The sequence below is a fragment of the Rhodococcus sp. IEGM 1341 genome, from assembly GCF_030056895.1.
Classification (GTDB): domain Bacteria; phylum Actinomycetota; class Actinomycetes; order Mycobacteriales; family Mycobacteriaceae; genus Rhodococcoides.
Genome location: NZ_JASHKV010000005.1, coordinates 1 through 56,675, shown reverse-complemented (window position 1 = coordinate 56,675; position 56,675 = coordinate 1). Strand labels below are relative to the sequence as shown.

Annotated in this window: 56 protein-coding genes (1 of these 56 running past the window's edge); 32 read left to right on the top strand and 24 right to left on the bottom strand. The window is 64.8% G+C overall.

The features are described from left to right. From QM615_RS13285 to QM615_RS13230, 12 genes are all read left to right on the top strand, one after another. Positions 1-276 carry the 3' end of a YihY/virulence factor BrkB family protein gene (locus QM615_RS13285; RefSeq protein WP_410482219.1) on the top strand. The gene continues 714 nt to the left of window position 1, outside the view, so only the last 276 of its 990 coding nucleotides appear in the window; its start codon lies beyond the left edge, outside the window; the stop codon is at positions 274-276. A 725-nt stretch (positions 277-1,001) separates the two neighbouring features. Further along, entirely contained in the window at positions 1,002-2,000 is a 999-nt protein-coding gene (locus tag QM615_RS13280; protein WP_094639232.1) for a substrate-binding domain-containing protein, read from the top strand. Between the two features lie 42 nt (positions 2,001-2,042). After that, on the top strand, positions 2,043-3,032 hold the full coding sequence (locus tag QM615_RS13275; protein WP_094670362.1) for an ABC transporter permease: 990 nt from the start codon (positions 2,043-2,045) through the stop codon (positions 3,030-3,032). After that, entirely contained in the window at positions 3,029-3,811 is a 783-nt protein-coding gene (locus QM615_RS13270) for an ATP-binding cassette domain-containing protein (protein WP_149404928.1), read from the top strand. Before QM615_RS13275 ends, QM615_RS13270 begins: the two co-directional genes overlap by 4 nt. Next, the gene (locus QM615_RS13265; protein ID WP_149404929.1) at positions 3,792-4,724 is read left to right on the top strand and encodes a PfkB family carbohydrate kinase; all 933 of its coding nucleotides are present in this window, start codon (positions 3,792-3,794) and stop codon (positions 4,722-4,724) included. The genes QM615_RS13270 and QM615_RS13265 overlap by 20 nt, the downstream gene beginning before the upstream one ends. Further along, positions 4,721-5,371, top strand: coding sequence for a nucleoside/nucleotide kinase family protein (locus QM615_RS13260; RefSeq protein ID WP_149404930.1), 651 nt, complete (start codon positions 4,721-4,723; stop codon positions 5,369-5,371). Before QM615_RS13265 ends, QM615_RS13260 begins: the two co-directional genes overlap by 4 nt. Positions 5,372-5,425: 54 nt before the next feature. Then, positions 5,426-6,415, top strand: coding sequence for a LacI family DNA-binding transcriptional regulator (locus QM615_RS13255; RefSeq protein WP_269595711.1), 990 nt, complete (start codon positions 5,426-5,428; stop codon positions 6,413-6,415). Between the two features lie 32 nt (positions 6,416-6,447). Beyond that, positions 6,448-7,470, top strand: coding sequence for a class II fructose-bisphosphate aldolase (gene fbaA / locus QM615_RS13250; RefSeq protein ID WP_149404932.1), 1,023 nt, complete (start codon positions 6,448-6,450; stop codon positions 7,468-7,470). A 95-nt stretch (positions 7,471-7,565) separates the two neighbouring features. Next, positions 7,566-7,973 (top strand): YciI family protein, encoded by a 408-nt coding sequence (locus tag QM615_RS13245; RefSeq protein ID WP_149404933.1) that lies wholly within the window; start codon positions 7,566-7,568, stop codon positions 7,971-7,973. Between the two features lie 8 nt (positions 7,974-7,981). After that, positions 7,982-9,118: an RNA polymerase sigma factor gene (locus QM615_RS13240; RefSeq protein WP_149404934.1), complete on the top strand. Its 1,137-nt coding sequence runs from the start codon at positions 7,982-7,984 to the stop codon at positions 9,116-9,118. A gap of 144 nt (positions 9,119-9,262) precedes the next feature. After that, positions 9,263-10,225 carry an alpha/beta hydrolase gene (locus QM615_RS13235; protein ID WP_262498234.1) on the top strand — a complete coding sequence of 321 codons (963 nt, stop codon included), beginning with the start codon at positions 9,263-9,265 and terminating at the stop codon, positions 10,223-10,225. 58 nt (positions 10,226-10,283) lie between these two features. Further along, positions 10,284-10,499 carry a hypervirulence associated TUDOR domain-containing protein gene (locus tag QM615_RS13230; RefSeq protein WP_068055681.1) on the top strand — a complete coding sequence of 72 codons (216 nt, stop codon included), beginning with the start codon at positions 10,284-10,286 and terminating at the stop codon, positions 10,497-10,499. A 56-nt stretch (positions 10,500-10,555) separates the two neighbouring features. Here the strand turns inward: QM615_RS13230 and QM615_RS13225 are convergent, their stop codons facing one another. Together QM615_RS13225 and QM615_RS13220 are read right to left on the bottom strand one after the other, a co-directional pair. Then, positions 10,556-12,562 carry a hypothetical protein gene (locus QM615_RS13225; RefSeq protein ID WP_149405573.1) on the bottom strand — a complete coding sequence of 669 codons (2,007 nt, stop codon included), beginning with the start codon at positions 12,560-12,562 and terminating at the stop codon, positions 10,556-10,558. A 41-nt stretch (positions 12,563-12,603) separates the two neighbouring features. Further along, entirely contained in the window at positions 12,604-13,845 is a 1,242-nt protein-coding gene (locus tag QM615_RS13220; protein ID WP_149404935.1) for an ATP-grasp domain-containing protein, read from the bottom strand. Between the two features lie 182 nt (positions 13,846-14,027). Here QM615_RS13220 and QM615_RS13215 point away from each other — a divergent pair, with 182 nt between their 5' ends. The 3 genes from QM615_RS13215 (at position 14,028) to QM615_RS13205 (ending at position 15,990) form a co-directional block, all read left to right on the top strand. Further along, complete coding sequence (locus QM615_RS13215) at positions 14,028-14,369, top strand: GNAT family N-acetyltransferase (protein ID WP_149404936.1); 342 nt, start codon at positions 14,028-14,030, stop codon at positions 14,367-14,369. A gap of 81 nt (positions 14,370-14,450) precedes the next feature. Next, positions 14,451-15,386: a pirin family protein gene (locus QM615_RS13210; protein WP_149404937.1), complete on the top strand. Its 936-nt coding sequence runs from the start codon at positions 14,451-14,453 to the stop codon at positions 15,384-15,386. A 28-nt stretch (positions 15,387-15,414) separates the two neighbouring features. After that, positions 15,415-15,990 carry a hypothetical protein gene (locus QM615_RS13205; RefSeq protein WP_068055691.1) on the top strand — a complete coding sequence of 192 codons (576 nt, stop codon included), beginning with the start codon at positions 15,415-15,417 and terminating at the stop codon, positions 15,988-15,990. Here QM615_RS13205 and QM615_RS13200 read toward each other — a convergent pair. Next, complete coding sequence (locus QM615_RS13200; protein WP_231893844.1) at positions 15,987-16,919, bottom strand: DAPG hydrolase family protein; 933 nt, start codon at positions 16,917-16,919, stop codon at positions 15,987-15,989. The genes QM615_RS13205 and QM615_RS13200 overlap by 4 nt on opposite strands. Positions 16,920-16,999: 80 nt before the next feature. On the opposite strand from QM615_RS13200, the gene QM615_RS13195 reads away from it, so the two are divergent. Next, positions 17,000-17,614: a TetR/AcrR family transcriptional regulator gene (locus QM615_RS13195; protein WP_068055695.1), complete on the top strand. Its 615-nt coding sequence runs from the start codon at positions 17,000-17,002 to the stop codon at positions 17,612-17,614. A gap of 15 nt (positions 17,615-17,629) precedes the next feature. On the opposite strand, the gene QM615_RS13190 is transcribed toward QM615_RS13195, so the two are convergent. The 8 genes from QM615_RS13190 to QM615_RS13155 form a co-directional block, all read right to left on the bottom strand. Next, positions 17,630-18,355, bottom strand: a complete 726-nt coding sequence (locus QM615_RS13190; protein WP_068055698.1) for a YoaK family protein — start codon at positions 18,353-18,355, stop codon at positions 17,630-17,632. Between the two features lie 50 nt (positions 18,356-18,405). Further along, a complete protein-coding gene (locus QM615_RS13185) occupies positions 18,406-19,158 on the bottom strand; it encodes a TauD/TfdA dioxygenase family protein (RefSeq protein WP_094670369.1) in 753 nt (250 codons plus the stop codon). Continuing rightward, complete coding sequence (locus tag QM615_RS13180; protein ID WP_094670370.1) at positions 19,155-20,177, bottom strand: D-alanine--D-alanine ligase family protein; 1,023 nt, start codon at positions 20,175-20,177, stop codon at positions 19,155-19,157. The genes QM615_RS13185 and QM615_RS13180 overlap by 4 nt, the downstream gene beginning before the upstream one ends. Then, positions 20,177-21,463 carry an ATP-grasp domain-containing protein gene (locus tag QM615_RS13175; protein WP_149404938.1) on the bottom strand — a complete coding sequence of 429 codons (1,287 nt, stop codon included), beginning with the start codon at positions 21,461-21,463 and terminating at the stop codon, positions 20,177-20,179. The genes QM615_RS13180 and QM615_RS13175 overlap by 1 nt, the downstream gene beginning before the upstream one ends. Further along, positions 21,460-22,260, bottom strand: coding sequence for an O-methyltransferase (locus tag QM615_RS13170; RefSeq protein ID WP_094670372.1), 801 nt, complete (start codon positions 22,258-22,260; stop codon positions 21,460-21,462). The genes QM615_RS13175 and QM615_RS13170 overlap by 4 nt, the downstream gene beginning before the upstream one ends. Then, the gene (locus QM615_RS13165) at positions 22,257-23,468 is read right to left on the bottom strand and encodes a sedoheptulose 7-phosphate cyclase (RefSeq protein ID WP_149404939.1); all 1,212 of its coding nucleotides are present in this window, start codon (positions 23,466-23,468) and stop codon (positions 22,257-22,259) included. Before QM615_RS13165 ends, QM615_RS13170 begins: the two co-directional genes overlap by 4 nt. A 60-nt stretch (positions 23,469-23,528) precedes the next feature. After that, a complete protein-coding gene (locus tag QM615_RS13160; RefSeq protein WP_149404940.1) occupies positions 23,529-24,194 on the bottom strand; it encodes an HAD-IA family hydrolase in 666 nt (221 codons plus the stop codon). 134 nt (positions 24,195-24,328) lie between these two features. Beyond that, entirely contained in the window at positions 24,329-25,834 is a 1,506-nt protein-coding gene (locus QM615_RS13155; RefSeq protein ID WP_149404941.1) for an adenylate/guanylate cyclase domain-containing protein, read from the bottom strand. Positions 25,835-25,987: 153 nt separating this feature from the next. On the opposite strand from QM615_RS13155, the gene QM615_RS13150 reads away from it, so the two are divergent. The 4 genes from QM615_RS13150 to QM615_RS13135 all read left to right on the top strand — a co-directional run bounded on the left by QM615_RS13150 (position 25,988) and on the right by QM615_RS13135 (position 31,092). Further along, entirely contained in the window at positions 25,988-26,893 is a 906-nt protein-coding gene (locus QM615_RS13150; RefSeq protein ID WP_082898813.1) for an AurF N-oxygenase family protein, read from the top strand. A 38-nt stretch (positions 26,894-26,931) separates the two neighbouring features. After that, complete coding sequence (locus QM615_RS13145; RefSeq protein WP_149404942.1) at positions 26,932-28,428, top strand: FAD-dependent oxidoreductase; 1,497 nt, start codon at positions 26,932-26,934, stop codon at positions 28,426-28,428. A 99-nt stretch (positions 28,429-28,527) separates the two neighbouring features. Beyond that, a complete protein-coding gene (locus QM615_RS13140; RefSeq protein WP_176460324.1) occupies positions 28,528-29,625 on the top strand; it encodes a ferredoxin reductase in 1,098 nt (365 codons plus the stop codon). 24 nt (positions 29,626-29,649) lie between these two features. Continuing rightward, on the top strand, positions 29,650-31,092 hold the full coding sequence (locus QM615_RS13135) for a fatty acid desaturase family protein (RefSeq protein WP_068055731.1): 1,443 nt from the start codon (positions 29,650-29,652) through the stop codon (positions 31,090-31,092). Between the two features lie 73 nt (positions 31,093-31,165). Here QM615_RS13135 and QM615_RS13130 read toward each other — a convergent pair whose 3' ends face one another. Next, on the bottom strand, positions 31,166-32,518 hold the full coding sequence (locus QM615_RS13130; RefSeq protein WP_149404943.1) for an MFS transporter: 1,353 nt from the start codon (positions 32,516-32,518) through the stop codon (positions 31,166-31,168). Between the two features lie 203 nt (positions 32,519-32,721). Here QM615_RS13130 and QM615_RS13125 point away from each other — a divergent pair, with 203 nt between their 5' ends. Then, complete coding sequence (locus QM615_RS13125; protein WP_149404944.1) at positions 32,722-33,543, top strand: class I SAM-dependent methyltransferase; 822 nt, start codon at positions 32,722-32,724, stop codon at positions 33,541-33,543. Positions 33,544-33,547: 4 nt separating this feature from the next. Here the strand turns inward: QM615_RS13125 and QM615_RS13120 are convergent, their stop codons facing one another. Continuing rightward, a complete protein-coding gene (locus QM615_RS13120; RefSeq protein ID WP_149404945.1) occupies positions 33,548-33,988 on the bottom strand; it encodes an SRPBCC family protein in 441 nt (146 codons plus the stop codon). Positions 33,989-34,010: 22 nt separating this feature from the next. Next, a complete protein-coding gene (locus QM615_RS13115) occupies positions 34,011-34,478 on the bottom strand; it encodes an SRPBCC family protein (protein ID WP_149404946.1) in 468 nt (155 codons plus the stop codon). A 190-nt stretch (positions 34,479-34,668) separates the two neighbouring features. Here QM615_RS13115 and QM615_RS13110 point away from each other — a divergent pair, with 190 nt between their 5' ends. Both QM615_RS13110 and QM615_RS13105 read left to right on the top strand, forming a co-directional pair. Beyond that, complete coding sequence (locus tag QM615_RS13110; protein WP_149404947.1) at positions 34,669-36,849, top strand: glutamine synthetase III family protein; 2,181 nt, start codon at positions 34,669-34,671, stop codon at positions 36,847-36,849. Positions 36,850-37,047: 198 nt separating this feature from the next. Then, on the top strand, positions 37,048-38,121 hold the full coding sequence (locus tag QM615_RS13105; RefSeq protein ID WP_149404948.1) for an alkene reductase: 1,074 nt from the start codon (positions 37,048-37,050) through the stop codon (positions 38,119-38,121). A 104-nt stretch (positions 38,122-38,225) separates the two neighbouring features. On the opposite strand, the gene QM615_RS13100 is transcribed toward QM615_RS13105, so the two are convergent. From QM615_RS13100 to QM615_RS13090, 3 genes are read right to left on the bottom strand one after another with little or no spacing between them, the layout of a single operon-like run. Then, positions 38,226-39,731: a tripartite tricarboxylate transporter permease gene (locus tag QM615_RS13100; protein WP_149404949.1), complete on the bottom strand. Its 1,506-nt coding sequence runs from the start codon at positions 39,729-39,731 to the stop codon at positions 38,226-38,228. A gap of 16 nt (positions 39,732-39,747) precedes the next feature. Then, positions 39,748-40,284, bottom strand: a complete 537-nt coding sequence (locus QM615_RS13095) for a tripartite tricarboxylate transporter TctB family protein (RefSeq protein WP_094639255.1) — start codon at positions 40,282-40,284, stop codon at positions 39,748-39,750. Further along, positions 40,281-41,270, bottom strand: a complete 990-nt coding sequence (locus QM615_RS13090; RefSeq protein ID WP_149404950.1) for a Bug family tripartite tricarboxylate transporter substrate binding protein — start codon at positions 41,268-41,270, stop codon at positions 40,281-40,283. Before QM615_RS13090 ends, QM615_RS13095 begins: the two co-directional genes overlap by 4 nt. 122 nt (positions 41,271-41,392) lie before the next feature. Between QM615_RS13090 and QM615_RS13085 the strand changes: the two genes are divergently transcribed. From QM615_RS13085 to QM615_RS13075, 3 genes are all read left to right on the top strand, one after another. Continuing rightward, complete coding sequence (locus QM615_RS13085; protein ID WP_262498235.1) at positions 41,393-41,785, top strand: universal stress protein; 393 nt, start codon at positions 41,393-41,395, stop codon at positions 41,783-41,785. Positions 41,786-41,921: 136 nt separating this feature from the next. Then, on the top strand, positions 41,922-43,325 hold the full coding sequence (locus QM615_RS13080; RefSeq protein ID WP_149404951.1) for a hemolysin family protein: 1,404 nt from the start codon (positions 41,922-41,924) through the stop codon (positions 43,323-43,325). After that, the gene (locus QM615_RS13075; RefSeq protein WP_068055764.1) at positions 43,322-44,341 is read left to right on the top strand and encodes a hemolysin family protein; all 1,020 of its coding nucleotides are present in this window, start codon (positions 43,322-43,324) and stop codon (positions 44,339-44,341) included. The genes QM615_RS13080 and QM615_RS13075 overlap by 4 nt, the downstream gene beginning before the upstream one ends. A 323-nt stretch (positions 44,342-44,664) precedes the next feature. On the opposite strand, the gene QM615_RS13070 is transcribed toward QM615_RS13075, so the two are convergent. After that, entirely contained in the window at positions 44,665-45,144 is a 480-nt protein-coding gene (locus tag QM615_RS13070; protein WP_068055767.1) for a DUF6764 family protein, read from the bottom strand. 208 nt (positions 45,145-45,352) lie between these two features. Between QM615_RS13070 and QM615_RS13065 the strand changes: the two genes are divergently transcribed. Beyond that, positions 45,353-45,703: a VOC family protein gene (locus tag QM615_RS13065; protein ID WP_149404952.1), complete on the top strand. Its 351-nt coding sequence runs from the start codon at positions 45,353-45,355 to the stop codon at positions 45,701-45,703. Between the two features lie 10 nt (positions 45,704-45,713). Here QM615_RS13065 and QM615_RS13060 read toward each other — a convergent pair whose 3' ends face one another. Continuing rightward, entirely contained in the window at positions 45,714-46,088 is a 375-nt protein-coding gene (locus QM615_RS13060; RefSeq protein WP_149404953.1) for a winged helix-turn-helix transcriptional regulator, read from the bottom strand. 113 nt (positions 46,089-46,201) lie between these two features. Here QM615_RS13060 and QM615_RS13055 point away from each other — a divergent pair, with 113 nt between their 5' ends. Both QM615_RS13055 and QM615_RS13050 read left to right on the top strand, forming a co-directional pair. Continuing rightward, positions 46,202-47,056 (top strand): SDR family oxidoreductase, encoded by an 855-nt coding sequence (locus QM615_RS13055; RefSeq protein WP_149404954.1) that lies wholly within the window; start codon positions 46,202-46,204, stop codon positions 47,054-47,056. A 59-nt stretch (positions 47,057-47,115) separates the two neighbouring features. After that, entirely contained in the window at positions 47,116-47,700 is a 585-nt protein-coding gene (locus tag QM615_RS13050) for an FKBP-type peptidyl-prolyl cis-trans isomerase (RefSeq protein ID WP_149405575.1), read from the top strand. 67 nt (positions 47,701-47,767) lie between these two features. On the opposite strand, the gene QM615_RS13045 is transcribed toward QM615_RS13050, so the two are convergent. Both QM615_RS13045 and QM615_RS13040 read right to left on the bottom strand, forming a co-directional pair. Beyond that, positions 47,768-48,397 carry a lipocalin family protein gene (locus tag QM615_RS13045; RefSeq protein WP_149404955.1) on the bottom strand — a complete coding sequence of 210 codons (630 nt, stop codon included), beginning with the start codon at positions 48,395-48,397 and terminating at the stop codon, positions 47,768-47,770. Further along, on the bottom strand, positions 48,394-50,427 hold the full coding sequence (locus QM615_RS13040; protein WP_188078586.1) for an MMPL family transporter: 2,034 nt from the start codon (positions 50,425-50,427) through the stop codon (positions 48,394-48,396). Before QM615_RS13040 ends, QM615_RS13045 begins: the two co-directional genes overlap by 4 nt. Positions 50,428-50,634: 207 nt before the next feature. Between QM615_RS13040 and QM615_RS13035 the strand changes: the two genes are divergently transcribed. Together QM615_RS13035 and QM615_RS13030 are read left to right on the top strand one after the other, a co-directional pair. Further along, entirely contained in the window at positions 50,635-51,114 is a 480-nt protein-coding gene (locus QM615_RS13035) for a MarR family winged helix-turn-helix transcriptional regulator (protein ID WP_149404956.1), read from the top strand. A gap of 280 nt (positions 51,115-51,394) precedes the next feature. Further along, positions 51,395-51,733, top strand: coding sequence for an STAS domain-containing protein (locus QM615_RS13030; RefSeq protein WP_231893846.1), 339 nt, complete (start codon positions 51,395-51,397; stop codon positions 51,731-51,733). 172 nt (positions 51,734-51,905) lie between these two features. Here QM615_RS13030 and QM615_RS13025 read toward each other — a convergent pair whose 3' ends face one another. From QM615_RS13025 to pruA, 3 genes are all read right to left on the bottom strand, one after another. Further along, entirely contained in the window at positions 51,906-52,094 is a 189-nt protein-coding gene (locus QM615_RS13025; RefSeq protein WP_094639319.1) for a hypothetical protein, read from the bottom strand. Positions 52,095-52,294: 200 nt separating this feature from the next. Then, positions 52,295-53,239, bottom strand: a complete 945-nt coding sequence (locus QM615_RS13020) for a proline dehydrogenase family protein (RefSeq protein WP_149404957.1) — start codon at positions 53,237-53,239, stop codon at positions 52,295-52,297. Next, on the bottom strand, positions 53,236-54,885 hold the full coding sequence (pruA, locus tag QM615_RS13015; protein ID WP_149404958.1) for an L-glutamate gamma-semialdehyde dehydrogenase: 1,650 nt from the start codon (positions 54,883-54,885) through the stop codon (positions 53,236-53,238). Before pruA ends, QM615_RS13020 begins: the two co-directional genes overlap by 4 nt. A gap of 99 nt (positions 54,886-54,984) precedes the next feature. Between pruA and QM615_RS13010 the strand changes: the two genes are divergently transcribed. Beyond that, complete coding sequence (locus QM615_RS13010; protein WP_149404959.1) at positions 54,985-56,556, top strand: PucR family transcriptional regulator; 1,572 nt, start codon at positions 54,985-54,987, stop codon at positions 56,554-56,556. Positions 56,557-56,675: the final 119 nt, after the last annotated feature.

The following is a 56,675-nucleotide window of genomic DNA, read 5'->3' as shown; positions in this document are numbered from 1 at the left end:
GGGATCTTCGCGATCGTCCTCGGCCTGCTCGGCTTTCTCTACGTCTCGTCGGTGCTGATCGTGCTGTGCATCGAAATCAACGCCGTACGCGTCGACCACCTGCATCCCCGAGCGTTGTTGACGCCGTTCACCGACAACGTCGAGCTCACCGAGGGGGACAAGAACTCCTACACCGGACAGGCAGAAGCGCAGCGCAACAAGGGATTTCAGGACATCACGGTCACCTACGACGAGCCGGAGTCGGTGACGGAGAAGGACTCGCCGCCGAGCAAGTAATGGGTGGTGGTGCGTGGCATCGGCGATCGCAAATGCGCGTGGCTGATCGGCGGCGATCGCAAATGCGCGCGCATTCGCCAGGTGCTCACGGAATAGCGAGGTGATCGGGCGCGAAATCGCGCGCGGATGGCAAACGCGCGCGCATTTGCGGGGACTGGGGCGGCGGGGAGGCGGCTGGGGACTCGGTTTCGGCGGACGGGGGAGGGTTCGCCGCCGGACAAGTGATGGGTGGTGGTGCGTGGCATCGACGATCGCAAATGCGCGCGCATTCGCCAGGTGCTTGCGGAATAGCGAGGTGATCGGGCGCGAAATCGCGCGCGGATGGCAAACGCGCGCGCATTTGCGGGGACCGGGGCGGCGGGGAGGCGGCTGGGGACTCGGTTTCGGCGGACGGGGGAGGGTTCGCCGCCGGACAAGTGATGGGTGGTGGTGCGTGGCATCGGCGATCGCAAATGCGCTCGCATTCGCCAGGTGCTTGCGGAATAGCGAGGTGATCGGGCACGAGTTCGCGCGCGGATGGCAAACGCGCGCGCATTTGCGGGAACGGGGGCGACGCGAACCGGGCCGACGCAAACTGCGTGACCCCCGTCACGAACCGTCTGCCCGGTCGGTGAAAAAGAATCCAAGTTTGTTTCGGCGAAAGCGCATGCGCAAGCGCTTGTATGCGTTCTAGGCTCCTGCAATCGAGCGACGCGACCGCGTGGTTAGGGGACAAGGGAGTCCACATGTTCAATCACCGTCGGAAGTCCGCGCTGACGATCGGCACCGCGCTCATGGCCGGTTCGCTCGTGTTCGGTCTGACCGCCTGCAGCAGTTCGGATTCGGACAGCGTCAAGGTGGGGCTCATCACCAAGACGGACTCCAATCCGTACTTCGTGAAGCTGCGCGAGGCAGCGCAGGCGCAGGCGGATTCCAGCGGAGCCGAGCTGGTGGCTCTGGCCGGCGCTTTCGACGGTGACAACGAGGGACAGGTCGCGGCCATCGAGAACCTGGTCGGGCAGGGTGTGAAGGGGATTCTGATCACCCCGAACTCGTCCACCGGAGTCCTGGACGCGATCAAGAAGGCACGTGACGCCGGCGTCGTCGTCATCGCCCTCGACACCGCAACCGACCCCGAGGATGCGGTCGACGCCACGTTCGCCACCGACAACAAGGCCGCAGGCGTCAGCCAGGGCGAATGGGTCAAGGGCACTCTCGGAACCACTGCGCCCCAGGTCATCATGCTCGACGGCACCGCGGGCGGCACGGTCGACACGTTCCGTCACGACGGCTTCCTCGAGGGCATGGGCCTGACCGACAGCTCGCCGGAGATCGTCGGACAGGAGAACACCAACGGCGATCAGACCAAGGCGCAGACCGCCATGGAGAACCTGCTGCAGCGCGCACCGGGCGTCAATGCGCTGTACACGATCAACGAGCCCGCAGCAGCGGGTGCGTACCAGGCGATTCAGTCTGCCGGCCGCGCCGATCAGATCACCATCGGCTCGATCGACGGCAGCTGCACCGGCATCGAGAACGTCAAGGCCGGCATCATCGGCGCGACGGTGTTGCAGTTCCCGGCGAAGATGGCCGAGCAGGGCGTCGACGCTGTGGTGAAGTTCGCCGAGGACGGCACCAAGCCCAGCGGCTTCAACGACACCGGCTCGCAGTTGGTCACCGATCAGCCCGTCGACGGAATCGAGTCGCAGGACACCGCGTGGGGCGAAGAGAATTGCTGGGGCTGATCGCGGATTCCCGGACCACCGCTCCCACACGAGGACTGATCCGTGAGTACTGACACCGCCGCCGAGCCCAAGGCTCCGAGCCGGTTCAACGTAGGGACCATCCTGCGTGAACCGCTGCTCGGGCCGATGGCCGCACTCCTCATCGCCGTCATCGTCTTCAGCTCGATCTCGAGCTCGTTTCTCAACCCGCAGAACGTTTCTCTGATCCTGCAGCAGTCGGTGGTCGTCGGCATTCTCGCTGTCGGCCAGACGCTGATCATCCTCACCTCCGGTATCGATCTGTCGATCGGTGCGGTGGCGGTGATGGGCACCATCGTGATGGCGCAGTCGGCAGGCGCGAACGGTCCGGTGGTCGCACTGGGTTCCACGCTTGCCGTCTGCCTGGCGTTCGGTGCGATCAACGGCGGATTGGTGACGATGCTGCGACTGCCACCGTTCATCGTCACGCTCGGCACGTTCACTGCGATTCAGGCAGCCACCAGGTTGCTGGCCGGCTCCGAGACCTACCAGGTGCCGAGCGGACCGCTGACGCTGCTGGGTACCTCGTTCAAGATCGGGAGTTTCTCCACGACGTACGGCGTGGTGGTGATGCTGCTGGTCTACGCCGTGATGTGGTATGCGTTGTCCCAAACATCCTGGGGCAGGCACATTTACGCGGTCGGTGGTAGCCCGCAGGCCTCGGATCGCTCGGGCATCAAGTCCGGTCGCGTGCTGTTCTCGGTGTACATCGTCACGGGAGTCATCGCGGCGATCGCGGCGTGGGCAGCGCTCGGACGGATCCCCAACGCCGACCCGAACGCCTATCAGAACGCCAACCTGGAAACGATCACCGCGGTCGTCATCGGTGGAACCAGCCTGTTCGGTGGCCGCGGCACCGTCATCGGGACTCTCATCGGAACCCTGATCGTCGGTGTGCTGCGCAACGGTCTCACCCAGGCCGGCGTCGACAGCCTGTACCAGAACGTCGCGACCGGCATTCTCGTCATCGTCGCGGTGGCCGTCGATCAATTCGCACGTAGGAGGTCACAGTGAATGCCCCCCTCGCTCTGGAAGCGCGCGGCCTGGTCAAGACCTACGGCAGTGTGACGGCCATCAGCGGTGCCGACTTCGAGTTGCGGCCCGGTGAGGTGCTGGCGGTGATCGGCGACAACGGTGCCGGAAAGTCCAGTCTCATCAAGGCTTTGGCGGGCGCTGTCATTCCCGACTCGGGCGAGATTCTGATGAACGGCTCTCCGGTGTCGTTCAAGAACACGCGCGACGCACGAGCAGCGGGCATCGAAACGGTCTATCAGGACCTGGCTGTCATTCCGGCGCTCGACATCGCGTCGAACGTCTATCTGGGACGCGAGATCAAGCGGAAAGGCATCAGCGGAAGTCTGTTTCGTCGCCTCGACATGCCGCGGATGCGCGAGGAATCGTCGAAGCACCTGCAGGACCTGAAGATCGGCATCAAGTCGGTCAATCAGGCGGTCGAGACGCTCTCCGGCGGTCAGCGTCAGGGCGTGGCAGTGGCGCGGGCGGCAGCGTTCGGACGCGGAGTGATCATCATGGACGAGCCGACGGCCGCACTCGGCGTGCGGGAGTCGGGCATGGTGATCGATCTGATTCGCACTATTCGCGACCGAGGCATACCGGTGGTGCTCATCAGCCACGACATGCCGCACGTGTTCGAGGTCGCCGATCGCATTCACATCCACCGCCTCGGCAAGCGTGCAGGCGTCGTGAATCCGAAGAACCGCACCATGTCCGAGGTCGTCGCGCTCATGACCGGCGCGGAGGAGCCGACCGACGATGAACGCGCAGGCCGCTGAATCTACCGGTCCGATCGGTGTTTTCGTCGGGCTGGCGACACTCGACGTCGTTCATCGAGTGTCGGCAGCGCCGGCACCCAACCAGAAGATCACCTCGAGCGCACAGTTCGTCGCGGCGGGAGGACCTGCTGCCAACGCGGCGGTGACCTTCGCCGCGCTGGGCGGGACGGCGGTGCTCGTCACCGCGCTCGGAGACGACCCGGTGGCAGCCCTCATCAAGGCCGACCTGGCGGCATTCGGAGTGCGGGTGATCGACGCCGCCGAGGGCTCCACCAGGGCTGTGCCCGTCTCTGCTGTGACGGTGATCGAATCGACCGGTGATCGGTCGGTCGTCTCGGCCGACGCCGTGAACTCCGACGCCTCGCCGCCGGAGGATCTCGAAGCCGTCGTGGCCGGTGCCGACGTCGTACTCGTCGACGGGCACCACCCCCTGATCGCCTGCGCCGCCGCGGAACATGCGGCGGCGCGGGTTACCACGTTGGTCGTGGACGCCGGTCGCTGGAAACCGGTGATGAGCGAGCTGATTCCGCACGCCACGGACATGGTGTGCTCGGCGGACTTTCGCGCCCCCGGCACCTCGGACACCGCTTCCACCGCCGCGGCGCTCGTCGGATCCGGCGTGCACACCGTCGTCACGACCCACGGCGAAGATCCCGTCGAATGGTGGTCCGAGGGATCGTCGGGATCGGTCGATGTGGAGCCGGTCGCAGTGGTCGATACTCTGGGTGCCGGGGATGCGTTCCACGGAGCGTATGCCTACTACTCCACGCAGCCAGGCTCTCTTTCCGAGCGCATCGACAGGTCGGCTCACGTTGCCGCATTGCGCTGCTCGGTGATCGGCCCCAGAGCGTGGTTACACGAACTCTCCGCCGACACACTTCACTACCCACGGACTCGAAAGCGACAACGGTGAGCACTGACCAGGACGTACAGGAAGCCACCCTCGAACAACTCGTGGAGCTGGCGCGAAAGTCGGCTGTGTCCGGTCAGCGACGCATACTCGGCCTGACCGGTGCGCCGGGTGCCGGAAAGTCCACTGTGGCTCAGCAACTCGTCGATGCGCTCGGGCCGGAACTCGCGGTACTGGTTCCGATGGACGGATTCCACCTCGCCAACGAGGTGTTGATCGAGCTGGGCCGGCTCGATCGCAAGGGTGCCCACGACACGTTCGACGACGGCGGCTATGCGCGGCTGATCGCGGCGATTCACGACCAACAGCCCGGTGACCCCATCGTGTACGCGCCGAGATTTCGGCGCGAGATCGAGGAGTCGATCGGGTCCTCGATTCCGGTCCCGTCGACTGTCCCGCTCGTCGTCACCGAGGGCAACTACCTGCTGATGGAGTCCGACGCGTGGCCTGCGGCGCGTGCGATGATCGACGAAGTCTGGTTTCTGGCCCCGCATACGACGGTTCGGCACCAGCGGCTGGTGGCCAGGCACGAGGCCTACGGAAAGTCGCACGAGGACGCGAAGTTCTGGGCACTGGGCTCGGACGAGCGCAACGCGGAATTGATCGGGTCGACCGCACTCCGCGCCGATCGAATCCTGCGACTGACATGACTGTTCCACCGAGCCACGAGACCCGACAGAGTCAGGCCGACTGACATGCCCACGATGGACGACGTTGCTCGCCTTGCCGGGGTATCGGTATCGACTGTCTCCCATGTGCTCAACGGAACCCGCAACGTCAATCCCGCTACCCGGGAGCGCGTCGACGCAGCGATCGTCGAGATCGGCTATCGGCGCAACGTCGTCGCTCGATCGCTCGCGGCGGGTCGGACGCACACCGTGGGACTGTCCATCGCCGCATTGACCAACCCGTACTTCGGCAGCCTGGTCCATGCCGTCGAGGAGCGGTTGTCCGAGGCCGGTTACGTGTTGATCCTCGGTGACTCGCACGACGAGCCACGCTCCGAGCGCAGGGTGACGGACTCGTTGCTCGACCGTCAGGTCGACGGCATGATTCTCGCGCCCGCAGCCGGCTCGGAGTTCTCCACGATTCCCGAGATCGTCCGTAGCGGAACCCCTCTGGTGTTGATCGACCGGATGCTCGATGTCTCCTGTGACCAGGTGGGCCCGGAGAACGACGCGTCGGCGTACGAGCTCACGACCCACCTCCTCGACGCCGGACATCGACGCATCGCGATCGTCCGCGGCATCGAAGGGATCTCCTCCACGACAGAGCGATTCGACGGCTACTCTCGCGCACTTGCGGATCGAGGAATCGAACTCGATCCTCGACTCGTTCTCGACGGCCGGTCCAGTGTGGAGGTGGCCGAGTCCCGAGTGCGTGAGCTGATGTCGGGTCCGGATCGGCCGACTGCTCTGGTGTCGATGAACAACTCGATGACCATCGGATCGCTGAAAGCGGTTCGCGGCCTGGGCTTGTCGATCCCCGCCGACCTCGCCTTCGTGTGCTACGACGACTTCGAGTGGTCGGATCTGTTCGAGCCCCGGCTCACCGCGGCGGCTCAGGACGTGCAGACGATCGGCCGAACCGCAGCCGACCTGTTGCTGAATCGAATCGAGGGCAGCGAAGAGACACCTCGGTCCATTCGAGTGCCCACCACCTTCACCCATCGCAATTCCTGCGGCTGCACGTAGACCGCAGCCACACCCGAAAGATAGGACCCACCATGCCGATTGCCAGTCCGGAGCAGTATGCCGCCATGCTGGATCGCGCCAAGGAGGGTGGGTTCGCCTACCCGTCGATCAACGTCACCGGTTCGCAGACTCTCAACGCAGCTCTGCAGGGATTTGCCGAAGCCGAGAGTGACGGCATCATTCAGGTATCGGTCGGCACCGCGCTCTATCTGTCCGGCAACGCCGTGCAGAACCGCTTCGCCGGGTCCAAGGCGCTCGCGCAGTACGCCCACGAAGTGGCGCAGCACTATTCGATCTCGGTGGCGCTGCACACCGATCACTGCCCCGCCGAGAATCTGGACGACTGGGTCCGCCCCCTGCTGGCCGACGCGATCGAACGACGCGGCCGCGGACTATCGCCGCTGTACCAATCGCACATGTGGGACGGATCGGCCGTGCCGTTGGACGAGAATTTGCGGATCGCGCGCGAGTTGCTCGACCTGTCGGTGGAGGCCGACACCATTCTGGAGATCGAAGTGGGAGTGATCGGCGGGGAGGAGGACGGGGTGTCACACGAGATCAACGAACAGCTGTATTCGACGGTCGACGATGCGCGCGCCACGATCGCTGCGCTCGGTGCGGGGGAGCGCGGTCGTTATATGACGGCTCTGACCTTCGGCAACGTCCACGGCGTCTACAACCCCGACTCGGTACATCTGCGACCCGAGATCCTCGACGAGATCCAGTCCGTCGTCGGAGCCGAGACGGGCAAGGACAAGCCCTTCGATCTGGTGTTCCACGGCGGATCGGGTTCCAGCGCAGAGGACATCGCCTCCGCCGTCGCCAGCGGGGTGATCAAGATGAACATCGACACCGATACCCAGTACGCGTTCACCAGATCCATCGCCGGTCACATGATGAGCAAGTACGACCAGGTTCTCAAGGTCGACGGCGAGTACGGAAACAAGAAGGCCTACGACCCCCGATCCTGGGGCAAGCCGGCCGAGACGGCGATGGCGGCTCGCGTGGTCGAGGCGACACAGATGCTGGGCTCGGCAGGGCGCACGATGCGCTGAGAATCTTTTTCGTCGAGTGTGTCGAAATCTGCGGACCGGTTCCGTCCCAGGGTCGAATGCGGCAAGAATGGCCGCATCGAACGTCAGGAGACACCATGGCCAAGTACCTCATGCTCAAGCACTACCGCGGCGCGCCGGAGCCGATCAACAGCGTCCCGATGGACCGGTGGACGCCTGCGGAGGTGCACGCCCACATCCAGTTCATGCAGGATTTCGCCGCCGAACTCGAAGCCACCGGCGAGTTCGTCGACGCCCAGGCCCTGGCTCCCGAGGGGACCTGGGTCAGCTCCGGCGGTGAGGGCAAGCCGCCGGTCACCGACGGTCCGTTCGTCGAGACCAAGGATCTCATCGCAGGCTGGATGATCATCGACGTGGAGAGCTACGAGCGAGCGCTCGAACTCGCCGGGCAGTTGTCGGCCGCGCCGGGAGCAGGCGGCGAACCGATTCACGAATGGCTCGAACTGCGTCCGTTCATGGAGGCTCCCCCCACCATCGCCGACTGACGATCGCCATGGACCCCCAGGTGCTGCGGGCACTGACACCCGCGGTGATCGGTGTCCTCGTCCACCGCGGAGCCGACTTCGCGTCGGCCGAGGACGCCGCGGCGGAGGCGATGCTCGAGGCGACCTCCACGTGTGTCGCCGACGCGCCTGCCGATCCGAAGGGTTGGCTGGTGACCGTCGCGTGGCGCAAGTTTCTCGACGCAGAACGATCCGAGAAGGCGCGACGAGCACGAGAGGATCGAGTCGCGGCACAACCGGATCCTGGCACCGTGAGCGGCGTCGACGACACGCTGCAGTTGTTCTTTCTGTGCGCGCATCCCTCGCTTGGTCCGGCGGCAGCGGTGGCACTGACGCTGCGTGCCGTCGGGGGATTGACGACGCGGCAGATCGCGCAGGCGTACCTGGTGCCGGAGAAGACCATGGCGCAACGCATCAGCCGCGCCAAACGCACGGTGCGCGACGTGCGTTTCGACGCGCCCGGTGATGTGGGGACGGTGCGACGAGTGCTGTACCTCGTCTTCAACGAGGGGTACACCGGGGACGTCGATCTGGCGGCCGAGGCGATTCGGTTGACCCGGCAGTTGGCCGGGTTGTCCGAAGACGAGGAAACGGCCGGGCTGTTGGCGCTGATGCTGTTGCACCACGCCCGGCGTTCGGCCAGAACCGGGCCCGACGGTCACGTCATCGATCTCGCTGAACAGGATCGATCTCGTTGGGACACAACGCTGATCGCGGAGGGAGTGCACATCCTGCAGGCGGCGCTCGCCCGCGATCGGTTGGGTGAGTTCCAGGCGCAGGCGGCCATCGCCGCCCTGCACGCCGACGCCCGGTGTGTGGAGGAGACCGATTGGCCGCAGATCGTCGAGTGGTACGGCGAGTTGCTCGCTCTCACGGACAGTTCCGTCGTACGACTCAATCGAGCGGTTGCGATCGGGGAGGCCGACGGTCCGGCGGCGGGGCTCGAGGCGTTGGGCGAGGTCGATCCGGCCGTTCCGCGGCACACAGCGGCGGCCGCGTACCTGTGCGAGAAGGCCGGTGATCTGTTGCGTGCTGCCGAGTTGTACGTGGAGGCGGCGGAGAAGGCGTCGTCGATTCCCGAGCGGCACCATCTGACTCTGCAGGCCGCGCGGATCAGAGCCGGTTGAGCCCCGCAGGCGGCAAGCGAACGGACCGATCGGTTTCGTAATCCGATCGTTAGCGGTAGAAAGCGGAATCCGTGCGACCCTCGTATGGTGCTGAAGTTGCCAATGGGACAGAAGAGAAGGAAACGAACTCGATCCGCTGCGTTCGTGACGGCCGCGGCTGCAGCGTCGATGCTGATGATCGGAACACCGGCGCAGGCGCTGCCGGGCAACTCCGGATCGGCCGACGCGGCTGCGGGAGCCGTCGGCATCCATCAGGTGTCGGCGACCCGAGCGGTGCTGAACGTCTTCTCCCCGTCCATGAATCGGGTCATTTCCAACGAGGTGTTGCATTCGCCGGAAGGTGGCCCTGCGCCCACTCTCGTGCTGCTCAACGGCGCACTCGGCAACGAGGACGGAGTCGGGTGGCTCAACAACTCGGGCGTCGAGCAGTTCTTTCTCGACAAGAACGTCACGGTCGTCGCACCGATCGGCGGTCGCTTCAGTTTCTACACCGATTGGCAAACAACCGATCCCGTGCTCGGCAGCAACAAATGGCAGACCTACCTGAGCCGCGAATTGCCTGCCGCCGTCGACGCGGCCTACGGCTCGACCGGCAGACGCGGCGTGGCAGGGCTGTCGATGAGTGGTGGTCCCGCACTGGATCTGGCGATCCAGGCCCCGGATGTGTTCGACGCGGCCGCGTCGTTCAGTGGATGCCCGGCACCCTCCAACCCGCTTGCCACTGCCGGTATTTCGGCGATGATCGCCGGCGGACTCAACAACCCCTTCAACATGTGGGGGCTGCCGGGAGGTCAGGGATGGCGCGACCACGACCCGTCACTCAATGTCGAGCGGCTGCGCGGAACCGCGGTCTACGTCAGCTCCTCCCGCGGACTGCCCGGACCGGTGGATCGCATTCCCGAGGGCGCGATCCCGCCGTTCGGCGGAATGGCGGTGGAGGCCATGGTCAACCACTGCACGTCGATCTTCGTCGACGCCCTGCGCCGAGCAGACGTGCCGGCAACGGTGTCCATGCGCGAGGAGGGCGCGCACACCTGGCCGCTGTTCGAGGATCAGCTGCGTGAGGCCTGGTTCACCACGCTGGCACCGGCTCTGGGAACCAGCTGATTGCATCGAGAGTCCGGCGGGTAAGCGTGGTTCACACCGGCGAAAGGACAACGCGAACATGTCGAAGGACGAACTGCACAAGGGCGACAAGGTCGAATGGCAGACCCACGGAAACACGACCGAGGGAACGGTGGTGGAGAAGATCACCTCCGAGACCGAAGCCGCAGGCCGCACCGTGAAGGCATCGAAAGACGAGCCGCAGTACCGGGTCGAGAGCGACAAATCCGGTAAGGACGCGGTGCACAAGCCGGAAGCGCTGGACAAGAAGGACTGACGCCACAAGATCACCTGTGCGCCCCGAGTTGTCGACTCGGGGCGCACAAGTGGATCTCAGGCCTCGGGCACCGATCGTTCTGCGCCCCAACTCCGTTCGATGTAGCCGCGGATGCGCTCGATGTCCTCGGCGGGGATTCTCTCCGGCTCGCCGTGCTCGAGGGGATCGGTGTGGAAGATGTAGAGCCGTGAGGCGAACTGGTCGAACGGCAGCGAACCCTCGCCTGCGCGTTCGCCGTTGCCCGCCGTGCCCACCACGACGCCGTCGCCCCAGTCCTGACCGCTGTCGTTGTTCGGGTTGAAGAAGTACACCCGCATGACGCCGTCGGGATCGGTGTTCACGCGCAGGATCGTGATGGCGTGCCACCCCACATACCTTGCGGCGCTGTCGGTTACGGCCACACCTGCCGGCTGCGGATGGATCAAGGGTTGGTGCCCGTTGTACTCCGGGTGGTACGCGGCGTAGAACTGCCGCAGAAAGGCGTCCAGGCCGACGAGATTGCCGGTCGCAACGTCGACGTCGATGTGGAATTCGCGTGCCGACCACCACCCGTGGAACTCGGGATTGACCCAGCGGTGCGGATCGCCTGGACGATCGGCGCAACGCCGGACCATCTCGGCATAGATGCGATCGAGGTGCGGAACCAGCAACAGCGACGCGGGATCGAGGTCCACCGGATCGGTCGTGGCGACGCCGCTGACACTCTCGGTCGACGAGATCGACTGCCCCTCGAAGTGCATGACGATCTCCTCGTCACGCGCCGCCCACACCACCATCTGCAGCAGGTAGTCGGGATCGTTGTAGGCCCACATCGACAAGGCCCGCGCCGACTGACACGTCGGGTTGTCGCCCTGGCCCACACCGAGGGGCTGCCCGAGCATCGAGAGCAAGCCCCCGAGCAAGCGTGACTCCGGCGCGGGGACCGGCCCGAACGTGGTGATCAGTCGTTCCCGCACCGCGGGAGCAAGTTTCAGCGAGATCTGCCGCCACAGGGACGGCACGATCGGCGGCTGATGCAGAATCCCGCGATCGAGAAGCAGTGCCAATCCGTAGAGGCACTGCGCGGTCTCGGGATACACCGTCTCCTCGATGAGGCGATGCACCAGTTCCGGATACCGCGTCAGGCAGGTCCGGCCGGTATCGGACAGACCGAGGGCCTCGGGCAGCACGTACGAGTAGTGGTCGACGAGATACTGCGTCAGCGTCGCGTGATACGGGGAGACGAGCCCGGTGTCGTGCATGGCTCGCGCGAATCCGCGGGCCTCGAACTGCAACGCCTCGACGTCCATCGCCTCGAGTCGCGACCGGTACACCTCGACGCCCGGATCCTCGCGGCAGGCATCGGTTGTGCCGAACAGTGCCGTGATCAACCGATCCAGGCCTTGACCTGATGTGCCGAGATCGACGGTGGGATCGTCACGATAGATCGCGATGCGGGTGACCATGTCCTTGATGGTGTCCACCTGAATCGGACGCTGCCGCAGAATCCGCCAGATTTCCTCGACCAACTCGTCGAGCACACTGTCGTAGCCGATCTGCCCGGCCACGTACCCGAACAGATCACGGATCAGATGAGCGGTGCGGCCCAGGCGAACTCGCTCCGACTCGGACGGTGGTGTGAACAGGACGTCGAGATTCACCGCGAGAACCTGAGAAAGGAACCGGCGGGCATCCTCGGCGGTCACCGCAGCATGCTCGTACTCTCCCGCAACGATCGCGACCATCCGCAGTTCGCTGGTCGCCTCGAGTACGAAGGTGTCGTCGTTGCCGCTGCGCAAGCTGGGCCCTACGAACCCTGGAACGAGAATGTCCGGCTGTGCCCAATCGGTGCCCGCGAACAGCCCCGCATTCTCGAGCACCTCGGCGCGTTCGCGAATTGCACCGCAACCGCCGGGCTGCAACAGGACTCGATGCACACCATCCAGAACTCGTCGCACCTTGGTGTTCTTGCTGAACTCAGGTGCATCGGCCAAGGCATGCACGGCATGGTCCAGTTGCGCCAACCGTGATGCCAATGCTTTGTCCACGGTGGTGGTCGCGTCCGTCGGTGCCGGCTCGTCCATGGTCTGTGACGATGGGTTGCGGTCGTCTCCGAGTTGCTGCTTCACACGTAGAAGTCCAGTTCTTCCTGATGCTTCAACAAGTCACGCATGACGTAGGTGTCATCACCGAAGAAGTACAGCAGGCCCCAGTGGGTGCCGAATGCCGTTCTCTTGGTGACGGTTTCCTCCACCGGTGCCGACAGATCGTTGGTCTCGTAGTAGTCGTGCCCGGAGGTCTCCTCGGGAATCTGCAGTTGGCTGACGACGCGGCGTCGCGGGTACACCCCGAAACATCCGGCGACACCGGTGGCGTCGACGACCTCCTTCGGGAAGAAGGCGTCGATCTCCTCCTCGGTGGTTTTCGGATCGAACGCCAACGCCAGGCCCTGGTAGGCGTTGAAGCCGTAGGCCCGCTCGAGCAGCTCGAACACCTTGAAACCCGGTGGGCGGTAAGCAACTTCGCCGAAGTACATCTCGCCGTCACTGGTGACGAAGTACTCGGGATGAATGAAGCCGAACTCGATATCGAAGGTCTTGATCAACTTCTCGATCTGCACCGTGATCTGCTCGCGATACTTCTCCAGTTCCGGTGTGGCCGGAACGAACACCGAATAGCCGAGCGTGACGTATTCGGAGATGTTGAGGAACTTGATCTTGCCGTTGTGGATCCATGCTTCGACGGCGAACTCCCAACCGTCGAGATGTGATTCCATCAGTGCCGGAAATTCCTCGTCGGGAATGGAGTCGACCTCGTCGGGGGTGCGAATGACGCGGTGTCCCAGGCAGCCTGCCTTGTCGAATGCTTTGACATGGATGGGATCGTTCGGATCGCCGTCGAGCTTGAGCAAGGTCTGGTTGACGCGCTTGAGGAATCGGATGACGTCCTCGCGGTCGTGGGCCTCTTCGAAGATGCCGACGCGGATTCCACCGAGTTGGGCGCGACGCTTCATCAAGGACTTGTCGCGCAGCAGCATCGCCTGACCGAACAGTCGCGGGTTGCCCAGCAGTACCGAGTTGATGGCACCGGCCCACTCGACCGTCTCCTCGTAGAGCGGGATCGCGACGTCGACGCCCTTGTCCTGCAGGGTCTCGGCGATTTCCAGTGAGCGATCGTTGAGTCGCTCGAAGTTCCACGGGAGGTACGGAATGTCGTGCTCGGTGCAGTACGCCTCGGCCCACTCGGGGGCGACGACGACGTAGCGCCGATCGAACTTGTCCAGTGCTTCCACCGCGGCCAAACTCCACCCCAGCAGGGCCACGAAACCCTTGTTCGGGTCTTTCTCCAGCCTGTCTGGCTGAGCCATGAAGTTCCTTCCCCTAGATGATTCATCGGTCGAGGTCCTTCGCTCCACCGTACAGAGGCAGTATCGGTCACCGGGCACCCCTGTATGCGACTGTGGATCGGAAACGCGCCGGATCCAGGTGTTCGGTAGCGTTCACGATCGACGAGGTGCGGTGCGCGCCTTCCTGGAACGAGGAGTGCGACATGACGGTCGACAAAACGGGTGCGCAGGTCGAAATCACCCAGCAAGCAGATCGTTTCACGGTTTCGGCCGACGGCTCGCAGGTCGGGTTCACCGAGTTCGCCGACGACGAACACGGCAGACGTATCTTCTTCCACACCGAGGTCGACGCAGCGTACGGCGGACGTGGTCTGGCGACGATTCTCGTGCAGCAGGCGCTCGACGCCACGCGCAACGATGCCAAGCGGATCGTGCCGATCTGCGAGTTGGTAGCGGCCTTCGTCGGCAAGCACTCGGAATTCGACGACATCGTGGAGCAGCCGACCGACGAGATCCGGCAATGGCTGGCCGACCGGCAGGCCTGACCGCGGGAATACCGTCGGGCTTCGGCGGGTTGAGGCGATCAGAGTAGTTGCAGAGTCAACTACATTGCCGAAAGGGACGCCATGCCTGCAGTGACGGTCGACAACATCCTCGCGTTGCCCCGCATCCCCATGCCCGACGCCACCGCCGTCCCCCGGCCGGTCCGGTCCGTCACGACGGCACCGACGGGTTACGAGGGCGAGGGCTTTCCGGTCCGTCGCGCATTCGCGGGACTGGACATGGCGTCACTAGACCCGTTCATCCACATGGATCAGATGGGCGAGGTCAACTACGCGCCCGGCGAGCCGAAGGGGACGCCGTGGCATCCGCATCGCGGGTTCGAGACGGTCACCTACATGATCGACGGCATCATGGAGCACAAGGACTCTCACGGCGGCGGCGGAGTCATCGGCGGTGGCGACACGCAATGGATGACGGCGGGCGGGGGCATCCTGCACATCGAGGCTCCGCCGGAGCATCTGGTGCTCTCGGGTGGGCTGTTCCACGGTGTTCAGCTGTGGGTCAATCTGCCGCGCGAGAACAAGATCCCGCACCCGCGCTACCAGGACATCACCGGCAGCAGAGTCGCACTGGCGTCGAGTCCCGACGGTGGTGCGTTGGTCCGAGTGATTGCCGGCGAGATCGCAGGCATGCAGGGCCCGGGGTCGACGTACACTCCGATTGCGCTCTCGCACAGCACCATCGCACCGGGTGCGGCGCTGACGCTGCCGTGGAACAGGGAGTTCAACGCACTGATCTACGTTCTCGCGGGCGAGGGCACCGTGGGCGCGGAGAAGCGTCCGATCAGGATGGGGCAGACGGCGCTGTTCGGCCGCGGCGACACCATCGAGATGTCCGCGTCTACGGCGGGGGAGTCGCTGGAGGTGTTCGTTCTCGGCGGCAAGCCGATCAGGGAACCCGTCGCGATGGCAGGCCCGTTCGTCATGAACACCAAGTCCGAAGTGCTGCAGGCGTTCGAGGACTACCAGGCCGGTCGGCTCGGCGTTCCCGTCGAATGATCGTCTCGGCCGTGCAACGATCTCCTGCATGAGCGACGCCGAGCCCCGTATTCGCAGAACACGGCTGTATCGCCGTCTGGTCACCCGCGCGGACGGCCCGCTCGAGCCCGCGCGGGCGGCCAAGAGACTGTCGGCCTACGTCTACGGAAACATCCTGGTTCTGGCGGCGGTCGCAGCATCGACGCCGAGCTCGATCGAGAACGGAACTGCTGCTGTTCTGGTTCTGGCCACGGCGGTGACGACGTTTCTGGCGCATGTGTTCGCCGATTTCGTCGCCAGCAGTCAGATTCCCGAAGCGCACGGCGATGCAACCGACGAGCAACGCACGTTCGAGGCCGTCGAGGAATTCCGTGACGCCGTGCCGATCCTGAGCTCCGGCACGGTCCCTGCGGTGATGCTGGCCCTCGGCTGGTTGTCGGTGCTCCCGGGGCAGTGGTCGGAACTGCTGGCCGGCGGAGTCATCGTGATACGCATCGCGACGATTCAGATGGTCACGGAACGAATTCGCGGCAACCCGTTGACCTTCCGCGCAATTCTGGGTGGTCTGGCCACCGCTGCGGTCGCAGCACTCATCGTCTTGGCCAAAGTGTTTCTGGGGCACTAGCTCCCGAACTCGGCGTACAACTCCGGCAGGAAGCCGGCCAGGTGATTCATCTCCTGTCCGCAGTGCAACAACAGATCTCGGGCGAGATCGACCCCGAGATCGAGGTCCGTCGGATCGACCGACGCCCCGCGGCGGACGGCGCACACGGCCTGCTCGATGTCCGGTACGTGCAGCCCGCGCAGGTTCAGGAAGAAACGGCTACGCATCTCGGCACCGCCCTCGACGGGACGCACCTGGTGGGCCAGCCAGCCCAGGTCCACCGGCGCGATGGAGCTGCCCACTCGGCCGAAGACGATCGTCTGATCCGCGGGAACGTCGAAGCCGTGCGCAATCGGATCGCGAAAGGCAATGCCCAGCTGTTGCAGCTTCGGCCCGACGTACTCGTCCACGAAAGTCGTGTTGCCGACGTACTTGGCCTTGTCGGGAATGTCGAGTGCCGTTCGATCCTCGGCGAGGGCTGCGTAGAGGTGGGCGTCGGGATGCCACAGCTTGTAGCGTGCGGCCTCGGTGGAATGCCAGCCGAACCACCAGTCCCACATCGCTGCCGTCACGCGCGGCATCACCGTGCGGACCGCCACGAACGTCACTCCATCGGCGCGTCGACCGTATCCGGTCTCGATCGTGGAGTAGCCGGTGGGCGCGAGATCGGTTGTGATGGAATCGAATCCAGGAATCGAATCCGGCGCGAGGGCCGGGCCCGCACAGGCGTCCGCGACGGCGGTCGGTGCGGGCGTCGTTCGCTGTGCCATGTATCGGGCGTACGGCAGATCTCGATCGGCGTCGCGGTAGCCCTGGTAGCGCTCACCGCACTCGTCCGCCGAACCGGTTGCCGGGGCCGCCACCGCCTTGGCTACCGGGCCGACGACGGCGACGGTGGCCGCAGCGGCCGCTCCGATCATGATCTGGCGTCGTGTCGGCCCCCGGGTCATGCGACCACCCCTCTCAACATTCGTTGAGGCTAGGTCGTGGAATCGATGTATGTCAACAGCCGGGCACTACACTGCGCGGTATGAGTCCGGCACACCCCAGGGACGACGAGTCGAGAGTGCGTCGGCGCGACGAGATCGCCACGGCCGCGATCGAGGTGCTCGCCACCCGAGGTCTTCGCGGCTTGACGCACCGGGCGGTGGACGCCGCAGCGGGACTGGGACCCGGGTCGGTGAACTACCACGCGCCCACCCGGAGTCGGCTGCTTCACCTGGCTCTCGGTCAGCTGTTCGTCCGCGACTTCGAGGTGGCCGGAGCGACCTTCGGCAGTCTCGTCGACGTCAAGCCGCTCACCGCCGATATCGTGGTGTCGCGCATCATCGATTTCATCGACGCCATGACGACCGGGGATGCCGTCCAACGGGTCATCGCTCGCCACATCATGCTCGGCGAGGCGCAGCACGACGACGAAATTCGCGAGTTGTTCGACAGTCAACGAGCAGCATTCGTCACCTACACCCAGTGGATCGTCGCCTCGTTGGACTCCGAGGATCCGCCGTCCGACGCCGAGACCCTCGTGGTGATGATCGAGGGGCTGGTGCAGCGGCAAGTGCTGATCGGGTCACGCCTGTCCCCGGGTTTCATCGAGCAGATGTTGCGCAAGATCGTGGTGGCCTCGCCGCTGGTCGAGAACTGACCCGGGCCGGCGGCCTCACCCCAGCAGCGAACGACGCTCGGTGTGGGTGAACGTGAAGATCGTCGCGCCGAAGCTGATCAGTGCGGTCAGAAGCAGTACCTGCGGGCCGGTGATGACGACGCCGATGAAGGCTCCGATCGCGCCTCCCAAGGCGAACGATCCGAGAAGGGCTGTGTAGCAGAGCCAGTCGTAGCGCGTCCCGCCGCCGAACATGTGCCGCTCGATTCCCTGGCCGAGTTTGACCATGGTCCCGGTGACGTAGCTCAGGGGAATGTAGGTCTCTTCCTTCTTCGTGAACGCGGTGTTGAGAGCACCGAGTGCGAAGGCCACCAACAGAATCGGGTAGAAGTTCACGTTGGCCGACGACCATCCGGAGATGGCGATGTCGATCGCGCCTGCTCCTGCGAGTGCGATCGTGGTGAGCACCGTTGCTCCGTGCGGGTGATTCGACCAGTAGCGACGACGGCAGATCGACGAGATCACGACGCCTGCCAGGAAAGAGCCCATGAGCGCCAGTGCCGCGATCGGTGAGGCCCCCGGGGTGACCTCCTTGCCCTCGGGATGCCCGAAGTGTCCGACGACTGCTCGCTCGGTGTTGCCGGTCATGAAGGTCACGAAGTAGCCGGCGGAATGGAGGAAGGCAACTGCACCCACCATCCCTGCCAGTCCCGACAATATCCAGGACAGACGAGCTTCGGCACCGACGGCTGTTTCGCGGCTGATCGTCAATGGGGAAGTCATGACTCGATTGTCCGGACTACGGGCGAACCGGCAAATCTTTGAGTTGTCGGTCACATAACCGACGGCGATTCACCATTGGCAATCATTCCCCGGTGCATGACCCTGTTTCCCACGACCCCGCTGTGATCGGCTTTGTGCATCACACATCGGTTGTCCCACATGACGACGTCCTCCGGTGCCCACGCGTGTCGCAGCACATTGGTCTCGCGAGTCGAATGTTCGAACAGATATCGCACGGTCTCCTGTGCCTCCTCGGTGGACATGCCGCTGATCGCGACGCACCGTGCGGGTGCCGACAATGCCAGAGCGGTACGCCCGGTCACGGGATGCACTGCGAACAAAGGATGTTCGGCACAGGAATCGGTGTCCGACGCCACCCCGGTCACTCGGTGCGTCACCGTTCTTCCGGCGAGGTCCGCTTTGCGGTCGGCCGGCAAGGTGTCGTAGGCCGCGTACTGGTCGCTGAACAGCGTGCTGCCCCCGGACTCCGGTACCTCGACCGCACGTAGTGCGGTGTAGGCAGGCGGATTCGGTACATACGTGGTGTCCACGTGGAATGTCGATTTCGGCGGTGTGGTGCGGCCGACGTTGCTGATGACGTTCAGGTCGGGAAAGCCCGGCACTGGCGTCTCGCCCTCGGTGAACATCATCTCGCCGAACCGCCGGAGAAATGCCAGGAAGCCTGCGTCGTCCAAGGGTTGTCTGCGTAGAATCAGCACGCCGTGTTCGGCCAACAGCGTTCGCAGTTCTTCGGTCTCGGTGGAGCTCAGGTCCAGCTCGTCGATCTCGATTCCCAACGTCACGAGGACAACTCCTTCACCGACAGTTCGTCGAGCGTTCGTGCGAACAGTTCGTCGACGGCGATACCTGCCGCCGAGGCCATCACGGCGAGCACGCTCGACGGCGAGTACGAGCAGTACAGACCGGCTTCGAGGAACCACGGTTGTCCGTCGGGGTCGATCCGGAAGTCGAACAGACCGTAGTGCCGGCAGCCGAGAGATCGATAGCACGATCGTGCTGCCGCCCAGACCTTCTCGGTGATCGGATCGGAGACGTCCACCATCCAGGCCCTGGTCTGCTCCTTCGCGACCAGGTATAGATCCCCGTCCGAGGTGCGATTCAACTTGTCGGCGCTGGTACGAATCGACTCGACGGCATACTCCTCGAGTGGAAGGCAGATCAGCTCGTCGCCCCGTGCGATGATGCCGCAACGGACCTCGCGGCCGAGGGGGATGTACGACTCCACCAGTGCCGCAGACGAATACGTCAGAGCCTCGCTCACAGCGGTTGCCAACCGGTCGGATTGGCGAACCAGTGTGACGCCCATCGAATTGTCCGAGTCGACGGGCTTGACGACCACCGGCAGTTCGACGTCGATGTTGTCACCGCACCGCACCACGACACCGGTCGGGACGGCGACCCCGGCCGCCGCGACCACGGCTCGGGCGCGAGCCTTGTCGGCCGTCATCGCCATCACGTCCGGACCGTTGCCCACGTACGGCACGCCCAACAGATCGAACAGGCTGCGGTATGTCGTCATTCCGGGCAGGCAGAACATCTGTGGAACCATCACGTCGAAGTGCCACGACGAGATGACGTCCACTGCCTGCGCCAACGACATCTGGTGTGCCGACGCCACACTGGCGGCGTCGATGCCGCCGGGAAAGCTCCAGAGCCCGCCGGGGGAGACGAACGCCACCTCGAACCGATAGTCGGGATTTCCACCGAGTGCGTCGAGAAATCCGCCCGCGTACACCCGAGACAGATCGCAGTGGAACTCGTCCACCGACGATCCGACCAGTACCAGGACCGACAGGGTCATCAGTCGCCTCCGTTCTCCACGAGCTTGCCGATGTTGAAGTCGATGCGTGACCATCCGCGCCGGGCCAGCAGATTTCGCACCAGCAGGGACGGAATCTGGAGGTGGTGCACCAGCAGATAGGGGAGTGGATCCCAGCCGGTGAGGATGGCGTCCTTTCCCTCGAAGATGCTGCGCAAGCGGGCCTTTCGGTTGCCCTCGGTGAGCAGACGCCACACCTCGTGGTAGATCCAGTAGGTCGGGCGAGCCGTCGTACGCGGCACGATCACCGGATGGCCGTCGTCGAGGTACGCGGCAGCCAGGTCGGGATGGTCGTAGAACATCGTGATGGCCGAATGGGTGCGGGGGTTGCACTCGATGGCGTAGATGTGGCCGTCGGCGGCGGACTCGATGAAGTCGAACGACAGCTGGCCGGTGACGTCCAGCGAAGAGACGAACGTTTCCACCCAGCGCAGGATGTCGGGCTTGTCGACCATCTCGTAGTTGACCTGGAACGCCGATGATTCACAGCAGCCGTACACCTGCAACCGGCCGCCGCGGACGGTGCCGTGGGTGCAGTACTCCTGCCCGGCGACGAATTGCTGCAGGATCCACGGATCGTCCTCGGAGATCCCGAGACTGCGTGCGAATCGCAGGTTCTCGGCAGGCGTGTCGCGGGTCAATCGCGTCAGATCCATGCGGCCGACCGGGTTGTACGAGATGCGTTTGAGGATGTACTCACGGCCCGGTGGGAAGTCGAACTGCGCGATCTGCTCGACGTCGGTGATGCGTCGCCAATCGGGAACGCGCAAGCCGAGCGCCGCAGCGTGTTCGGAGAACCTGGACTTGTCGTCGAGCATGCGCGCCGTCGCGCCGTCGCCGTGCAGGACCTCGCAGTGCGAATCGAGCAGTGCCCGTGCGTCGGCATCGTGGATGCTCGCAGCCGGACTCGCGACGGGGACGAAGACGTCGACGCCTTCGCGGAGCACCACATCCAGAAGTGCTCGGGCGTACCCGGATTCGGTCGGGTCGGGTACACAGTGAAATCGGTCGACCGCACGTGAGAACCGATGGCCGGTGAAACGGTACTTGGCCGATTCCACCAGGACGACTCGGTGCCCGGCGAGATGGAAGGACCGCGCGAGCTGCAGGGCCTTGGTCATCTTCCCGCCGCTGATCATGACCGTCTTGGGGGAGTCGGTTCGGCGCGTGGCGGGCCGGCCGCCTCGGACGGCAGCCACCCCCGCCGCCACGAGGTCGGCGGGGAGGGTGGCAGTGAGTCCGACAAGTGCTGCGACAGTGCGGATCATGTGCGCCGGATCAAGGTGACGCCGTCGCGCAACGGCACCAGCACCTGCTCCACGCGGGGGTCGTTCGCCACGTACTCGTTGAATTCTGCGACGGCCCGGCCGTTCTCGGTGGGGCGTTCGCTGTACGGCTGCCCCTGCAGGAGGGTGTTGTCGACGGCGATCACGGCGTTGTCGGCCAGCAGCTCGCTACCGAGCAGGTGCTCCACGTACGCGCGGTATCCGGTCTTGTCGGCGTCGACGAAGACCAGATCGAACGTGCCCTCCAACCGGCGGAGGGTGTCCAGTGCAGGCCCCACTTCCACCGTGATGGACGAGCCCGCAGGCGAATCCGCAAAACAGGACCGCGCGAACTCGGCCACGTACGGATCCACCTCGCAGGCGACCACCTCGCCGCCCGCGGGCAGAGCCTCGGCCATCGCCAGTGCCGAGTAGCCGGTGAACATACCGATCTCGAGCACCCGCTTCGCCCCGGTCATGTGCACGAGAAACGCAAGAAAGCGTCCCTCCACGTGGCCGGAGAGCATTTCCATCTCCAGGGGCCCCGAGCCGGAGACGACGTCACGTGATCTCCAGTCCTCGGTGCGGGTCCGCGATGCCAGTGTCGCCAGCGCTGCGGATTGGGAGGTGGTGCAGGTGTCGAGATACGGGTCGAGTCCCGCCGCGAGATCGCGGGCTCGATGAACACGGGTGATCAGCTCGTCGGTCGCCCCGGCACCGGCGTCGAGCAGATCGGCTATCTCGCTGAGCTCGCGCGCCAGAATGGTGGTCGGGGTGACCGGTCGCGGGGTCTGGGTCACGGCGTCGGTGCAGTGAACATGTCGAGACCCTCGCCTGCGCGCGGGAAGTCGAGGCAGATCTTCTTGTGCAGAGTCAGCACATCGGCCAACTCGGCTGCGTCGAGATCGTTGAGGAAGCGGCACGTGCCGATCGGGTCCGGCACCGCTGCGCGCAGTATGCCGTCGCGAGTCTTGAGGATCGACGCCGTTGCCTCCGAGAGCAACTCGGGGGTCAGGTACGGGCTGTCCAATGCCAGCCCGATGCTGGACATGACACCGAGCACTCGATCGCGGTCTGCCGTCGACAGGTGTCCGCGCTGTTCGGCGACGGTCGTCGACAGCGCCATGTCGATGTTGATGGCGTGGCCGTGGAAGAACGGGGCAGGCGGGGTCAGCTCGAGCGTCGGGCTCCAGGTGTGACCGAAGGCGATGACGCGATCGAGATCGATCTCGTGCAGATTCGGTGCCTCGAGTTCGAGCATCGTCGCGATCGCCGAGTAGGTCAGTCGGTCTGCGACCGAACGCAATTCCGCCGTTCCGTCGAGATGGCCGAACCGCGTTCGCAGCAGTTCCGGACCGTACTGTTCGAGCATCTCGAAGATCTCCAGATTGCCGACGACGGAGATCTTGATCAGCTCGGCCATGCCGTTGCGCACCTGATCCTCGGGCAACGTGCCGAGGAACGAGAAGTCCAGCAGCACCTTCTGCGACGCGTGGTACGCACCGAGGCGGTTCTTGTGCTTTCCGTAGTTGACGGCCACCTTGATGGATACGCTCGCGTCGATCAGGCCGATCAATGTGGTGGGAATGCGAATGTACGGGGTGTTCCGTCGGTAGCTGGCGCACGCGAAACCTGCTACGTCCGTGGTCAATCCGCCGCCGACCACCAGCACCGGCTCGGTGCGGACCAGACCGAACGCATCGAACTCGCCCACGATGCGCTCGAACGTCTCCAGCGACTTCGCAGTCTCGGCGATGTGCACCGGAACCACCGCGAGGGCGATGCCGTAGTGATCGAAGTACGCGCTGATCCGGTCGCCGTAGATCTCGTGCACCGATTCGTCGACGACCATCAGCGCGCGACCGTACGGCCGGTAACTATCGGCCAATTCGGTGTTCTCGATTGCGAACACACCGTCGACGTAGATCAGGTCGTACTCGATGCGTTCGTAGCCTTCGACGCGAAACGACCTGTCCCCGGCGACGACCTGGGCCTGAAGATTGCTCACTGGTTACTCCTGGAGGATTGGATGAATGGTCTGATTGCACGCTCGCTGCGCAGGCTCCGCTCAGGCAGAGACAAGAGCGCGGACACGCTCGGGATCGAGTGCATCGACGGTGTCGGTGGCCGAGCCGAACTCGGTGCCCGCAGTGTTCTCGTTCGGGAATGCGACGCAGCTGATGCCCGCGGCGACCGCCGCCTGGACACCGCCGGCATTGTCCTCGATGGCGACGCTGTCCGATGCGTTCTCGCCCAACGACTTCAACGCGAATTCGTACGACGCGGGGTCGGGCTTGCCGGCATCGACCGAGGACGCGTCGACGATGACGTCGAACGAGTCGGCTGTCAGCTCGGGGCTCAGGGCCGCCAACAATGCGTCGATGTTCTCTCGCGACGTCGTGGTCACGAAGCCCACCTTCATGCCGTTCGCCTTGGCCGAGTCGATCGTGTCGGCCACACCCGGTCGTGTCTTCACGTCGGATTCGCCGATCAGACGCTGGAAGATCTCGGACTTCGTCGCGTGCACGGCAGCGGCGTCCACCTCGGTATCCGTGTCGGACGCGTATTCGCTGATTCGGTCGGCACCACCGTTGGATCCGAGCATGGCCCGGTAATCCTCGCGAGACCAGTTCCAGTTCAGATCGTGTGCTGCGAACGCCTCGTTGAACGAGCGACGTTGCAGTTCGGACGTGTCGACGAGAGTGCTGATCGAGCCGAACAGAATTGCGGACATGGATGCCTTTCGGAGCGAGAGACGTTGTACTGGTCAATGTCTCGCGCATGCGCGATGGGTGAGTTGGTTCGGGGGGTATGCCCCATCGGCACCGAACGGGAAACCTTCGAATTTTTCGGCAGAACGGTCGGACGTCAGCGGTGCCGGACGGGCGCGGCCAGAGTCGTCGGTGTCGACCGGCCGCGCAGGGTGACCGCCTCGCCCGTCGTCCACTGCGCGCGTTCGTCGACGGAGGCGTGATCGAGCACGATCGACGACGTGAGCACGTCGGTGTTCGGGTCATCCTTCGCGAGATCGGTGAGCCGAGCCGCCTGATTGACGGTGTCGCCGATGACGGTGTACTCGAATCGGGATTCGGCTCCGATGTTTCCGGCGATGACCGGGCCGTACGTGACGCCGATGCCGATCTCGAAGCCGCCGTCGGAGGCGAGGGCGACGGCCAGGGTGCGTGCGGTGCGCAGTGCCGCCGTCACGGGATCTGGGTGGTCGACCGGAGCGCCGAAGATCAGCAGTGCGGCATCACCCTCGAACTTGTTGACGAAGCCGCCGTGTCGTTCGCCGTGCTCGACCACCACTGCGAAGAAGCGGTTGAGCAGATCGACCACCGCTTCCGCGGATTCTCGCTCGGCCATCGCCGTCGAACCGACGAGGTCGATGAACAGCACGGCGACCGTTCGGTTCTCGCCGCCCAGACGAGGCGCGCTTGCCAGCGCGCGCTGCGCCACGTCGTGGCCCACGTGGCGGCCGAAGAGCGACCGCAGTCGTTCGCGCTCGTCGAGACCGACGACCATCTTGTTGAACCCGTTCTGCAACCGGCCGATCTCGGAGGCGTCGTAGACGTCGACGCGGGTGTCGGTCGCTCCGGCTTCGACGCGTTGCATGGCCGTGCTGACCTGCTGCAGCGGATCCGATACGGACCGTCCGACCAGGAACATGCCGCCGAATCCGACGACCAGGGCGATCGCGGACAGCGACACCATCGCGGGGGACAGGTCGACGTCGGGTGGGATGACGGTGTCGATCAGTCTACCGAGTCCGATGAGGCCGAGCCCCAGGATGGGAATGGCCGTGCTCAGGACCCAGATGAGAACGACGCGCAGCTTCACGCCGAGTGCGGCGGAATCGGTGACCGCACTGACTTCCATCACCGCTGCGGTGATCGGCCGAAGCGTTCTCTCGGCAACCAGATAGCCCAGCGAGCAGGTCGCCAGGCCGCCGAAGCTGACGGCAATCGCGACGATGATCGACAGCGCCGCGCCTGCCGACGCATTGACCCCGACGAACACCGCGACGCCGAGTGCCCACAGCAGCACGTGGACGCCGAGCTGACGAAGGGGCAGCCGCACGATGGCGATCGCGGTGGCGTCCGAAGGCGTGCCGCCGGTGTGCAGCCACAGCACGAGGGGCTTCGCAACGCGGAGGCCGAGCGCGATCCCGATGGCGATCGCGACCGGTAGATACACGAAGAAGGCGACGTAATTTCGGTCCGACAGGATCTCCTCCGAGCCGACCGGCAACGGCAGGATGAAGCGGGCCAACACGAAGACGATGACTGCTCCGATGGCGTTGGCCGAGACCATGCCCGCCGCGTAGAGGCGCATCGGGGTGCGGGTGAGGGCGGACCGTAGAGCTGCGATCACCGATGAATCTCCGTTCTCTGTTCGCTCGAACTGTAGGGGTCCGGAAAAAGATTCGACGAGATTTCTTCTCGAGTGACTACCTGTGTCCCCGAGTACCTGGTAATCTCCGTAACAGTTACATACAGCGTTTCGACGATGGAAGGAACCACGGCGATGACCAGCACACTCTCCAGGAACGACGTTCTCGAGCCCGAGGATGTCTCCGCTCGTTTGCTCGATTCCGCCGCCCAGCTGTCGTACGACCCCTCCGAGGAGGTCGACTGGGAAGCCGATCTCGATCCCTCCCTCTACGGACTCAACCCGGAGTGGAGCACCCTCTACGGCACGAAGCTGTGGGACGAGATGAGCGAAGAGCAGCGCATCACGCTCACCCGCCACGAGGTCTGCTCGATCATGAGCACCGGCATCTGGTTCGAGATGATCCTGCAGCAGATGGTCCTGCGCGATCAGTACTGCAAGGACTCGTCGAACTCGGACTTCCAGTTCGCTCTCACCGAGATCGCCGACGAGTGCCGTCACTCGATCATGTTCGCCCGCGCCTGCCAGAAGATGGGCATCAAGGCCTACCTGCCGCGTCGATCGAGCATCGAACTCGGCCGTGGCTTCAAGGCTCTCGCGTCCGCCGAGGTCGCCTACGGTGGCATCCTCGTCGCCGAAGAGGTACTCGACGTCATGCAGCGCGACTGGATGCGCGGCGAGAACGTGCTGCCACTCGTGCGCACCACCAGCAAGATCCACGTCGTGGAAGAGTCGCGGCACATGACCTTCGCGCGTGCACAGATGCGTGAAGACATTGCAGGCAAGAGCCCGGCTCGCCGCAAGGCCAGCGCGCTCGTCGTCGCGATCGCCGCCCGCCTGATCGTGTCCAACATGGTCAACAAGGAGGTCTACGCAGCAGCTGGCCTCGACGTCGACCGCGCGGTGAAGGAAGCGAAGAACAACGCCCATCACCACACGATGATGCGCACCTCGAGCGAGCACCTGATGGCATTTCTTCTCGATTGCGGTTTGATCACCAAGCCGGCCGAGATGATCTACCGTCGTTTGCACATGCTCTGACCACTCTTTTCGAGGCCGTGAAGGACATCAGATAAACCATGCCGTTCGCGATCACGCAGAACTGTTGCAACGACGCATCCTGCCTGTCGGTGTGCCCGGTCAACTGCATTCATCCGACGCCCGACGAGCCGGATTTCGGTAAGACCGAGCTGCTCTACATCGATCCGCGCTCGTGCATCGACTGCGGTGCCTGCGCGGACGCGTGCCCGGTGGACGCGATCACGCGCGTCTCGCGTCTGACACCGGACCAGCAGATCTACGCCGACATCAACGCCGACTACTACAAGGACAAGCCCGCCGTGGCGGAGTGGGGCGCGCCTCGATTCCCGGTGGCGACGGTCAACGAACTGCCGCCGATCGACATCGCCATCGTCGGGACCGGACCGGCAGCCTGCTACACCGCCCAGGCGCTGTTGCGCGTGCCCGGCACCAACGTCACCTTCTACGACCGGCTGCCCACCGCGGGCGGTCTCGCCCGCTACGGCGTCGCTCCCGATCACCTCGGTACCCGACGCATCCGTGAGCACTTCCGTGGGATCTTCGTCCATCCACGGGTGACGATGAAGCTCGGTGTCGAGGTCGGCAAGGATGTCGACCACGTCGAACTGGCTCGGAAGTTCGACTCGGTGGTCTATGCCGTCGGTGCCGACAAGGACCGAGCCCTCGAGATTCCCGGTATCGACCTCGACGGATCGGTCAGCGCACGCACCCTGGTCGGCTGGTACACCGGCCACCCCGACGTTGCTGCCGACGCGATCGATCTCACCGGCGTCGATCGCGTCACCATCATCGGAAACGGCAACGTCGCACTCGACGCTGCTCGTATCCTCACGGCCGATCCGGACCGGCTCGACGGAACCGAGATCGCTCCTCATGCTCTGGCCGAGCTGCGTCGCCATCGCGTCCGCGAGGTCGTCGTCCTCGCCCGTCGTGGTCCTGAATTCGCGGCGTTCACCCGGTCCGAATGCAAGGCGCTCGTCGATCGCGCCGGCGTCGACGTCGTCGTGGCAGGACCGGACGGAATCGTCGACGCCATCGATCGCCTGCCGTTGTCCGCTCCTGCGTCGGCTCTGGCTGGGGCGACGCAAGTCGAACTGGGCTCGCAGGCACACGCCCGCCGCATCGTCTTCGCGTTCGGCCGAGCTCCGGCTGCTCTCCACGGCAGCGACTCGGTGCAGTCCATCGAAGTCGGCGTCGGTGAGCACGCCGTCGAGCTGCCGACCGAGTTGGTTCTGCTCGCGATCGGCTATCGCGGAACCCCGTCACCGGGAATCCCGTTCGACGACATCAGCGGCACCATCCGTAATGTCGGCGGTCGCATCACCGCTGCCGACGGCACTCCGGTTCCGGGGTGCTACGTCGTCGGGTGGGCCAAGCGAGGTGCCACGGGTGGCATCGGCGACAACAAGATCGATGCGGAGGAAACGGCCGAGGCGTTGCTGGCCGATGTGCCCACGCGTGGGCTTGCCCGTCCGGTCGGTTGGTACGGAAAAGTGAGTGCCGCCCTGGGCGACCGCGTTTCCAGAGCGCGCTGACCGGTCGGAACAGCCCGGTTCTGTTCACCTTGTGTAGCAGTCTCATTCGAGTCTGAGCGATTCGGATGTGTAGCACGGCGCACAGGGTTACCGTTGAGTATGGCTGAACGGGGGGCCAAGCCCCAGGTTTCTTTTGTAAGACGGACGATGCTGCGCGCAGTCCGATCGTTGTTCAATCCGCTCCGGCCCGACGACTACCTGTCGATGATCAATCCGCTGTGGACCACCCGCGAGCTTCGGGGGAAGGTCGAGCGGGTGACACCGGAGGGATCGGAGGCCGTCTCGGTGTACATCCGGCCGGGTTTCGAGTGGCAGGGCCACACACCCGGGCAGTACGTCCGACTCGGAGTACTGATCGACGGTCGGTACCACTGGCGGGCGTATTCGCTCACCTCCGATCCGGACCCGGTGGACGGATTGGTCAGCGTCAGTCCCAAGCTGGTGCCGTCGGGGACGGTCTCGCCGTACTTGGTGGGAACCATCAGGACCGGCGACATCGTCCGGCTCAGTGAGGTCGAGGGCGAGTTCACTCTGCCGAATCCGATTCCGGACAAGATGGTGTTCATCAGTGCAGGCAGTGGCATCACGCCGATCATCAGCATGTTGCGCGCCCTCGATCACCACGATCAGGTACGCGACGTCGTGGTGGTGCATTCGGTGCACAATCGCGACCAGTTGATGTTCGCCGATACCCTCGACGAACTCGAAGCCAAGCACGACGGGCTGACGGTGAAGCTGCGGATCACCAGCGACGAGGGTCGGATGAAGGCGTCCGAATTGGACGAGCTGGTCCCGGATTGGCGTGAGCGCGAAGCATTCTGCTCCGGTCCGGGTGAACATCTGGACGATCTGCGCTCGTACTGGAAAGACCAGGGTGACTACGACCGGTTCCATCACGAGAGTTTTCAGCCGGTCATCGGTGGTGGCGACGATGTAGGCGAGGGCGGCACCGTCAAGTTTCTCAACAGCAAGAAGGACGTCGAATGCGACGGCGGCACAACGATTCTCGCCGCCGGTGAGGAAGCCGGCCTGGATTTGACGTACGGCTGCCGGATCGGCATCTGCCACACCTGCGTAGGTACCCTGAAGAAGGGGCGTTTACGTGATCTACGTAACGGGGATATCTCCGAACCTACGGGGCAAGCGGTTCGGATCTGTGTCAACACTGCTGAGGGCGACATCGAAATCGAACTCTGATCTTCAAATCGAACAGGGGAATGAATGTCTATCGACGAAACCACCAGGCGTGTCACGGGCTCCGACGAGCCGGTGAACCCGCTGGCGCATCTGAGTGACGACACGATCGCCGAACTCGCCAAGGAGTTCGACGCCATCCACGACGAGGTGTACGCCAGCCTCGGTGACAAGGACCGGAAGTACATCACCTCGGTGATCGCAGCCCAGCGACAGCTGCTGGTCGCGGGTCGAGTGTTGCTGCTCGGATCGACCAGCAAGCCGGCATGGCTGGCAGGTACAGCGTGCCTCGGAATCGCAAAGATTCTCGAGAACATGGAGATCGGCCACAACGTCATGCACGGCCAGTGGGACTGGATGAACGACCCGGAAATCCATTCCTCCGTGTGGGATTGGGACACCGCGTCGACCGCGAGCTCGTGGAAGCACTCGCACAACTACGTGCACCACACGTACACCAACATCCGCGGCAAGGACAAGGATCTCGGCTACGAGATCATGCGTATCGACCCGCGGCAGAAGTGGCACCCGGCCTACCTGGCGCAGCCGTTCTACAACGTGCTGCTGATGGCGTTCTTCGAGTGGGGTGTCGCGCTGCACGATCTCGACATCGAGGCCATTCGTCGCGGTGAGAAGCCGGTCAAGGATCTCGTCGAGGATCTCAAGGGCATCGGCGTCAAGGCACGCAAGCAGTTCGTCAAGGACTACGTGGGTTGGCCGCTGATCTCCGCCGGTGCGTTCGCGCTGGCGCAGGTCGCATCGGGTGGACGTCTGCCCGAGAGCAAGCGCTCCAGGCTCGCGTCCAAGCTGCGTGGGTCTGCCCGATTCGGTAAGAACCGTCGGACCGCGGCTCTGCTGGACAGCCGGTTCAGTGGCATCGAGAGCACGTTCCTGTCGACGGTGGCCGCGAACTTCACCGCGAACATCATTCGAAACGTCTGGTCGAACGCGATCATCTTCTGCGGACACTTCCCGGACCAGGCCTACACCTTCAGCCAGGAAGAGGTGGAGAACGAGACCCGCGGTGGGTGGTACGTCCGTCAGCTCGTCGGAGCCGCCAACATCGACGGTGGCCCGTTGTTCCACTTGATGAGCGGCAACCTGAGCTACCAGGTGGAGCACCACCTGTACCCGGACATGCCCAGCACCCGGTACGCGGACGTTGCGCCGAAGATCAAGGACATCTGCGAGCGCTACGAACTGCCCTACAACACCGGACCGTTCTTTCAGCAGTGGGGCATGGTCCAGCGCACCATCGCACGGCTGGCGTTCCCGGGCGGCAAGACTCGGCCGAAGCCGGGCCCCTACCGTCCCGAGGAGAGCTGGCGTCGTAAGTTCGCCGAAGGTGCCACCAAGGACAGCGAGGCCGCGAAGACGCGCGGCCGCGTGCCGGCAGGGCATCCGGCGGCCGGACCGGAGCACAACTCCGGCGGCGTCGATGTTCAGCCGCCGCCCCGTGGCGACGACTGAGTTCGTCCCGTGAAGAGCTGACGAAACCGCGGCCACCCGATTGCCGGGTGGCCGCGGTTCTGCGTTGCGGGTGTCAGGTCATGTCGACATCCTTGGTCTCGATCAACCGCTTGGTGCACACCAGACTGAGTACCGACAGCAGGGCCAGCATGACTCCGATCGAGATGCTGCCGAACGCGGCGGTGAGCGGTGCGGCCAGCATCGGCGGAATCGCGCCACCGAGAACTCCGGCGAGGTTGTAGCCCAAACCTGCTCCGGTGTAACGGAAACGGGTCTGGAACAGCTCGGGGAGCAGGGCTCCGGTCGGTCCGTAGGCAACTCCGAAGATGGCGAGCGTGACGCACATGCCGATCACGAATGCTGCGGGTGACCCGGTGTCGAGAACGGGGAACAGTGCGATCGACCAGGGAATCGCAATGATGCACGCTCCCATGATCACTCGCCGTCGGCCGACGCGATCGGAGTAGGTCGCCGAGACCGCGATGGCAACTCCGAAGATCACCGCGGCACCGATTCCGGTGATCAACACGAACGGCCGGTCGAACCCGAGTGTCTTGGTGCCGTAGCTGGTCAGGTACGCGGTACCCATGTAGAAGAAGGCGAACAGAGATGCCAATGCGCCTGCAGCGGTGAGGATTTCCCGCTTCTGGATGCGCCAGGCGTCGAAGATCGGCAGTTTCGTCGGTGCTGCGTTCGCCGGTGCCTGCTCCTCGGCGAGCTTGTTGGCACGAAAGACCGGGGTCTCCTCGATGGCCAACCGCATGTACAGGCCGATGAGTACCAGAACGGCGCTGAGCAGGAACGGGATTCGCCAACCGTAGTTGAGGAACGTCTCGTTGGTGTCGCCGAGCAGCAGTCCGGTCGCGAGGAATGTCGCGCTGGAGAAGATGAACGCGGCCGACGGTCCCAGCTGAGGGAACATCGCGTAGAAGCCGCGTTTGCCAGGAGGCGCGTACTCGGCCGTCAGCAGTGTCGCGCCTGCCCATTCACCACCGACTGCGAACCCCTGGCCGAACCTGAGCAGCACCAGGATGATCGGAGCAGCCACGCCGATCGTCTCCGCACCGGGCAGCAGACCGATGGCGAACGTGGACACCCCCATCAGCAGCAGCGTCGAGATCAGGGTCTTCTTGCGGCCGATGCGGTCACCGAAGTGCCCGAACAGCACTGCGCCGACGGGCCTGGCGATGAACGCGACCGCGAACGTCGCGAACGAGGCCACGGTGCCTGCGGTGGAGCCGAGGGCCGGGAAGAAGATCGTCGGAAAGACCAGGGCGGCCGCGGTGCCGTAGATGAAGAAGTCGTAGAACTCGATCGTCGTGCCGATGCCACTGGCGACAGCGACCCGGCGGACACTGGTCTTGGTCTGCACCGTAGGTGGCGTCGATGCGGACACACCCGGGTCGTCGGGTGAGACAGTGGTCATGGTTCCTCCGTTTTGTCGGGTATCGGGTGAATGCGCGATACCGAGTGCGACGAACGGTAGTGATCCGAGTCACGCGATGAATACCCCCGGATGGGGGTGTGGTGAACGCACGAGACCTCAGGCGCACCTCAGGGTTCGCCGGTACCGTCTGACACCAAGGGAGCGACGCTTGTGTCCGCAGGGTAGGAAGCAAAGGTGATCTGGTGTCCACAGACCACAATCGGGATGTGTTCGACAGTGAGCGGGTGGCTGCGGCGTACGTGGAGTATGCGGGTCCGACCGACGGCTTTCTCGACTGCGGGGAGGCGGCGGCGCTGGTCGCTGCGGCCTCGGTTGCGCGCGGAACGCCGATACTGGACGTGGGAGTCGGCAGCGGACGAACCACGGCGCTGCTTCGGCTGATCAGCGACCGCTACGTTGCGATCGACTACGCACCCACCATGGTCGACGCCTTTCGGCGGAATTTCCCCGACCTGCAGGCGCATGTGGCCGACGCGCGTGATCTGGCGGACTTCTCCGACGGCGAATTCGGTCTGATCGTGTTCAGCAACAACGGAATCGACACCGTGACCCACGACGAACGAGTTCGAGTACTCGCAGAATTTCACCGAGTTCTCGGCGAGTCCGGAATTCTGGTGTTCTCCACTCTCAACCGCAACGGACCGTCGTTCGGGGAGAAGCCGTTTCAGTTGAGCAGACCGACTCAGCGGTTCACGTTCTCACTCGCGCGCATCGTGACGGCTGTCGGACGACGACTGCTCGATCCCGCCGGAGTCGTTCGTAGCGTTGCCAATTGGTGGTCTGCGCGCTCTCGGGTCGTCGATCGCGGAACGTGGGCCGTAGCGCCGCTCGCTGCGCACGATTTCGCTCCGTTCATGCACTTCACCACCGTGGCAGACGTGCGACGACTGGTGACCGACGCCGGGCTCACCATCTCCGAGATCTTCGCCGACGACGGTTCGATCGTGGCACCCGACGTTCTGGCGAGCTCAGCGGACAACTTCACCGTTTTCGCACGCAAGTAGGGCCTCAGCCCAGTCGCTCGAGCGCCTCGGTCATCTTCTCCACGGTGTCCGGCGCGACTTTCGCCTCGAACCCCGCCTTCAGGAACGGGCCGGCTATCTTGGCGGCACCGTTGAATTCGACCTTCGCGTGGTAGTCGATTCGGGTGGCGTGCGGTCCTTCGGCGGTCAACGTGATGTCGTCGACGCTGGTGGCCGTCTTGTTCTCGCCCTCGAGCACGATGTGATCAGGCTCGTCGGTGACCAAGGTGTAGGTCAACTCCGTGGTGATACCGAACAGCTTGGACACGTTGTGCCACTGCGTTCCGACGGCGACCGGACCGTCGGAAATCTGTGTGCAGCTCTGGGTTCCGGGATCCCACGACGGCGCATGGGAAAAGTCGCGTAGAAAGGCGGCCGCCTTCTCGATCGGAACAGCGGCGGTGAAGGTGCGGGTGACGTCGACCATGAGAATTTCCTGTCGTCGGGGATCAGTCTTCGAGCGGGACGCCGAGGTGCTCGGCGAGCCGGCGCATGGTGCCGACTATCTGCTCCTCGGTCACCCGGGGAAAGCCGGCCATCTTGCGGAACTCCGGGTCGGTGACGCGGGACCAGTCGTAGACCTGTGTGAGAGCTGTCCGATTCTCGGCAACTTCTTCGAGTTCCCAGGACCACCGCGTGCCACGCGGTCCCATCCCCTGGCGGTTGGGAATCCAGCCGACGCGACGATCCTGCTCGAACACGAACACGGTGTTCTCCATGACGTACTCGCCCAGCTCCGGCTGATACATGTCCATCGCAAAGGTGTCGCCCACCGCGCGCAGCGGTGTCGGTTCGATCGCACCACGCAACATCTCCGAGCCGTCGACCGCGGCCTGAACCTCGGGGTTGGCCAGTGCGGTGAACACCGAGGCCGGGGGAGCGTCGATCACGCGTCGGACGGTCAGCTGGTCGCTCATGGGGCTCGCTTTCGGTTGTTTACGCTGGCTACGGAGTTACCCCCGTCTGCGTGGAAGGAAACTCCGGTCGCCGTTTTTGCCTCGCAGTGGACACAGCGACGAAACACGACCGCCACGTCGCATTCGTACAGTCGCCGGGTCGGACTCCACAAAATCCAGCTGTGGAGCAGCACCTTGTCAAGGGGTAGCCATGAGTGGAAATACCGTACGCCTGCAGGCGATCAAAGACGTCGAGGCGTATGTGCCGCCTGCGGTCAGCTTCGTCGGAGACGAGAAGCCGGGCGAGATCTTCGGAGAGAACGTCTTCAGCAAGGTCGTCATGCAGAAGCGACTGCCCAAATCCGTGTTCAAGTCGGTGATGGCGACCATCGACAAAGGCAAGAAGCTCGACCCCCTGGTCGCCGACGCGGTGGCGTCGGCGATGAAGGACTGGGCACTGGAGAAGGGCGCGACGCATTATGCGCACGTCTTCTATCCCCTCACCGGCTTGACGGCCGAGAAGCACGACAGCTTCTTCGACCCGGTCGGAGACGGCAGCGCGCTCGCGGAATTCGCGGGCAAGACGCTGATCCAGGGCGAGCCCGACGCGTCGAGCTTCCCCAACGGCGGCCTGCGCAATACGTTCGAGGCTCGTGGGTACACCGGTTGGGACGTCACCAGCCCGGCGTACGTACTGGAGAATCCGAACGGCAACACCCTGTGCATCCCGACGGTGTTCGTCTCGATGACCGGTGAGGCCCTCGACCACAAGACGCCGTTGCTGCGTTCGCAGCAGGCCATGGGTGGGCACGCCGAGCGGATCCTGAAGCTGTTCGGGCACGAGAACATCGAGAACATCGTCTCGTTCTGTGGTCCGGAGCAGGAGTACTTCCTGGTCGACCGACACTTCTTCCTCGCCCGGCCCGACCTGCTCAATGCCGGCCGCACCCTGTTCGGCTCGAAGCCGCCGAAGGGCCAGGAGTTCGACGATCACTACTTCGGAGCCATTCCCGAGCGTGTGCTCGGCTTCATGATGGACACCGAGCGCGAGCTGTTCAAGCTCGGCATCCCGGCCAAGACCCGGCACAACGAGGTCGCACCAGGGCAGTTCGAGATCGCGCCGATGTTCGAGCGCGGCAACATCGCAGCCGACCACCAGCAACTGCTGATGACGACGTTCAAGACCATCGCCAAGAAGCACGGCATGGAGTGCCTGTTCCACGAGAAGCCCTTCGAGGGCGTCAACGGCTCCGGCAAGCACGTCAACTTCTCGCTCGGTAACTCCGATCTGGGATCGCTGCTGGTGCCCGGGGACAACCCCCACGACAACGCGCAGTTCCTCGTCTTCTGTGCTGCCGTCATCCGCGCGGTGCACAAGTACGGCGGTCTGCTGCGCGCCTCGGTGGCGTCGGCGACCAACGATCATCGCCTCGGCGCGAACGAGGCTCCGCCCGCGATCATCTCGATCTTCCTCGGCGATCAGCTCGCCGACGTGTTCGACCAGATCGCCAAGGGCGCGGCCACGTCGTCGAAGGGCAAGGGCACCATGATGATCGGTGCCGACACCCTGCCCGTATTGCCGACCGACCCCGGCGACCGCAACCGAACCAGTCCGTTCGCGTTCACCGGCAACAGGTTCGAGTTCCGTGCACCCGGTTCGATGCAGACCGTCAACGGCCCGATGGTCACGATCAACACGATCATGGCCGAGGCTCTCGACTACATGGCGACCAACCTCGAGCTGGCCGTCGCCGAGGGAACCGATTTCGACACCGCGGTGCAGAACCTCTTGACCGAGATCATCACCGAGCACGGTGCGGTGGTGTTCAACGGCGACGGCTACTCCGACAACTGGCAGATCGAGGCCGAGTCACGCGGCCTGCCGAACCTGCGTACGACGCTCGACGCGTTGCCCGAACTCATCTCGGACTCGGCCATGGAACTGTTCGAGAAGTACAAGGTGTTCAACCACCGAGAGATGCACTCGCGCTACGAGATCGGGCTCGAACAGTACGCATTGACGGTGTTCGTCGAGGCGCGTCTGACACTCGAGATGGGCCAGACGTCCATTCTGCCCGCAGCCGTGCGCTATCAGACCGAGCTGGCGCAGAACGTCAGTGCACTCAAGGGTGCAGGCGTCGACGACGTCGACATGACTGCGCTGCAGGCGGTGTCGGCACCGCTCGCCGAGCTGCGCGCGGCGTTGGCGACGTTGAAGGCCGCGCTCGAAGCCGACCCCGGCGGCGAGGCCCTCGCCGAGGCGACGCACGCCAAGGACGAACTGCTGCCCGCGATGGCCGCCGTTCGATCTGCGGCGGACACTCTGGAAGCCATGGTGGCCGACGATCTGTGGCCGCTGCCGACGTATCAGGAGATGCTCTACATCCTGTAGTGCGCTGCGCGCAGGAGTGGAGCCTGCGGAACGACCAGATAGAACAGTGGTGCGGATAAGTGCTCTTCGGGGCACCTATCCGCACCACTGCTGCGTTCGGCGTGAGCAATGTCTCGAGGCGGAATAGCTCGGTGGATCTTTCGAGTTCGGAGTGGACAGTGGCAAAGATTGTGCACGCACTCGTGAGGAGAGAGATCCATGAAGTTGTTTACCCCGTTGGCGCTCGGTGACCTGAAGCTCGACAACCGGCTGGTGATGGCCCCGCTCACGCGGACGCGCTCCGGCCAGGACGGTGTACCGGGCCCGCTGGTGGTCGAGCACTACAAGCAGCGTGCATCCCTGGGTCTGATCGTCAGTGAAGGTACGTACCCCAGCCATGCGGGCCAGGGCTTTCCCGGTCAGCCCGGTCTGGTCACCGACGAGCAAATCGAGGGCTGGCGCAACGTCGCCGATGCAGTGCACGCCGACGGCGGACGGATCTTCGCGCAGGTGATGCACGCCGGTCGCGTGACCCACGAGGCGACGACGGGTGGCCGCGAGGTCGTCGGGCCCAGTGCAATTGCCATCGAGGGCGAGACCCACACCTACGAGGGCAAGAAGGCGTACCCCACCCCGCGTGCGCTGCGCGAGGACGAGCTGCCCTCGGTGATCGCCGAGTTCGTGCAGGCGTCGAAGAACGCGATCGCCGCCGGAATGGACGGCGTCGAGATTCACGGTGCAAACGGCTATCTGTTGCACGAATTCCTTTCGCCCGCCTCGAACCAGCGCGACGACTCGTACGGCGGCTCGCCGGAGAATCGGGCGCGCTTCGTGGCCGAGGTCGTGGAAGCAGTGGTCGCCGCTCTCGGAGCGGGCAAGGTCGGAATTCGCATTTCACCCGAGCACAACATCCAGGACGCGCTCGAGACGGACGCCGATGACGTGCGCGCAACCTACCGCGCATTGGTCGATCGAATTGCACCCCTGGGATTGGCGTACCTCAGTGTGCTGCACAAGGATCCGTCGGGCGAGCTGGTCCAGGATCTGCGACAGGCCTTCGGCGGCCCGGTGCTCGTCAACAGTGGCTTCGGTGAGATCACCACCCGCGACGAGGCGCTCTCACTCCTCGACAACGGAATCGGCGACGCAGTTGTCGTCGGCCGTCCGGCGATCGCCAACCCCGACCTCGCCTACCGCTGGCGCGAGGATCTGCCGTTGAACGAGCCCGATCCGAGCACCTTCTACACCGATGGTGCCGAGGGCTACACGGATTACCCGGCCTTGCAGCACTGACGAGTGCCTAGCGGCAGGAGTGGAGCCTGCGGAACGACCCGATGCGCAGTGGTGTGTTCGAGTGCCCCGTAGGGGACTCGAACACACCACTGCGCGGAGCGCACTCAGAAGTCTGCGGTTTTACGGGCGCGGATCTTGCTGACGATCGAGAACACCACAGCGATGACCATCAGTGCGTAGAGCACGATGGTGATGCCGCTGCTGATCAGAATCGACGGATCTCCTTCGCTGACGGCCAGTGCGCGTCGCAGTGATTCCTCGGCGAGCGGGCCGAGGATCACCGCGATGAGCACCGGTGCGAGCGGAATTTCGTAGCGTCGCATCATGAATCCGACGATGCCGAGTCCGAGCATGAAGATCAGGTCCACGATCGACGCACTCGACGCGTAGACGCCAAGGGCTGCGAACACCGAAATACCGGCGTAGAGGTAGTTCTTCGGGATCTTCAAAAGCTGCGCCCACAGTGGTGCGAACGGCAGGTTGAGGATCAACAGCACGATCATGGCCACGAACAGGCTGGCCAGCAGGGCCCAGACGATGTCGCCGCTGCGCTCGAAGAGCAGGGGCCCGGGTTGCATGCCGTACTGCTGGAAGGCCGCCAGCATGATCGCGGCCGTCGCCGACGTGGGCAGACCCAGAGCCAGCAATGCTCCCATTGCCGTTCCGGCCGTGGAGTTTCCGGCGGCCTCGGGACCCGCGACGCCTCGAATGGCACCCTTGCCGAACATCGGCTTCTCGCGTTTGCGATCGAGCCTGCGCTCGGTGCCGTAGGCCAGGAAGCTCGGCACTTCGGCACCACCTGCGGGGATCACACCGAACGGCACACCGAATGCCGTGCCGCGCATCCATGCCGGCAACGCATCGCGGAACTCTGCCTTGCTCAGCCACGGTCGTCCCTGCGACTTGATCAGCGAACGGTCCTCGGGTCGACCGATCTTCGACGCGATGTGGATGACCTCACCGAGGGCGAGCATCGCGACGGTGATGACGACGATGTGGATGCCGTCGAACAGGGCAGGGACCTCGAACGTGAATCGTGAAGCGCCCGAAGGGCCGTCGATACCGATGACGGCGAGGGTGAGGCCGATCAGCAGTGCGGTCAGGCCCTTGAGTGCGGAGTCCGAGACCACCGCCGAGGTGGCGATGAACGCGAACACCGCGAGGGCGAGATATTCGGCGGGACCGAAGTTGCTCGCCAAGGCGGCGAGCGTCGGGGCGAAGAACACCACCAGGGTGGTCGCGACGATACCGCCGATGAACGCGCCGATCGCCGAGGTGGCCAAAGCCTGTGGGGCGCGGCCGTTCTTGGCCATTCGATGGCCCTCGAACGTGCCTGCGATCGCAGTGCTGTTGCCGGGGGTGTTCATCAGAATGCCCGAGATGGAATCGCCGAACAGGCCGCCGAAATACACTCCGGCGAACATGATCAACGCGGCGGTCGGGTCCAGGGTGAAGGTGACGGGCAGCAGCAGGGCCACGGCCATGGCGGAGCCGAGACCGGGCAGGACGCCCACGGCGGTTCCGAGCAGCGCGCCGACGAACACCCAGACGAGGTTCATCGGAGTCAGCGCGGTGCCGAATCCGTCGATGAGATTGCTCAATGAATCCATCAGAAGTTCAGCTCCGTCAGAAGATTTGGGCGAGGACGCCGCCGGGCAGGGTCAGCCCGAGGCCAGCGGAGAATGCGATCTGAATCGTGCTCGAGACCAGCAGTGCGACTGCCGCGTCGAACACGTAACGGCGACCGCCCAATCCGACCGACACGCCCCAGAACAGCAGCGCGCCGGCCAGGACCCAGCCGAGCGGGTCGAGCAGGGCGATGAACAATGCCACCGATCCGACGGTGATCGACAGGGTTCGCCAGTTGCTGACGGTGCCGGTGTGCGGCTTTCCGTCGGCGTCGACCCCGCGGTCGATCACGTCGGGCTTGACCATCAACTGAATTGTGACCAACAGGGCGACGACGAAGCAACCGCCGGCGACGATGGCCGGAAAGACCTGTGGGCCAGGCGAGGTGGCGGTGGACGGAACATCCATCGTGACGGTTCCGTAGACCAGGAACACTCCCAGTGCAACGAGCAGTGCCGGAACGATCAGGCCGCTGCGGCCGGTCCAGAACGACCGGGACGTACCCGTGTCGGTGTCTGTGGTCGTCGTTGTCATACCAGCCCCAATTCCTCGAGAATTCCGGTGATCCGTGTCTGCTCGACCTCGAGGAATTCGCCGAATTCGTCTCCGGTCAGCACCGATTCCTTCCAACGGTTGCGTTCGACGGCCGTGGCCCACTGCTCGGTTTCGACCATCTCGGTGACGATGTCGACGAGAGTCTGCCGGTCCTCGTCCGAGATCCCCGGGGGCGCAACGATTCCACGCCAGTTCACCAGGTCGACGTTGTAGCCCTGTTCGATGAACGTCTCCACGTCGAATCCCTCGAGCGGCTCGGGCGCGGCGACGGCGAGTGCGCGTACGTTGCCTGCCTCGATCTGGTCGCGGAAGTCGTTGAAGCCACTGACCGCGACGCCGACGGTGTTCGACAGCAGCGACGTCAGGACTTCGCCGCCTCCGGAGTAGGCGATGTAATTGATTGCGGCCGGGTCGATGTCGGCTTCCTGCGCCAACTGACCCGCGACGATGTGGTCGATTCCGCCGAGGGAGCCGCCGCCGATCGGTAGTCCACCGGGATTGGCCCGCCATGCCTCGATCATGTCCTCGAGATTCTGGATGGGTGAATCCTTGGGCACCACGAAGACCTCGAAGTCCTCGGCGAGCTTGGCGATCGGGACGGTGTCGGCCAGTGTGGTCTCGGAGTTGTTGATCGCGATGCCGCCGAGCATGACGGTTCCGGTGATCATGACGGTGGTGGGCTGACCGCTGAGGTTGTCGAGTTGGCTCAGGCCGATAGTGCCGCCGGCACCGGGGACATTGACGACCTGAGCGTTGTTGACGATGCCGTCGCTACGTAGCGCCTGTTGCGATTCGCGGGCGACCAGATCCCAGCCTCCGCCCGCGGCGGCCGGTGCGATCAGTGTCAATTTGGCTCGGGCGTCGGATCCGCTGGCACTGCGAGCGGCGTCGATTCCGGCAACGGTGACTGCTCCCACCACCACCAAGGCTCCGGCCGTTCGTAGCAGTGTGGGCGATATCGCCATCAGAGACCTTTCGTGTGGGGTGTCACAGCGTCAGGTTAGATACAGTTTGTCTGATTAGTCCAGTTCACAAATCCCCGAGGGTGATCCTCGGTGAAGACGAGCAACGAGCAACGGGAGAGAACGTGTCGGTAGCGAGCGCAGTGGCAGTAGCGATGAGCAACACACCGGAGGGGCAGGAAGCGTTGCGCCGCGGTGCCGCCGAGGCCGAGCTGCGTCAGGCCGAGCTGATCGTGTTGTCCGTGGTGGACCGCGATTCCGTATCGGCAGAGGACCGCGCGGCAGCGCAGGCCGAGGTGGAGAAAACCCTTCCCGGAACTGCCACCACCGTGCGCGTCGAGCCCGACGGCGGCGACCCGGCCGGCGCGCTGGTCGATCTTGTCGCAGACGTCGGTGCGGGCCTGGTCGTCATCGGCTCCAAGCGTCGCTCCGCGGTGGGCAAGTTCCTGATGGGCAGCACCGTGCAGCGAGTGTTGCTGGACTGCCCGGTTCCCGTCCTGGTCGTGAAGGCACCGTGACCCGACACTGACTTCGACCCGGTAGTATCGGACAAACTTCACCCTTACAACCTCGAGGAATCATGGACAGCGATAAACCCGGGCCGGACACGGCCCCCCGCACCACAGCTACTACGTGCGAGGCGGTGTCCGGCGAATGAGCGTTCTGCTCACTCTTCTGCTCGGCCTGCTCGTCGTTTTCCTCATCACCGTCGCGACCGGCTACTTCGTAGCTCAGGAATTCGCGTACATGACCGTCGACCGGTCCCGGCTCAAGGCACGTGCCGAGGCCGGTGACGCCGTCGCCGCTCGTACCCTGACCGTCACCAAGCGCACGTCCTTCATGCTGTCCGGCGCGCAGCTGGGCATCACGGTCACCGGCCTGCTGGTCGGCTATGTCGCCGAACCGCTGATCGGTCAGTCCTTCGGCGCGATACTGGGCGGCGTCGGAGTTCCGACGGCCGTCGGTGTCGGCCTCGGTGCCGTTCTGGCCATCACGTTCGCGACGTTCGTGCAGATGCTCTTCGGTGAACTGTTCCCGAAGAATTTCGCCATCGCCCGCCCCGAGCCGGTGGCTCGATGGCTTTCGCTGTCGACGACCATCTACCTCAAGCTCTTCGGGTGGTTGATCACCATCTTCGACCAGTCGTCGAACCTGTTGCTCAAGGCTCTCAAGATCGAGCCGGTGCACGACGTGGAGCACTCGGCGAGCCTGCGCGACCTCGAGCACATCGTCTCGGATTCCCGCGAGACCGGCGATCTGCCCGACGAATTGTCGACGCTGCTCGATCGAATCCTCGACTTCCCCACTCGCACAGTCGAACACGCGATGATCCCGCGCTCGCGATCGGCGACGGTCCGAGACACCGACACTCTCAGCGAGGTCGCTGCCCTGATGGGGCAGGAGCACTCGAGGTATCCGGTGCTCGACGAGGACGACGGTATCGTCGGCGTCGTCCATCTCGCGGACGTCCTGTCCGCGACGGTGCCGGGTTCCAGACCGATCTCCGAGCTCACGCGTGACGCGCTGATCCTCCCGGAGATCCAGACCCTGCCCGACGCGATGCGCGAGTTGCGCTCGACCAAGAACCAATTGGCTTGTGTGATCGACGAATACGGCGGTCTGACCGGCGTCATCACGATCGAGGACCTGGCCGAGGAGCTGGTCGGCGAGATCACCGACGAGCACGACGACGACCTGTCCGATCCGAGCCCGGTCAGTGCCGACGACGGCAGCTGGACCATGGCCGGCGAGGTGCACGTCGACGAGGTCGAACGTGCCATCGGCATCGATCTGCCCGAGGGTGACTACGAGACCATTGCCGGTTTCGCCATCGCGCACAACGGATCTCTCCCCGATGTCGGGGAACGGATCGAAGTGGACCTACCACCGGACAACGCCGATCTGGCGAACGACGAGGAGAGTCCCGTTCGTTTCGTCATCCTCGAGATCGAGGAGATCGACAGCCACGTCCCGTCCCTGCTGACTCTGACGCTCGGCGAGCGTGACCCCGAACACGACGACGAGTCGGCCGAGTCGAAGGAAAGTGTGCACCGATGAGCAACATCTGGATTTTCCTGGCCGTCACGATCGGCCTCATCGCTGCCAGTGCCTTCTTCGTGGCCGTCGAGTTCGCGCTGTTGGCCGCCAAGCGGCATCGGCTCGAAGACGCGGCACCCAATTCACGTTCCGCTCGTGCGGCGCTGCGCAGCTCGTCCGAGCTGACGGTTCTGCTCGCCGGCTCCCAGCTCGGCATCACCGTCTGCACCCTCGGTCTCGGTGCGACGACGAAGCCGGCCGTGCACTACTGGCTCACGCCCCTGTTCGAGAGCGGCGGCCTGCCGTACTGGTTCGCCGACGTCCTCGGTTTCGTGCTCGCGCTGATCATCGTCACCTTCCTGCACCTGGTGGTCGGTGAGATGGCTCCGAAGTCCTGGGCCATCGCCCATCCGGAGAAGTCCGCGACGATGCTCGCAATCCCTATGCGCGCGTTCATGTTTCTCACCCGTCCGGTGCTGACGGCACTGAACAACATGGCGAACTGGTGCCTGCGGCGGGTCGGCGTCGAGCCGGCCGACACCGTTGGTACGGGCCAGAACGCGGACGACCTTCGGCAGCTGGTGGAACATTCGGTGAACGTCGGTGCCCTCGATGCCAGCTATCAGGCGCAGATTTCCAGTGCGCTGGAACTGCAGGAGTTGACCGTCGGTGACCTGGTGCGTCAGTTCGGCAAGCCCACGTCGGTACCGTCCACAGCGACGATCGACGACGTGCGCGAGGCCTCACGTCGCTCGGGACATCTGCGGATCCTGGTCAGCGACGCGGACGTGGTCAAGGGCGTGGTGCACGTGCGCGACACGTTGACCGCTCCGCAGACCCTCGCCGAGATCACGCGTCCGGCATACACGCTCGAGGCGACGACGCCGGTGTACGTTGCCCTGCAGTCGATGCGCGAGACCCGGCATCACCTGGCACTGGTGGTCGACGGTTCGGCGGCGGCGGACGATCCGGCTCGCAGCGTCGGCGTCGTGACCCTGTCGGATGTGTTGACCCGACTGTTGCCCCAGCCGGTCTGATTCGATTCCGGTTTCGAACGAGACATCCCCGCCCGGCCGAGAAGGCCGAGCGGGGATGTCTTCGTCGTGACGGGTCGAAAGAACTCAGATCGGGGCGACAACCAGCAGGTGTGCCCAGTACGACGCGACGTCGTGGCCGAGTTGGGGGAGCAGAACGTCGTAGAGCAGGTAGGACATCATTGCCGTCGAACTCCTTGTTCAGCGTGCCGTTTCCGACTCGCGTTCCGAGATTGTGGGTGACCGAGACTGCCGGTCACTGAGACTGTAGATCACACAGCCTTCGGTGACATCCATATCGCCCACTCGCACCCCCGTGGCGCACGTCAGCCGATGCAGCCCTGCAGGGTGGTGAAGCTGCCCGCGATTCCGGCACCGTTGCACACCGCGCCGTTCGGGGTGAGGGTGATGGTGGAGCCCGGTGCTGCCACCGCGATGGAGAGCCCGAGACCGGCTGCGGTGTTCTGTGCGACGGCACCGGGGCCGAAGGCGATCGCTGCAGGCGCGCCACCGAAACTGCCGTTGCTCACTGCAGTTCCACCGTTCAGTCCCAGTGCAAGGGCGGCTGCGTTGTTCATCGCCTCGGCCGAACCCCAGCCCTCGAGGCCGAGGCCGGCCGCCGCACTCGCGACGTCGGCGGAGCTGTCGCACTGCGATCCTCCGACGAGCGCAGCGACATCGGCCCCTCCGGGTGCGGTGGTGCAGGCGACCGGTGCTGCGGATGCGGTGCCGGGTACCAGTGCCGCGAATGCACACGCGAATCCGAATGCTGCCGCCCCGCCGACAATCCTCTTGGTGTGGAACATGGTGAATGCCTCCCCAGATCAGTGCGTCGGCACCGGTGTGCCGAGCGTGTCGGTCGTCGGGCCGATGTTGCGCAGGACCCGCACGCCCTGGAGTCGAGTCTAGACGGGTCCGAACGCGGCACGGGTTCGGCATCATCACGGAAACGTCTCGGTAGTATCACGCTGAAATAACGCGCTGGTGGGTGTTCGCGGCCTCTAGGATCGGACCGTGATCGGACGCATCGACGAGGTCGTTTTCGACTGCACGGACCCGGCATCGCTGGCGCAATTCTGGGCCGCGATACTCGGCGGAAAGCCGATGGTGCGTGACGCCGCCTGGCACTTCGTCGACGTCCCCGGGTTCACTCGGCTGGCATTTCAGCGAGTCCCGGAGAGCAAAGCGGGTAAGAATCGGCTCCACCTCGACGTCGCCGTATCGGATATCGACCGTGCCGTCGGGTCGGCCGTCGCCCTGGGTGCGAGGGTGCTCGGCGACCGACACTCCGACGCGGCGGGAACCTTCCAGGTGCTGCTCGATCCCGAGGGCAACGAGTGGTGCCTGGTGACGCCTCCCGCCTGAGCCCGGCCGATCAGCGGGCGTCGTGTTCGGCGCGTGACTCGAGGACGGCAGGCATGTTGCCCTCGATCAGTTCGATGAGATCGGCCAATCGGGCACCGACGTCGCGTCCCAGCGGGGTGAGGCTGTACTCCACCTTCGGTGGAATGGTCTCGAGGACGGTGCGAACCACGAGACCGTCCCGCTCGAGGGTCTGGAGGGTCTGCGAGAGCATGCGTTCGCTGACGCCGTCGACGCGTCGGCGCAACGCGTTGAATCGATAGTCGCCCTCGGTGAGGGCGGCGAGGGCGAGCACGCCCCACCTGCTGGTGGCGTTCTGCAATGTCTGCCTCGACGCACAGTCACGCGCGAAGACGGACGCTTCGAGAGATTCTGCGGGCTCGGACATATCGCCATGCTAGCGCATATCAAAGAGTCAGTAATAACTAGAAGGGTTGCACTGCACGAAAAGTAAGTGCATAGTGAAGGGGTACTCGACACCTCGACTCCAGGAGTTCGATCATGACCACAGCGGTAACAGGAGCAACGGGCAATCTCGGCGGACTCGTCGTCGACGCACTCATCGAGCGTGGTGTCGAACCCGCCGACATCGTGGCGGTCGTCCGAAACGCGGACAAGGCCGCTCCGCTGGCCGAACGCGGTGTCGTGGTTCGGGTCGCCGACTACTCCGATTCCACCGCGATGACGGCGGCTCTCGCCGGCGTCGACAAGCTTCTGCTCGTCTCGGGCTCGGAGGTGGGTCAGCGAATTGCGCAGCACACCAACGTGATCGAGGCAGCGGAGGCCGCCGGAGTGGGCCTGATCGCCTACACCAGCCTGCTGGCCGCAGACACTTCGGGAGTAAGCCTCGCGCCCGAGCACAAGGCCACCGAGGAGCGCCTCGCCGCGTCCGGCATCCCCGCGGTGTTCCTGCGCAACGGCTGGTACTGGGAGAACTACCTCGGTTCGCTCGCCCAGACCGTAGAGAGCGGAGTGCTCCTCGGCGCGGCAGGCAACGGCAAGCTCGCCGCCGCGTCTCGCGTCGACTTCGCCGCCGCGGCCGCTGCCGTGCTGACGCTCGACGATCAAGGCGGAAAGATCTACGAGCTCGGCGGCGACGAACGCCTCACCTACGCCGAGCTTGCGGCCGTCATCGGCGAACTCTCCGGCAAGCCGATCGCCTACAAGGACGTCTCGGAGTCTGAATACGCCGCGATTCTCCAGGGCGCAGGACTGCCCGACTTCGTGGCAACCATGCTGGCCAGCGCGGATGCCGGGATTGCCCGCGGCGAGCTCGACACCGATTCCGGAGACCTGCAGGCCCTGATCGGTCGAGCGTCCACCCCGGTCGCAGAAGTACTCCGCGCCGCAGTGTGACGGACATCGGGGGCGGTACTTGTAGCGTGGGCGCGGTGAATCACTCCTACACCCGCACCATGTTCCTGGCCGCCTCCGTCTCGCTCGTCCTGCTGACGGGCGCGTGCAGCTCGGACGAGGACACCTCGTCCCCGGCACCTTCCGCGTCCTCCGCGTCGTCGGACGCCGGTGCCCCAGCCGCCTCGAGCACCTGCCCCACGGAAGCACCCGACGCGGCAGCCATTCCGGAATGGACGCTGGACGGGGACTCCGGCAGCATGGCCGTCGTCGGATCCACCGACACGGCCGCGCCCGCGGTCACCGTCGACGCACCGTTCGCCGTCGGCGAGACACAGGTCGAAACGCTGATGGCTGGGGATGGACCGGTCGTCGCAGCCGACGCCGAGGTGTCCGTCTGCTACATGGGCGTCAACGGACGCACAGGGGAAACGTTCGACAGCAGCTTCGAGCGGGGCGCGCCGGTCGAATTCCCGCTCGACGGAGTTGTCGCAGGCTTTCAGAAGGCCATCGCCGGACAGACCGTCGGCTCGACCGTCGCCGTTGCGGTCACCTCGGCCGACGGCTACGCCAGCGGCAATCCGGCGGCAGGAATCGAGCCGGGCGACAGCTTGATATTCGCGATCTCGATCCTCAGCGCGAGCTGAGTGCGCTCCGCGCAGTGGTGCGGTTGAGTGCCCCAGGGGGCGCTCAACCACGCCACTGCCGCAGGCATTACACCGTCGAGAGCTGCTGAATCGTCGTCGCGCCGCCCGGGGTGGGCGTCGTGGTGATGAAGTTCGAGTCGTAACCCAGCGATTCGACGACGCCGCGGATCTCGCGGAACTGCTCGACGCTGACGTCGGGCGTGCGCTTGAGCACGAATCCGGACGTGCGGGTTGGGCTTCCGACGAACGCCCACGAGTAGTCGTCGGCGATGTAGGCGACGATGTAGTTGGTCGGTCCCTCCTGGCTCTCCTGCGTGGGAACGCCCGGGAAGCTCACGTGCAGTTGGGCATTGGTGACGGTGTCGTTGACTCGTGCGTTGCCGACGATGCGGTTTTCCTGGCCCGTCCAGGTGGTGCAGGTGTTCTCGACGCGGATGTTGGCGTCGTCGATCATCTGGTAGTTCGCCTGGGTGTCGCGGGCGCAGATCAGGTTGAAGGGCTGCGGCACCGCGGCGACCTGGTTCCAGGTGCCCAGGTAGCGCTCGACATCGAGTGACGGGATCGGAGCCAGCGGCTCGAGTCCGACCGATCCCAGCGGTCCGACCGGCTGCGCCTGAGCGGGGGCCGCGGTCAGCAGTGCGCCTGCGGCCAGGGCACCGACGAGTGCGGTGCGGCCGAATGCGTTGCGGATCTTCATGTGTTCGCTCCTTGGGTTGCGGATGTGTTCTTGTTCGAGTCGATCCTGTTCGGCCACCAGATCCCCGGGCCGATGAGGGTGAACAGGGCGGGAATCACGACGGTGCGTACCACGAAGGTATCGAGCAGAATACCCAGTCCGACGATGATTCCGAGTTGGGTCAGGGTGATCAGCGGCAGGACGCCGAGCACGCAGAACACGGCTGCCAGAACGATTCCCGCGCTCGTGATGACACCTCCGGTGGCCGAAACCGCCCGCACGATGGCAGATCTGGTGCCGTGCCGGGGCGTCTCCTCCCGGGTGCGAGTGACGAGGAAGATGGTGTAGTCCACGCCGAGCGCGACCAGGAACAGGAACGCGAACAGCGGAGTGTTGTCGTCGAGGGCGGGGAATCCGAAGACGTGCAGGCTCACCCAGCTGCCGATCCCGATAGCGGCCACTGCGCTCAATACCGTTGTCGCGACCAGGATCAGGGGCGCGACCAGGGCGCGCAACAGAACCAGGAGCACGGCGAGCACGACCGCGAGAATCGCGGGAATCACCACGAGGCGATCGCGGGCCGCTGCGTCGGTGGTGTCGAGTGCCTTGGCGTCGCTGCCGCCTACCACAGGAGTGGAGCCTGCGGAACGACCCTCGGGCGCTGCTCCGTCCACGCCGGTGAGTGCGGCGCGGAGGTCCTCGACGACGGCGAACGACTCGTCGGATGCGGGAGCCGCATCGGTGACGACCGAGAGGCGGGTGAGTCCGGTGTCGGAATCCGCGACGCGATCGACCGAGACGACTCCGTCGATGCCCTCGGCGGTGCTGATGACTGCGTCGATGTCGGCGGTGGGAGCGAGGACCGTCATAGGGTCGGCCGATCCGGCCGGGAAGTGCTGGGAGAGAGTGTCGAAGCCTTCGACGGACTCGGCGGTGACACGGAACTGCTCGGTTTGCGAGAGTCCGATCTGAGTCCCGAACAGTGCGGCGCAGCAGGCCAGCAGTGCGACGATCGTGATCGAGGCGGTGGCCACGGGGCGTCGGGCGACTCCCGCGGCGATCGAGTGCCAGACGCCCTCCGTGGTGGTGTCACGGTCCGATTCCTTGGGAACGAAGGGCCAGAACAGCTTCGGGCCGCACAGTTTCAGTAGAGGCGGCAGTACGAACAGGACGAACACTGCTGCGACCACGAGACCGGCCGCGGCCAGCGCCCCGAGGCTGCGGGTGCTCGGCAGCATCGCGAGGAGCAAGGTCAGCAGGGCCAGTACGACGGTTGCGTTGCTGGCGAGGATGGCGGGCCCGGCCTGGCGAACGGCGCGGTGCAGGGCGAGGCGATGATCGGACTCGCGACGCAGTTCCTCGCGGTATCGAGAGATGAGCAGCAGGGCGTAGTTCGTGCCTGCGCCGAACACCAGCACACTGGTGATTCCCGAGGTCGAACCGTCGAAGGAGAGCCCGGTGGCCTGGGCCAGCACGGTGCCGACGGTGGTGGCGAATCGGTCGGCGAAACCGATGACGGCCAACGGCACCAACCACAGGATGGGTGATCGGTAGGTGACGATGAGGAGGACGGCCACCACGAGGGCGGTGACGGCCAGAAGCGTGAAGTTGGCACCGGAGAACGAGTTCGCGATGTCGGCACCGAAAGCGGGTCCGCCGGTGACCTGGGCAATCAGATCGGGAGAGAGGCCGTCACTCGCAGCGGATCGCAGTTCGGTGATCAGTTCGTTGAGCGTGAAGCCCGACAACTCGGAATCGACCTGGACCAGCGCGATCGCAGCTTTGCCGTCGGGAGCGACGATCGGGGGCGGGCCGGGCTCGTCCGGCACCGAGCGATCGACTGCGAGCAGCCTGCTCTGTGCGGCAGCTGCGCCCTCGATGTCGGCGGCTGTCAGGTCGCCGCCGTCGGCCCGGCTCAGAACCAGGATCACCGGTGCGGAGTCGGAATCCGGGAATTCGGAGAGAAGCTCGTCGACCTGGTAGGACTCGGCCGACGTCGGCAACGAGTTCGGCGATTGGTCGGCGGAATCGTTGCTGCCGACCAACCCCATCACGGCCACGGCGAGGATGAAGATCGCTGCCGCCAGCGCCCCGGATCTACGCCCGGTGGCCGCGACCGCGACGCGGTCCCAGACGGTCTTGTTCTCGGTACGAGTGCTGTCCACGAAGAAACAATCTCATTTACTTAGATATTAAGCAACTGAATCTCTTGCGGGCAGTAGTCTGACGGTGACCGCAGCGAAGGAGTTACCACCGACATGGCCGACCGAAACCGCCTCGAATCCGCGATTTCCGCGGATCTACGAGCGCTGTCGTCGGTCTCCGAACAGATCGGCCAAGTGTTCGGTGCTCAACACAGCCTGCGGCCCAACGACTTTCGGGCTCTGTTGCACGTCATGGTCGCCGATGTCGAGGGTGCGCCGCTGACGGCGGGGGAACTGGGCACCATGCTGGGGCTGTCCTCGGCGGCGATGACCTACCTCGTCGAGCGCATGATCACCTCCGGGCACATCCGCCGCGAATCCGACGCGTCCGATCGACGCAAGGTCATTCTGCGGTACGACGAGCACGGGATGGAGGTCGCTCGCGGATTCTTCGGCCCCCTCGGTAAGCGGACGAGCGCCGCATTGGCGGACCTCCCCGATGGCGATCTCGCCGCCGCGCATCGGGTGTTCGAAGCGCTGATCGGCGCTATGCGAGAACATCACGCAGACCTGGGAAACAGCCGTCGCGCGTAGGGGCCGCGCCCGGCGCGATGTTCGAACCGCTGGTGGGTGGCCTGTTCTGGCCAATGCTGGACTCCGAGCGTGCGAGTAACGTAGGGTTGGCCACGGTTGAGCTAACAGCCGGTCACGGGGAAACGCAGCGAAGTCGGCGTCCGGGTCAGGCTAAAATTCTGCTCCCGCTGCGTCAATCGGTTTCCCCCTTCAGTTCGACCGATCGATGGGATCTGCCATGAGTGTTGAATCTTCAGGCAACAAAGTTCGAACCACCCCGGTGACTGTCGCGGAGAAGTCCGTGTCCGTCGCAGCAACCGGAGCAATCTTCACCGCGCACGACGGCCCCGACGGATCACTCGTCGTCGCCGTCCACGGCGACATCGACATGCGCAGCGCGCCGATGTTCTCCGATTTCGTCTGCAGCCGCGTGTCCAGCAAGAGGCATGTCACCCTCGATCTGTCCAATGTCGAATTCTTCGGCATTGCTGGTCTCACCGTTTTCGATGCAGTCCGTGACTACACGGCCGGCATCGGCGCATCATGGTCGATCGTCGCAGGACGCTCGGTCTCACGTCTGATCCAGGTCGCCGACCTCGAGTCCACAATTCCGACGGCTCGTCCCTCGAACGACCGGTAATACTCCGGCGATCATCGCCGCGACAAGAGGTGGGCAGCTCCAGTACGGGGCTGCCCACTGTTCGTCGTTCTCGAGTCGTCTGCCCCCGAGTTGCCTGTCCCCGAACGAACGACCCTGCAGAACGGCGCAGCCGATGTACAGGGTCGTTCGAAGTTGTTGCAGCCCAGGAGAACTAGTCCTCGGTTCCCTCCGAGGCGCTGAAGAAGGCCCACTCGCCGTCGTGCTCGACCTCGAGTCGCCATCCCAATTCCTCGTTGTCCGACTTGCTGTCCTTGAACCAGGCGTGCGCGTCCTCCGAACTGGAGATGTCCTTGGTCTCGACGACGGTTCCGTGCGGATCGATAACTCTGTAATTTGCCATGACGTCGGGATGCCCCGATGTCGCACGGCCTAATCCACGCTGGAACGCCGAGGCGAGAGGGCGGCCGACTCCGGTGGTGTACAAAAGCGCGCGCATTCGTCGAATGCGCGCGAAATCGCCTCGGAAACCACGCGATTCTGCGCGCAGCCGGCAAACGCGCGCGCTTGTGCGGTGAGCGAGCGAGTTGTCGAGTGCACCCGCTACGTGCGCGAGAGCACCGATCGCGCGAAGAACATCAGGTTCGCCGGACGCTCGGCCAGTCTGCGCATGAAGTAGCCGTACCACTGCGACCCGTAGGGCACGTACACGCGAACGTGCCGACCGGCATCGACGAGTCGGCGCTGCTCGGGATCGCGGATGCCGTACAGCATCTGGAACTCGAACTCCTCCGACGACCTGCCCGCGGACGCCGCGAACTGCTCCGCAGCGTCGATCATCTCCGGATCGTGTGAGGCCACCATGGGGTAGCCGCGACCGTTCATCAAGACCTGCAGGCACCTCAGGTACGAGTCCGAGACCTCGCGTGCAGTCTGAAACGCCACCGACGACGGTTCGTTGTACGCACCTTTGCACAGGCGGATCCGAGATCTCGGCCCGGACAGGTCCCGGCAGTCGGCCTCGGTGCGTCGCAGATATGCCTGCAGCACCGTGCCCAGATCCGGAAAGTCCACGCGCAGTTCGCGGACGATCGACAGGGTCGAATCGGTGGTCGTGTGGTCCTCGGCATCCACCGTCACCCACACTCCCGCCGCAGTGGCAGCAGCGCAGATGGTCCGTGCGTTCTCCAGTGCCAGGGTTCGATCGATTCCCTGGCCGAGCGCGGACAGCTTGAGTGATATCTCGAGCGCTGTCGCATCGGCCTGTCGCGTCGAAAAGCGTTGTATCAGTGACAGATACGCGTCCACGGTTGCTCTCGCCTGGCCGCGGTCGGTGGTGTCCTCACCGAGGTAGTCCACCGAGACGAACCGGCCCGACGCCAGCAGGGTATCGACTGCGCTGACGGCCGCAGGCTCGGATTCACCCGCGACAAAGCGGTCGACGAGGGATCGGGTGGCGCGCAGCCGCGTCACCGTCGCCTGCAGTTTCGGCGAACGCGCCGCCGCCAGCAGCGCCGGTCGCAGCGGATTGCTGAGCAGAGTGGTCATCGTGTGCCCTCGCCTTCCTGGTGCGGGTAGCCGTGAGTGGTCGGCGGTACGAACGTTTCCTTCACGGTGCGGGCCGAGGCCCAGCGCAGCAGATTCTGCGGTGAACCCGCCTTGTCGTTGGTGCCCGATGCGCGGGCTCCGCCGAACGGTTGCTGTCCCACCACCGCGCCGGTCGGCTTGTCGTTGACGTAGAAGTTCCCGGCGGCGAATCGCAGTGCCGCATGGGCCTGTTCGACGGCCGTGCGATCGGTGGCGATGACCGCTCCGGTCAACGCGTACTTCGAGCCACTGTCCACGACACGCAGGATCTCGGCGTAGGCGTCGGGCCTGGCGTCGTCGTACACGTGGACGGCGAGGATGGGGCCGAAGTACTCGGTGGTGAAGGCCTCGTCGGTGGGATCGTCGCCGAGAAGCACGGTGGGGGAGACGAAGTAGCCCTCCGAGTCGTCACAGGTTCCGCCTGCAGCAATGGTCAAGCCGGGGACGGACTTCGCTCGGTCGAGGGCAGCTGCATTGCGGTCGAACGCCTTTCGATCGATGACGGCGCCGCCGTAGTTGGAGAGGTCGGTCACGTCACCGTACTTCAGCGCCGAGACCTGCTCGACGAACGAATCGCCCATCGAAGCCCACAGCGATTTCGGTACGAACGCCCGCGATGCTGCCGAGCACTTCTGTCCCTGGAAGTCGAACGCGCCGCGAATCATGGCCGTGGTCAGCACATCCGGATCGGCGGAGCTGTGGGCGACGATGAAGTCCTTGCCGCCGGTCTCGCCGACGAGCCGTGGGTAGGAGTGGTAGTTCGAGATGTTGTTGCCCACCTGACGCCACAGCGTCTGGAATGTCGCGGTGGATCCGGTGAAGTGGATGCCGGCCAGCCGTGGATCGGCAAGGGCGACTTCGGACACCATCGGCCCGTCGCCGAGAACGAGGTTGATCACACCCGGCGGCAGACCGGCGGCTTCTAAGAGCTGCAGCGTGAGATATGCGGCCACGGCCTGGGTGGGCGAGGGCTTCCACAGCACGGTGTTGCCCATCAACGCAGGCGCGGTGGGCAGGTTGCCTGCGATGGCGGTGAAGTTGAACGGAGTGATGGCGTAGACGAAGCCCTCGAGCGGACGGTATTCGACGCGATTCCACACTCCCGGTGCCGATATCGGCTGCTCGGCGAGAATCTGCCGGGCGAACGTGACGTTGAACCGCCAGAAGTCGATGAGCTCGCAGGGTGCGTCGATCTCCGCCTGGTAGGCCGACTTGGACTGACCGAGCATCGTTGCAGCAGCGATTCTTTCGCGCCACGGGCCGGACAGCAGATCGGCGGCCCGCAGGAACACCGCGGCGCGCTCGTCGAAGGGAAGATCGCGCCACATCGGCGCGGCTGCCGTCGCGGCGTCGATGGCGTCGCGCACATCCTGGTGGCCGGCTCCGGCGAAACTGCCGATGACCGACGAGTGCTTGTGCGGTTCGACGACGTTCTCGCGTGGGCCGTCGGCCTGTCGATGAACTCCGCCGATGACCTGATGGATCTCGACGGTGGAGGAACGCAGTTCGGTCAGGCGGCTGCGCAAGCGGGTGCGTTCCGGACTACCCGGGGCGTAGGTGTTGACCGGCTCGTTGGTGGGGGTGGGGACGGATGTGACGGCGTCCATGGCTGCTCCTCGGCTTCGGTGTGTGCTGCTCATTGAAGTCCGATCCGCACCGCGTTCAATCAGCTCATCGGCCAAAGAATTCATGATCTACTTGTCCTCATGGCCAATACGGTGTCGCTGCGTTCGATGCTGACCTCGCTGCACAGCGCCGTCGTCGAACTCGTCCTCGCGCCCGTCGGAACGGACATGGCCGTCGAGTCCGTCGCGCTGCTCGATTCCGACGACCTGCGGCTACCTCCGGGAACATCCTCCGATCTGACGCTGCTGGTGGGCGTGACCGAGGCCGATGTGATCCGGTGGTTCGACGATCTCGCGTTGCGCTCGGTCGCAGACCGACCGCTCGCGGTGCTGACCAAAGTCGCCGCCTCGACCGCGCTGTCCCACGGTGCCAGGGAGACCGGCATCGCCTTGGTCGCGGTGCACCAGCAGACACGGTGGGAGCTGTTGCTGTCGATGATGCGCGGAGTTCTCGATCAGGCCCGAGCCCAGAGCCCCGACGACGGACTGTTCGGAGCCGACACCGACCTCTACGAACTCGCGCAGACGGTGGCGTCGCTGACGAAGGGCATGGTGAGCATCGAGGACGAGCGCTCACACGTGTTGGCCTACTCGGCATCCGACGACGCGGCCGACGAGCTGCGCACCCTGTCGATTCTCGGACGCGAAGGACCGGCCGACTATCTGCGCAGACTGCACGAGCGTGGCGTGTTCGATCGACTCCGCCGCACCGACGACGTGATCGACGTGCCGGCCGATACCGAACTGGAGATTCGTCGACGCCTCGCAGTCGGGATTCGTCGCATGACCGGCAGCCCCACGACTCTCGGGACGATCTGGGTGCAGCAGGGTTCCCTCCCGCTCGCCGCCGACGCCGACGCGGTACTGCGCGGTGCCTCCGCTGTCGCGGCCCGACTGATCACCCGCATCGCGAACGCCCCGACCAACGAGGCCCTGCAGATTCAGCGCCTGCTCGGGGCCAGGGGCGGCGGAGTCGACGTCCCGTCGCTGGCGTCTGCGCTGTCGATACCCACCTCGGGTTCCGCGGCTGTCGTCGGATTCGCGGCCTGCGGAGACTTCGAGATCAGCGCCCTGGCACCGTCTGTTCGACTGCATGCCAGCGCTTTTCGACGAGACTCATTGGTCACCACCATCGGTGAGAGAATCTACGCACTGTTTCCCGTGGTTGCGTCGGGCACGGGGATTTCGGGGTGGACCGCCGACGCCGTCGGACGCATCGAGACGCGTACCTCGCTGGCGTTGCGCGCTGCGGTCGCAGCCCCGATCGCCGACCTCGAGGGCGTGGCCGTGGCCAGATTCGAGGTCGACCGAGTTCTCGACGGCACCACCGGCGAGGTGCGGGTCACCACGCTGGAGGAGTCGAGAACCTCGGTGTTGCTGGGTGAAATCCTGGAACTGATCACCAATCACGAACAGCTGCGAGACCCGCGCATCGCCGCCCTCGATCGATACGACGCCACCAACGACTCCAGAATGCGCGAGAGTCTCGAGACGTACCTGGCGTGCTTCGGCGACGTTCGGGCTGCCGCCGAGCGATTGCACATTCACCCGAACACCTTGCGCTACCGCATTCGCCGCGTCGAGCAGATCCTTGACCTCGATCTCACCGATTCCGACGCACGACTACTCGTCGAGATCCAACTGCGTCTGTGAGCGGCTTCGCCGCACGTGAGCAGGAGTGGAGCCCGCGGAACGACCCAAGTGAGCGAAAACTCGTGACGGGTTCACGTGGTCGTCGCAACGAGCAGTCGTTTGTTGTACTCCTCGAGTGG

What these genes read in the sequence shown, in the direction of transcription:
- QM615_RS13280 (WP_094639232.1), top strand. Translation starts at nt 1,002, where the DNA reads ATGTTCAATCACCGTCGGAAGTCCGCGCTGACGATCGGCACCGCGCTC.
- QM615_RS13265 (WP_149404929.1), top strand. Translation starts at nt 3,792, where the DNA reads ATGAACGCGCAGGCCGCTGAATCTACCGGTCCGATCGGTGTTTTCGTC.
- QM615_RS13255 (WP_269595711.1), top strand. Translation starts at nt 5,426, where the DNA reads ATGGACGACGTTGCTCGCCTTGCCGGGGTATCGGTATCGACTGTCTCC.
- fbaA (WP_149404932.1), top strand. Translation starts at nt 6,448, where the DNA reads ATGCCGATTGCCAGTCCGGAGCAGTATGCCGCCATGCTGGATCGCGCC.
- QM615_RS13245 (WP_149404933.1), top strand. Translation starts at nt 7,566, where the DNA reads ATGGCCAAGTACCTCATGCTCAAGCACTACCGCGGCGCGCCGGAGCCG.
- QM615_RS13240 (WP_149404934.1), top strand. Translation starts at nt 7,982, where the DNA reads ATGGACCCCCAGGTGCTGCGGGCACTGACACCCGCGGTGATCGGTGTC.
- QM615_RS13230 (WP_068055681.1), top strand. Translation starts at nt 10,284, where the DNA reads ATGTCGAAGGACGAACTGCACAAGGGCGACAAGGTCGAATGGCAGACC.
- QM615_RS13225 (WP_149405573.1), bottom strand. Translation starts at nt 12,562, where the DNA reads ATGGACGAGCCGGCACCGACGGACGCGACCACCACCGTGGACAAAGCA.
- QM615_RS13220 (WP_149404935.1), bottom strand. Translation starts at nt 13,845, where the DNA reads ATGGCTCAGCCAGACAGGCTGGAGAAAGACCCGAACAAGGGTTTCGTG.
- QM615_RS13215 (WP_149404936.1), top strand. Translation starts at nt 14,028, where the DNA reads ATGACGGTCGACAAAACGGGTGCGCAGGTCGAAATCACCCAGCAAGCA.
- QM615_RS13210 (WP_149404937.1), top strand. Translation starts at nt 14,451, where the DNA reads ATGCCTGCAGTGACGGTCGACAACATCCTCGCGTTGCCCCGCATCCCC.
- QM615_RS13205 (WP_068055691.1), top strand. Translation starts at nt 15,415, where the DNA reads ATGAGCGACGCCGAGCCCCGTATTCGCAGAACACGGCTGTATCGCCGT.
- QM615_RS13200 (WP_231893844.1), bottom strand. Translation starts at nt 16,919, where the DNA reads ATGACCCGGGGGCCGACACGACGCCAGATCATGATCGGAGCGGCCGCT.
- QM615_RS13195 (WP_068055695.1), top strand. Translation starts at nt 17,000, where the DNA reads ATGAGTCCGGCACACCCCAGGGACGACGAGTCGAGAGTGCGTCGGCGC.
- QM615_RS13190 (WP_068055698.1), bottom strand. Translation starts at nt 18,355, where the DNA reads ATGACTTCCCCATTGACGATCAGCCGCGAAACAGCCGTCGGTGCCGAA.
- QM615_RS13180 (WP_094670370.1), bottom strand. Translation starts at nt 20,177, where the DNA reads ATGACCCTGTCGGTCCTGGTACTGGTCGGATCGTCGGTGGACGAGTTC.
- QM615_RS13175 (WP_149404938.1), bottom strand. Translation starts at nt 21,463, where the DNA reads ATGATCCGCACTGTCGCAGCACTTGTCGGACTCACTGCCACCCTCCCC.
- QM615_RS13160 (WP_149404940.1), bottom strand. Translation starts at nt 24,194, where the DNA reads ATGTCCGCAATTCTGTTCGGCTCGATCAGCACTCTCGTCGACACGTCC.
- QM615_RS13150 (WP_082898813.1), top strand. Translation starts at nt 25,988, where the DNA reads ATGACCAGCACACTCTCCAGGAACGACGTTCTCGAGCCCGAGGATGTC.
- QM615_RS13145 (WP_149404942.1), top strand. Translation starts at nt 26,932, where the DNA reads ATGCCGTTCGCGATCACGCAGAACTGTTGCAACGACGCATCCTGCCTG.
- QM615_RS13140 (WP_176460324.1), top strand. Translation starts at nt 28,528, where the DNA reads ATGGCTGAACGGGGGGCCAAGCCCCAGGTTTCTTTTGTAAGACGGACG.
- QM615_RS13135 (WP_068055731.1), top strand. Translation starts at nt 29,650, where the DNA reads ATGTCTATCGACGAAACCACCAGGCGTGTCACGGGCTCCGACGAGCCG.
- QM615_RS13130 (WP_149404943.1), bottom strand. Translation starts at nt 32,518, where the DNA reads ATGACCACTGTCTCACCCGACGACCCGGGTGTGTCCGCATCGACGCCA.
- QM615_RS13120 (WP_149404945.1), bottom strand. Translation starts at nt 33,988, where the DNA reads ATGGTCGACGTCACCCGCACCTTCACCGCCGCTGTTCCGATCGAGAAG.
- QM615_RS13115 (WP_149404946.1), bottom strand. Translation starts at nt 34,478, where the DNA reads ATGAGCGACCAGCTGACCGTCCGACGCGTGATCGACGCTCCCCCGGCC.
- QM615_RS13110 (WP_149404947.1), top strand. Translation starts at nt 34,669, where the DNA reads ATGAGTGGAAATACCGTACGCCTGCAGGCGATCAAAGACGTCGAGGCG.
- QM615_RS13105 (WP_149404948.1), top strand. Translation starts at nt 37,048, where the DNA reads ATGAAGTTGTTTACCCCGTTGGCGCTCGGTGACCTGAAGCTCGACAAC.
- QM615_RS13100 (WP_149404949.1), bottom strand. Translation starts at nt 39,731, where the DNA reads ATGGATTCATTGAGCAATCTCATCGACGGATTCGGCACCGCGCTGACT.
- QM615_RS13095 (WP_094639255.1), bottom strand. Translation starts at nt 40,284, where the DNA reads ATGACAACGACGACCACAGACACCGACACGGGTACGTCCCGGTCGTTC.
- QM615_RS13090 (WP_149404950.1), bottom strand. Translation starts at nt 41,270, where the DNA reads ATGGCGATATCGCCCACACTGCTACGAACGGCCGGAGCCTTGGTGGTG.
- QM615_RS13080 (WP_149404951.1), top strand. Translation starts at nt 41,922, where the DNA reads ATGAGCGTTCTGCTCACTCTTCTGCTCGGCCTGCTCGTCGTTTTCCTC.
- QM615_RS13075 (WP_068055764.1), top strand. Translation starts at nt 43,322, where the DNA reads ATGAGCAACATCTGGATTTTCCTGGCCGTCACGATCGGCCTCATCGCT.
- QM615_RS13070 (WP_068055767.1), bottom strand. Translation starts at nt 45,144, where the DNA reads ATGTTCCACACCAAGAGGATTGTCGGCGGGGCGGCAGCATTCGGATTC.
- QM615_RS13060 (WP_149404953.1), bottom strand. Translation starts at nt 46,088, where the DNA reads ATGTCCGAGCCCGCAGAATCTCTCGAAGCGTCCGTCTTCGCGCGTGAC.
- QM615_RS13055 (WP_149404954.1), top strand. Translation starts at nt 46,202, where the DNA reads ATGACCACAGCGGTAACAGGAGCAACGGGCAATCTCGGCGGACTCGTC.
- QM615_RS13050 (WP_149405575.1), top strand. Translation starts at nt 47,116, where the DNA reads ATGTTCCTGGCCGCCTCCGTCTCGCTCGTCCTGCTGACGGGCGCGTGC.
- QM615_RS13045 (WP_149404955.1), bottom strand. Translation starts at nt 48,397, where the DNA reads ATGAAGATCCGCAACGCATTCGGCCGCACCGCACTCGTCGGTGCCCTG.
- QM615_RS13040 (WP_188078586.1), bottom strand. Translation starts at nt 50,427, where the DNA reads ATGGGGTTGGTCGGCAGCAACGATTCCGCCGACCAATCGCCGAACTCG.
- QM615_RS13035 (WP_149404956.1), top strand. Translation starts at nt 50,635, where the DNA reads ATGGCCGACCGAAACCGCCTCGAATCCGCGATTTCCGCGGATCTACGA.
- QM615_RS13025 (WP_094639319.1), bottom strand. Translation starts at nt 52,094, where the DNA reads ATGGCAAATTACAGAGTTATCGATCCGCACGGAACCGTCGTCGAGACC.
- QM615_RS13020 (WP_149404957.1), bottom strand. Translation starts at nt 53,239, where the DNA reads ATGACCACTCTGCTCAGCAATCCGCTGCGACCGGCGCTGCTGGCGGCG.
- pruA (WP_149404958.1), bottom strand. Translation starts at nt 54,885, where the DNA reads ATGGACGCCGTCACATCCGTCCCCACCCCCACCAACGAGCCGGTCAAC.
- QM615_RS13010 (WP_149404959.1), top strand. Translation starts at nt 54,985, where the DNA reads ATGGCCAATACGGTGTCGCTGCGTTCGATGCTGACCTCGCTGCACAGC.